The organism is Isoptericola sp. S6320L, assembly GCF_023015685.1.
In the GTDB taxonomy this organism is placed as follows: Bacteria; Actinomycetota; Actinomycetes; order Actinomycetales; family Cellulomonadaceae; genus Isoptericola; species Isoptericola halotolerans_A.
Window position 1 is genome coordinate 1 of the sequence record NZ_JALKAT010000032.1, and the last position, 45,160, is coordinate 45,160.

35 protein-coding genes and 2 pseudogenes are annotated in these 45,160 nt (G+C 70.9%); 10 read left to right on the top strand and 27 right to left on the bottom strand.

The window, feature by feature from the left end; genetic code table 11:
* Positions 1 to 80: 80 nt before the first annotated feature.
* Positions 81 to 1,070 carry a stage II sporulation protein M gene (locus MWU57_RS14630; protein ID WP_106268994.1) on the bottom strand — a complete coding sequence of 330 codons (990 nt, stop codon included), beginning with the start codon at positions 1,068 to 1,070 and terminating at the stop codon, positions 81 to 83.
* Positions 1,071 to 1,142: 72 nt separating this feature from the next.
* Between MWU57_RS14630 and MWU57_RS14635 the strand changes: the two genes are divergently transcribed.
* Together MWU57_RS14635 and MWU57_RS14640 are read left to right on the top strand one after the other, a co-directional pair.
* Entirely contained in the window at positions 1,143 to 1,964 is an 822-nt protein-coding gene (locus MWU57_RS14635; RefSeq protein ID WP_106268995.1) for an RDD family protein, read from the top strand.
* Between the two features lie 67 nt (positions 1,965 to 2,031).
* Positions 2,032 to 2,454, top strand: a complete 423-nt coding sequence (locus MWU57_RS14640; protein WP_125206545.1) for a hypothetical protein — start codon at positions 2,032 to 2,034, stop codon at positions 2,452 to 2,454.
* Positions 2,455 to 2,472: 18 nt separating this feature from the next.
* Here MWU57_RS14640 and MWU57_RS14645 read toward each other — a convergent pair whose 3' ends face one another.
* The 6 genes from MWU57_RS14645 to MWU57_RS14670 form a co-directional block, all read right to left on the bottom strand.
* Positions 2,473 to 3,723: an acyltransferase family protein gene (locus MWU57_RS14645; protein WP_246910098.1), complete on the bottom strand. Its 1,251-nt coding sequence runs from the start codon at positions 3,721 to 3,723 to the stop codon at positions 2,473 to 2,475.
* Between the two features lie 93 nt (positions 3,724 to 3,816).
* Positions 3,817 to 4,524, bottom strand: coding sequence for a response regulator transcription factor (locus MWU57_RS14650; RefSeq protein WP_308221190.1), 708 nt, complete (start codon positions 4,522 to 4,524; stop codon positions 3,817 to 3,819).
* Positions 4,525 to 4,568: 44 nt separating this feature from the next.
* Positions 4,569 to 5,942, bottom strand: a complete 1,374-nt coding sequence (locus MWU57_RS14655) for a sensor histidine kinase (protein ID WP_246910104.1) — start codon at positions 5,940 to 5,942, stop codon at positions 4,569 to 4,571.
* A gap of 173 nt (positions 5,943 to 6,115) precedes the next feature.
* Positions 6,116 to 7,675, bottom strand: coding sequence for an adenosylhomocysteinase (gene ahcY, locus MWU57_RS14660; protein WP_106269005.1), 1,560 nt, complete (start codon positions 7,673 to 7,675; stop codon positions 6,116 to 6,118).
* 143 nt (positions 7,676 to 7,818) lie between these two features.
* The gene (locus tag MWU57_RS14665) at positions 7,819 to 8,448 is read right to left on the bottom strand and encodes a hypothetical protein (protein WP_246910106.1); all 630 of its coding nucleotides are present in this window, start codon (positions 8,446 to 8,448) and stop codon (positions 7,819 to 7,821) included.
* A gap of 55 nt (positions 8,449 to 8,503) precedes the next feature.
* Complete coding sequence (locus MWU57_RS14670; RefSeq protein ID WP_246910108.1) at positions 8,504 to 9,850, bottom strand: hypothetical protein; 1,347 nt, start codon at positions 9,848 to 9,850, stop codon at positions 8,504 to 8,506.
* Positions 9,851 to 10,090: 240 nt separating this feature from the next.
* On the opposite strand from MWU57_RS14670, the gene MWU57_RS14675 reads away from it, so the two are divergent.
* Entirely contained in the window at positions 10,091 to 11,320 is a 1,230-nt protein-coding gene (locus tag MWU57_RS14675; RefSeq protein ID WP_246910110.1) for an acyltransferase, read from the top strand.
* Between the two features lie 120 nt (positions 11,321 to 11,440).
* Here MWU57_RS14675 and MWU57_RS14680 read toward each other — a convergent pair whose 3' ends face one another.
* The 3 genes from MWU57_RS14680 to MWU57_RS14690 form a co-directional block, all read right to left on the bottom strand.
* Complete coding sequence (locus MWU57_RS14680; protein WP_246910112.1) at positions 11,441 to 12,370, bottom strand: glycine betaine ABC transporter substrate-binding protein; 930 nt, start codon at positions 12,368 to 12,370, stop codon at positions 11,441 to 11,443.
* 110 nt (positions 12,371 to 12,480) lie between these two features.
* On the bottom strand, positions 12,481 to 13,401 hold the full coding sequence (locus MWU57_RS14685; protein WP_246910114.1) for a proline/glycine betaine ABC transporter permease: 921 nt from the start codon (positions 13,399 to 13,401) through the stop codon (positions 12,481 to 12,483).
* An 8-nt stretch (positions 13,402 to 13,409) separates the two neighbouring features.
* Complete coding sequence (locus tag MWU57_RS14690; RefSeq protein WP_246910116.1) at positions 13,410 to 14,663, bottom strand: glycine betaine/L-proline ABC transporter ATP-binding protein; 1,254 nt, start codon at positions 14,661 to 14,663, stop codon at positions 13,410 to 13,412.
* 275 nt (positions 14,664 to 14,938) lie between these two features.
* Here MWU57_RS14690 and MWU57_RS14695 point away from each other — a divergent pair, with 275 nt between their 5' ends.
* Both MWU57_RS14695 and MWU57_RS14700 read left to right on the top strand, forming a co-directional pair.
* Positions 14,939 to 15,628 carry a YoaK family protein gene (locus tag MWU57_RS14695; RefSeq protein WP_246910118.1) on the top strand — a complete coding sequence of 230 codons (690 nt, stop codon included), beginning with the start codon at positions 14,939 to 14,941 and terminating at the stop codon, positions 15,626 to 15,628.
* Complete coding sequence (locus MWU57_RS14700) at positions 15,625 to 17,433, top strand: gamma-glutamyltransferase family protein (protein ID WP_246910120.1); 1,809 nt, start codon at positions 15,625 to 15,627, stop codon at positions 17,431 to 17,433. The genes MWU57_RS14695 and MWU57_RS14700 overlap by 4 nt, the downstream gene beginning before the upstream one ends.
* A 28-nt stretch (positions 17,434 to 17,461) precedes the next feature.
* Here MWU57_RS14700 and MWU57_RS14705 read toward each other — a convergent pair whose 3' ends face one another.
* The 8 genes and pseudogenes from MWU57_RS14705 to MWU57_RS14735 all read right to left on the bottom strand — a co-directional run bounded on the left by MWU57_RS14705 (position 17,462) and on the right by MWU57_RS14735 (position 26,934).
* Positions 17,462 to 17,893 carry a TA system VapC family ribonuclease toxin gene (locus MWU57_RS14705; RefSeq protein ID WP_246910123.1) on the bottom strand — a complete coding sequence of 144 codons (432 nt, stop codon included), beginning with the start codon at positions 17,891 to 17,893 and terminating at the stop codon, positions 17,462 to 17,464.
* Positions 17,886 to 18,143, bottom strand: a complete 258-nt coding sequence (locus MWU57_RS14710; RefSeq protein ID WP_246910125.1) for a hypothetical protein — start codon at positions 18,141 to 18,143, stop codon at positions 17,886 to 17,888. The genes MWU57_RS14705 and MWU57_RS14710 overlap by 8 nt, the downstream gene beginning before the upstream one ends.
* Positions 18,144 to 18,249: 106 nt before the next feature.
* Positions 18,250 to 18,465: pseudogene (locus MWU57_RS18550) on the bottom strand (ATP-binding cassette domain-containing protein); the annotation flags it as partial.
* 174 nt (positions 18,466 to 18,639) lie between these two features.
* Positions 18,640 to 19,581, bottom strand: a complete 942-nt coding sequence (locus MWU57_RS14715) for a cation diffusion facilitator family transporter (RefSeq protein ID WP_246910128.1) — start codon at positions 19,579 to 19,581, stop codon at positions 18,640 to 18,642.
* A 10-nt stretch (positions 19,582 to 19,591) separates the two neighbouring features.
* Positions 19,592 to 20,908 (bottom strand): CDP-glycerol glycerophosphotransferase family protein, encoded by a 1,317-nt coding sequence (locus MWU57_RS14720; protein WP_246910130.1) that lies wholly within the window; start codon positions 20,906 to 20,908, stop codon positions 19,592 to 19,594.
* Between the two features lie 77 nt (positions 20,909 to 20,985).
* On the bottom strand, positions 20,986 to 21,993 hold the full coding sequence (locus MWU57_RS14725; protein ID WP_246910132.1) for a class I SAM-dependent methyltransferase: 1,008 nt from the start codon (positions 21,991 to 21,993) through the stop codon (positions 20,986 to 20,988).
* Positions 21,986 to 23,842, bottom strand: a complete 1,857-nt coding sequence (locus MWU57_RS14730) for a glycosyltransferase family 2 protein (RefSeq protein ID WP_246910135.1) — start codon at positions 23,840 to 23,842, stop codon at positions 21,986 to 21,988. The genes MWU57_RS14725 and MWU57_RS14730 overlap by 8 nt, the downstream gene beginning before the upstream one ends.
* A gap of 140 nt (positions 23,843 to 23,982) precedes the next feature.
* Positions 23,983 to 26,934, bottom strand: coding sequence for a CDP-glycerol glycerophosphotransferase family protein (locus tag MWU57_RS14735; protein ID WP_246910138.1), 2,952 nt, complete (start codon positions 26,932 to 26,934; stop codon positions 23,983 to 23,985).
* A gap of 244 nt (positions 26,935 to 27,178) precedes the next feature.
* On the opposite strand from MWU57_RS14735, the gene MWU57_RS14740 reads away from it, so the two are divergent.
* The 3 genes from MWU57_RS14740 to MWU57_RS14750 all read left to right on the top strand — a co-directional run bounded on the left by MWU57_RS14740 (position 27,179) and on the right by MWU57_RS14750 (position 31,312).
* Positions 27,179 to 29,263 (top strand): acyltransferase family protein, encoded by a 2,085-nt coding sequence (locus MWU57_RS14740; protein WP_165800026.1) that lies wholly within the window; start codon positions 27,179 to 27,181, stop codon positions 29,261 to 29,263.
* Between the two features lie 121 nt (positions 29,264 to 29,384).
* Positions 29,385 to 30,227: a septum formation initiator family protein gene (locus MWU57_RS14745; RefSeq protein WP_246910141.1), complete on the top strand. Its 843-nt coding sequence runs from the start codon at positions 29,385 to 29,387 to the stop codon at positions 30,225 to 30,227.
* The gene (locus MWU57_RS14750) at positions 30,224 to 31,312 is read left to right on the top strand and encodes an ATP-grasp fold amidoligase family protein (RefSeq protein WP_246910143.1); all 1,089 of its coding nucleotides are present in this window, start codon (positions 30,224 to 30,226) and stop codon (positions 31,310 to 31,312) included. Before MWU57_RS14745 ends, MWU57_RS14750 begins: the two co-directional genes overlap by 4 nt.
* Before the next feature lie 145 nt (positions 31,313 to 31,457).
* Here the strand turns inward: MWU57_RS14750 and MWU57_RS14755 are convergent, their stop codons facing one another.
* The 8 genes from MWU57_RS14755 to MWU57_RS14790 all read right to left on the bottom strand — a co-directional run bounded on the left by MWU57_RS14755 (position 31,458) and on the right by MWU57_RS14790 (position 42,536).
* Complete coding sequence (locus MWU57_RS14755) at positions 31,458 to 33,608, bottom strand: CDP-glycerol glycerophosphotransferase family protein (protein ID WP_246910145.1); 2,151 nt, start codon at positions 33,606 to 33,608, stop codon at positions 31,458 to 31,460.
* A 93-nt stretch (positions 33,609 to 33,701) separates the two neighbouring features.
* Positions 33,702 to 34,961 (bottom strand): nucleotide sugar dehydrogenase, encoded by a 1,260-nt coding sequence (locus tag MWU57_RS14760; protein ID WP_106269033.1) that lies wholly within the window; start codon positions 34,959 to 34,961, stop codon positions 33,702 to 33,704.
* Between the two features lie 63 nt (positions 34,962 to 35,024).
* Positions 35,025 to 36,992 carry a CDP-glycerol glycerophosphotransferase family protein gene (locus MWU57_RS14765; RefSeq protein ID WP_246910147.1) on the bottom strand — a complete coding sequence of 656 codons (1,968 nt, stop codon included), beginning with the start codon at positions 36,990 to 36,992 and terminating at the stop codon, positions 35,025 to 35,027.
* Between the two features lie 462 nt (positions 36,993 to 37,454).
* Positions 37,455 to 38,543 carry a sulfotransferase family 2 domain-containing protein gene (locus MWU57_RS14770; protein ID WP_246910150.1) on the bottom strand — a complete coding sequence of 363 codons (1,089 nt, stop codon included), beginning with the start codon at positions 38,541 to 38,543 and terminating at the stop codon, positions 37,455 to 37,457.
* 109 nt (positions 38,544 to 38,652) lie between these two features.
* On the bottom strand, positions 38,653 to 39,402 hold the full coding sequence (locus MWU57_RS14775; RefSeq protein ID WP_246910153.1) for a sulfotransferase family 2 domain-containing protein: 750 nt from the start codon (positions 39,400 to 39,402) through the stop codon (positions 38,653 to 38,655).
* Between the two features lie 15 nt (positions 39,403 to 39,417).
* Positions 39,418 to 40,728 carry a sulfate adenylyltransferase subunit CysN gene (cysN, locus tag MWU57_RS14780; protein ID WP_106269039.1) on the bottom strand — a complete coding sequence of 437 codons (1,311 nt, stop codon included), beginning with the start codon at positions 40,726 to 40,728 and terminating at the stop codon, positions 39,418 to 39,420.
* A 3-nt stretch (positions 40,729 to 40,731) separates the two neighbouring features.
* A complete protein-coding gene (cysD, locus tag MWU57_RS14785; RefSeq protein ID WP_106269041.1) occupies positions 40,732 to 41,634 on the bottom strand; it encodes a sulfate adenylyltransferase subunit CysD in 903 nt (300 codons plus the stop codon).
* The gene (locus MWU57_RS14790; RefSeq protein ID WP_246910156.1) at positions 41,631 to 42,536 is read right to left on the bottom strand and encodes an inositol monophosphatase family protein; all 906 of its coding nucleotides are present in this window, start codon (positions 42,534 to 42,536) and stop codon (positions 41,631 to 41,633) included. Before MWU57_RS14790 ends, cysD begins: the two co-directional genes overlap by 4 nt.
* 173 nt (positions 42,537 to 42,709) lie before the next feature.
* Between MWU57_RS14790 and MWU57_RS14795 the strand changes: the two genes are divergently transcribed.
* Positions 42,710 to 43,678, top strand: coding sequence for a sulfite exporter TauE/SafE family protein (locus MWU57_RS14795; protein WP_246910159.1), 969 nt, complete (start codon positions 42,710 to 42,712; stop codon positions 43,676 to 43,678).
* Complete coding sequence (gene cysC, locus MWU57_RS14800; protein ID WP_246910162.1) at positions 43,675 to 44,898, top strand: adenylyl-sulfate kinase; 1,224 nt, start codon at positions 43,675 to 43,677, stop codon at positions 44,896 to 44,898. Before MWU57_RS14795 ends, cysC begins: the two co-directional genes overlap by 4 nt.
* A gap of 4 nt (positions 44,899 to 44,902) precedes the next feature.
* Here cysC and MWU57_RS14805 read toward each other — a convergent pair.
* Positions 44,903 to 45,160, bottom strand: a pseudogene (locus MWU57_RS14805) (ABC transporter ATP-binding protein); the annotation flags it as partial.

The following is a 45,160-nucleotide window of genomic DNA, read 5'->3' on the forward strand; positions in this document are numbered from 1 at the left end:
CGCCCGTTTCGGGCGCATATCGAGCCCAGAAATCGCGCCCACAACGCACCGGGGTGCGGTCAGCCGGCCCCGGGGTGCGGTCAGCCAGCGGTGGGGAGGACGGCGCCCGCGCGCTCGACGTCCAGGTCGCCCGTCTCCCCCGCCCGCACGGCACGGCGTCCGAGCACGAGGTAGTACGCCAGGAAGGCCGCGAGCGCGAGCGCCCCGATGAGGATCTTGAGCCACCACGCCAGCCCGGAGCCGGTGACGAAACCCTCGACCAGCCCGGACAGCGCGAGCGCCCCCACGAGACCGACCGCGACCGTGATGAGCGCGCGCCCCTCGGCGGCGAGCGCGGTCGCCCGGGGCCGCGCCCCGGGGTCCACCCAGGCCCAGAACAGCCGCAGGCCTGCCGCACCGGCGACGAAGATGCTGGTCAGCTCGAGCAGACCGTGCGGGGTGATGAGCTGCAGGAAGAGCGTCAGCTCGCCGTACGCGGCCATCATGCCGCCGGTCGCCCCGACGCCGACGGCGTTCTGCAGCAGCACCCACACGGGCCACGCGCCCGTCACGCCGAACGCGATCATCTGGGCGGCGATCCACGCGTTGTTGGTCCACACCATCGCGGCGAACGAGGTCTGCGGGTCGTAGTAGGAGGCGAAGGCCTCGTCGACGTACTGCTCGCGCTGCGAGGGCGTGCCCATGGCCGCGAGCGCGTCGGGGTCGACGGCGACGCGTACCCCGGCGACCAGCGCCACCAGGAGGAAGCCGACGGTCACCCAGAACGTCCACCACCGGATCCGGTACAGCGCGGCGGGGACGGTCACGGTGGCGTACCGGACGACGTCGGACCAGGCGGGCTCGTGCGCGCCCGCGATCCGCGTACGGGACCGGCTCAGGAGCTCGGAGAGCCGGGTGACCAGCACGGGGTCGGGCGCGGCCGAGCGCACGGTCGACAGGTGCGTGGCGACGGCCTGGTGGAGGCGGACCAGCTCGTCGGCCTCGGCGCCGTCGAGCCGGCGCTGCTTCGCGAGGCGGCCGAGGCGGTCCCACTCCGGGCGGTGCACGGCGGTGAAGGCATCCAGGTCCACGCCCGCTACCCTGCCACAGGAGGTCGCGTCGCGATGACGCCTCCACCGACGGACCGAGGAGACGGAGGCACGGTGCAGGACGGAATCCTCATCGGCGAGGGCGTGGTGCTGGACTCGCGCCCGGCATCGTTCGCGACGCGGGCGGTGGGCGCGCTGCTGGACGTGTTGGCGACGGTGACCCTGGGCTTCGTCACGCTGGTCGTGGTGCTGGGCACCACCCTCGACCGCCTCAGCGCCCAGTGGGGCAACACCCTGGTCATCGTCCTGCTGGTCACGTTCCTCGTCGCGCTGCCGGTCACGGTGGAGACCCTCAGCCGTGGGCGCTCGCTCGGCAAGCTCGCCACGGGGTTGCGCGTGGTGCGCGACGACGGCGGCCCGGTGCGCTTCCGGCACGCGCTCGTCCGGGCGCTGGTGGGCGTCTTCGAGCTGTGGCTCACCTTCGGCTCGGTCGCCGTGATCACGTCGCTGGCCAACGCACGGGGCAAGCGGCTCGGCGACCTGCTGGCGGGCACCTACTCCGTGCGGGTGCGCGGCGCCCGGGGATGGGAGCGGCCGCTGGTCATGCCGCCGGACCTGGCCGCCTGGGCGCACAGCGCCGACATCCGCCGGCTGCCGGACGGTCTGGCGCTGCGGGCCCGGCAGGTCCTCGACCGCGCTCCTCGCCTCGCTCCGTCCTCACGGGCGCGGCTCACGGACGAGCTCGCCGGTCAGGTAGAGGCCCACGTGGCTCCGGGGCCGCCGTCCGGCACCCCGCCCGAGGCGTTCCTGCACGCGGTGCTGCACGAACGCCGCGACCGCGAGCTGGTGCGCGGCCGGGCCGAGCGCGAGCGGGCCACGCACCAGGCCGAGGTGCTGCACCGCCTGCCGTACGGCGTCTCCGACCCGCGCGCCTGAACCGCCCTGCGTCTCGCACCTGAAGACGGGCTGGGACCCTGCTCCGAGCTGCCCGTAGGGTGACGGCATGCGATCCCCCCTTTCCCGGACCACCGCTCTGGCCGCCGCCGGTGTGCTCACCCTCTCGCTGGCCGCCTGCGGAGGCTCGGACGAGTCGGCGCAGGCGTTCTGCGACTCCTTCACCTCGGTGGACGATCTGACCTCGGACCTGCAGGGCATCGACCCGAGCGATCCGGACGCCGCGATCGCGACGCTCGAGGACCTGACCGCGCAGGTGGAGGCGATCGAGGCACCCGAGGAGGTCGCGGACTCCTACGCCGTGGTCACCTCGGCGTTCCGCAGCTTCACCGACACGGTCTCCGCCGCGCTGGCCGACCCGGAGAACGCCGACCCTGCCGCACTCACCGAGGCGACGGGTTCCTTCACGAGCGAGGAGTTCTCCGGCGCGATCGCCGAGCTGGACGAGTTCTCGGCCGCCAACTGCTCCTGACCACGGCGCGCGAGCGCCTCACGACGCCCCGACCGGCCCCGTGCCGGTCGGGGTGTCCGTCGTCCCGGCACGGGACGCCTCGAACCGGCCGAACACCCGCACCAGGCCCGCCAGGACCAGCAGACCGGCCCCGAACCACACCGGCCGGCTGGCCCACCAGTCCGCGCTCCACGCCTCGGGCAGGCTCTGCCCGAACCCGAGGAGCACCACGCCCACGACCGCGAACATCGCCGTGAGGTGCCACAGGTAGACGGTCATGGACCGTTGCGCCAGCGGCCGGACCACGGTGCGGCCCGCGCCCTCGGCCCACCGGGCCAGCACCGGACGGGCCGCGAGCGCCAGGCACACCATCGCCACGGCGTGCAGCACCACGGGCGCGGTGGGCGGCGCGAGGTTGGAGATCTCGGCTCCCGGCATCCCGATCAGGCTCACCGGGTACGGGCCGACGGCGATCAGCAGCGCGGCACCGGCGAGCGCGGCCAGCGCTCCCGTGACGAGCAGCGCCCGACCGTTCGGCACGGCCCGGCGTCCGGCGCGGCGGTCGGTCGCGTAGGCGACGCCCGCGCCGAAGGGCACGGCCCACGCAAGGAGCACGTTGGCCCACGCCGGTCCGTCGATTCCGGCGCCGAACCGCAGCGCGTCGACGGCGAGCGGCAGGGCCACGACGACGCCGGCCGCGCCCCACCGCCACCGGCGCCAGGCACGCTGGAGCACAGGGGTGAGAGCGACCAGGACCACCCACACGCCGAGGAACCACAGCGGCTGCGGCACCATCCGCGCCAGCCGCCGCACGGCGTCGTCGGGCACGCCGACGGCGAGCATCGCCACGACCGCCAGCGCCCACACGCCCAGCAGGACGACGACGGGACGTGCCGCGCCCATCACGCTCCCGCCCAGAGCGCGCCACCAGCGGCCCGGGAGACCGAGCGTCCGCGAGCTGCGGTAGGCGGCCGCCGCGCCGGCGGCGAGGAAGAGCAGCGGCAGCGTCTGCAGCCAGGTCACCGTCCAGCCGGCACCGTGCCCGAGGGCGTTGCCGACCCGCAGGGTGCTGCCGTCCCAGGTCGCCTCCACCATCAGCCAGTGCAGCGCGACGACGGCGACGATGCCGAGCGCACGGATCGCGTCGACGAACCCGTCACGCCCCTGCCGTGGGCCGGCCCGCCCGGCCGCGACGGTAGTGCTCGCCGGTCCCGTTGGGCGGTCCGGCTCGGACAGCGCCGATCGCCGGGGCGCCGGCTCCGCCGGCACGAGGGTCGTGGTCAGGGTCATGGCAGGCTCCGCAGGTCGGGGTCGTGGTGACCCCTTCAGCCTGCTGACCTGCGACGACATGGACCATGGGTGGATCCCCCGGTCTGGGCGCGGTCAGCCCCCGAAAGAACCCGGGGGCTGTCCCTCCTCGGCTCCCTGCTCTCCGATGCCGAGGTGCCGCAGCACGGCGAGCACCCGGCGGTGGTCAGCTGCGTCCTGTGGCAGGTCGAGCTTGGCGAAGATCGACGCGACGTTCTTCTCCACCGCGCCGTAGGACAGGAAGAGCAGCTCCGCGATCGCGCCGTTGGACCGCCCCTGAGCCATCAGGTCGAGCACCTCCCGCTCGCGCCCGGTGAGCCGGGACAGACCGTCGTCGCCGTGCGAGGCGCCCATGAGCTGGGACACCACCTCGGGGTCCAGCACGGTCTGGCCGTCCGCGATGCGCACCAGGGCGTCCAGGAAGTCGCCCACGTCCGCGACCCGGTCCTTGAGCAGGTACCCCACCCCGCGCGAGCTCCCCGCCAGGAGGCGCCCGGCGTACCTGGTCTCGACGTACTGGCTGAAGAGCAGCACGCCGAGGTCCGGGTGGTCCTCGCGGAGGGCCAGCGCGGTCCGCAGGCCCTCGTCCGTGAAGGTGGGTGGCATGCGGATGTCCACCACGACGACGTCGGGCAGCTCGCCCGCGGCGTGCCGCAGCGCGATCTCCCGCTCGAGAGCGACGCCGTCGGCCACCGCGGCGACGACGGTGTGGCCGCGGCGCTCGACCAGAGCGGCGAGGCCGTCCCGCAGGACGGCGGAGTCCTCGGCGACCGCCACGCGCAGGTGCCTGCCCGTGGCCGCCCCGCGGCGGGAGCCCGGTGCGGGGCTCATGGGCGCGGCCGGGCGACCGGCGTCGCCGGACGGGTCTGGGTGGGTAGCAGCACGGTGACCACCGTAGGTCCGCCGGCCGGGCTCGACAGGTCGAGCGTGCCGTCCACGGCGCGCACGCGGTCGACCAGGCCCGCCAGCCCGGTGCGGTGCCCGCTGCCGTCCGGGGCGACGACGGCGGCGCCACCCCGGCCGTCGTCGCGCACCCGCACACGCAGGCCGTCGGCCGTCCGCTGGACCAGTACGTAGGCGCCCGAGGCGTCGGCGTGCTTGACGACGTTGGTGAGCAGCTCCGCGACCGTGTAGTACGCGATGGACTCCACCGCCGGGGCGAGCCGGCCGCCTGCCTCCACGACCGGGTCGACGTCCACGGTCACCGGCACGGGCGCTCGGGCACCGAGCGTCTCCAGGGCGACCGCCAGGCCGCTGTCCAGGGCGGGCGGGTGGATGCCGCGGGCGATCTCGCGCAGCTCGGTCAGCGCCTCCTTGGTGGAGTCGTGGGCGGTGCCGACCAGGTCGCCGGCCAGCGCGACGTCGTCGGCGTCGCTGCCCGCCGCGAGCAGGTCGCGCGCCTCACCGAGCTGCATCGCCACCGCGACGAGCCGGGCCTGCGTGCCGTCGTGCAGGTCCCGTTCGATGCGACGCAGACGGTCGTCGGCGTCCTCGACCACGCCCGCCCGGGTCCGCTCCAGCTCGGCGACGCGCACGCTCGCGCGAGTGGGCCCGAGCAGAGCGCCCGCCAGCAGGCGGAAGAGCGCGACGAACGGCGCCTGGGCCAGCGGCCAGAGAAAGAGGAGCACCAGGCCCACGGCCACGAGGAGCGTGTGGCGGGCCGGGCTGTCGGCGAACCAGTACCAGTCCCCCGCGATGATCGAGAAGCCGCGGTGCGTCGTCCCGTCGGGGGCCTCCTGCAGCGGGAGGAACCGCGACCACACCCAGTGGGTCATCGCTCCCAGGGCGACCGCCAGGAACACGGTGGAGACCACGAACGACACGATCGCCAGGGGGAACGTCGCCGCCATGTACAGGATCGCCCGCCAGCCGGCACCGTCGCCGATCGTCCCGCCCAGCCGGCGCCAGAACCCGCGCCGGGTCCGCCGAGGCACCGGCTCGGCGATCTCGACACCCAGCAGGCGCCGTGACAACCGCCGGTACGCACCGCCCCAGCCGCGCCCGCCGAGCACGAGCGCGCCCGCGACGAACAGCCCGACCACGGTCACCGTGAGACCGACCGTGAGCACGGTGGTGAGGACCGCATAGGCGAACGCGAACGGAGCGAGCAGCAGCGCGACCCACAGGAAGCCGTAGGCCCGCCAGGTACGTCGCGCGAAGGGCGCCTCGAGGAATCCGGGCGCAGGCGTGAGGGCGGTCATGGTGACCATCCTGGCGGGTGCCGGGTCGCCCGCCCAGGGTGCGGGCCGCCGTCGGGCACGGGGGTTGTCCCCCGTACCCGCCGGCGTGACCGGTGCCGAGTGCCAAGGTTCAGACCGCTATGGGACGTCAATGCGGCGAGAACCTCGACACTCGGCGTCGCGGCCGGGGACGGTCAGTAGCGGTAGTGCTCCGGCTTGAACGGACCCTCGACGGCGACCCCGAGGTAGTCGGCCTGGGCCTTGCTGAGCTCGGTCAGGCGGACGCCGAGCGCGTCGAGGTGCAGCCTCGCGACCTTCTCGTCCAGGATCTTGGGCAGGCGGTAGACCTGCCGCTCGTACTGCTGCTCGTCGGCCGGGCGGGCCATGTCGGCGAACAGCTCGAGCTGGCCGATCACCTGGTTGGCGAACGAGTTGGACATGACGAACGACGGGTGGCCCGTCGCGTTGCCGAGGTTGAGCAGGCGCCCCTCGGAGAGCACGATGATCGACCGCTCGCCACGCGCGGCACCGTCCGCGGCGGCCGGACCGCTGCCGGCCGGCATCGTCCACTCGTGCACCTGCGGCTTGATCTCGGTCTTGACGACACCGGGGACGTCGGCCAGCCCGGCCATGTCGATCTCGTTGTCGAAGTGGCCGATGTTGCCCACCACGGCCTTGTTCTTCATGGCGAGCATGTGCTCGGCGGTGATCACGCCGAAGTTGCCGGTGGTGGTGATGAAGAAGTCGGCCTGGTCGAGGACGTCCTCGATCCGCGCGACCTGGAAACCGTCCATCGCGGCCTGCAGCGCGCAGATCGGGTCGACCTCGGAGACGATGACGCGCGCTCCCTGGCCGCGGAACGCCTCCGCGGCGCCCTTGCCGACGTCGCCGTAGCCCGCCACGAACGCGACCTTGCCGCCGATGAGGATGTCGGTGGCCCGGTTGATGCCGTCCGGCAGCGAGTGGCGGATCCCGTACTTGTTGTCGAACTTCGACTTGGTGACCGAGTCGTTGACGTTGATCGCGGGGAAGAGCAGCTCGCCCGACTCCGCGAGGTGGTACAGGCGGTGCACCCCTGTGGTGGTCTCCTCGGTGACCCCGCCGATCTGCTGGGCGATGCCCGTCCAGCGCAGCGGGTCCGCCTCAAGCGCGGCGCGCAGCAGGTCCCGCACCACGTTCATCTCCTGGGTGTGGTCGGGCTCGCCCGGCAGCGTGTTCGGCGGCACGACGCCCGCCCGCTCGTACTGCAGGCCGAGGTGGACCAGCATCGTGGCGTCGCCGCCGTCGTCCAGGATGAGGTTCGGGCCCTCGCCGGCCGGCCACACCAGGATCTGCTCGGTGCACGCCCAGTACTCCTCGAGCGACTCGCCCTTCCAGGCGAACACCGGGACGCCCTGGGGGTCCTGCGGCGTCCCACCGGGGCCGACGACGACGGCGGCAGCGGCCTCGTCCTGCGTGCTGAAGATGTTGCAGCTCGCCCAGCGGACCTCCGCGCCCAGCGCGGTGAGGGTCTCGATGAGGACGGCGGTCTGGACGGTCATGTGCAGGGAGCCAGCGATGCGCGCACCGGCCAGCGGCTGGGCGTCGCCGTACTCCTCGCGCAGGGCCATCAGGCCGGGCATCTCGTGCTCGGCGAGCCGGATCTGGTGCCGGCCCGCCTCGGCGAGGGCGAGCGAACGGACCTTGTAGCGGCCGGGGGCCTCGTCGAAGCCGGGGGTCGGCTGCGCGGCGGTGGCCGTGGCGGTGTCGGTCATGGGTGCCTCCTGGGGACGTCGTCGATGCTGTCGCGCGCTGGGGGCTCCCGTCGGCGCAGTGGGCGCACCACGCAGGGCGCCCACGCACCAGGGTAGTAGGTGCGTGGGCGCGCGGCCGGGCCGCCTCAGCGGGCCGTGGTGGGTCAGCCGTTCCGGGAGGCCCGGTAGCCGGCGTTGCGCGCGGCGGACTCGGTGGTGAAGCACTCCTCGGGGCTGGTGATCTCGTAATACCGACCACCCGGCACGTGGTAGATGCCGGACTGGTTGCCCTTGATGGGCGCCCAGCTCGGGCAGTCCCACTTGCTCACCGGAGACGTGCGCGAGGGCCGCTTGCCCTGCCGCACCACGAGCTGCTGGGACAGCTTCTTGGTCTTCTTCGGCCCGTACACCTTGATCGTGCCGCGGGCGGTCGACTTCACGGTGTAGCGCTGGAACGTGACCTTGGTGGTCACCCGGTAGGTACCCGGCTTCAGCGAGACCTTCTTCTTGTTCTTCGCGATCGTCGTGCCCGACTTCTTGACGGTGAGGGTCTTGGACCGGATCGTGACCGTGCCGGACTTCGTGACCCGCGGCTTGATCGTGGCCTTGCCCCCGTACGGGGCGGTCTTCGTCGGGATCTTCTTGATCACGACCTTCGCCGGTGCCGTCGCCGTGCGGATGACGGACTGGACCGACGTCGCCGGGGTGGGGGCCGCCGCGGCGGCACTGGTGGCGACCGCGGAGCCGCTGGCCAGCAGCGCGCCGACCGCGATCGACGCGAGGATCTTGCGCATGGGTGGTCTTCCTTCTCGACGGGCCTGGTGGCCGACGGGCGGGTGGTGGGAGGGGCTACTTCAGCCCGTCGACGTACTGCGTCATCGGGGCGTACGACCCGGAGGCACTGTGGTCCGTGACGGCCCAGATGCCGCCCCGCGCCCCGGACGTCGGGACGATCGCGTCGATGAGCAGGTTGCCGCAGCCGTCGGCGTCAGTACCCAGGTCGAACTCCTCCCCGTCGTACCAGGTGCCACCGGCGCGGTACTCCGAGTAGAGGTCCCAGTACGGGCTGGCCGAGACGTCGTCGCCCACGGGGCACGCCCACAGGAGGGCATAGACCTCCGACTGGCCTCCGTCGAGATCGAGGACCTCCGTCTCGCTGACGACCTGCATCCAGTAGTTGCCCACGTAGACGGTGTCCGCCGGGTAGGGCTGCGACGGAGTGGAGTCGACGAAGAGGATCACGGATCGGCTGCTGACCGTGCCCGCAGCGTTCTTGACGACGACCCGGTACTCGCCCAACGTGTCCTTCGCCCTGGCCGTGAAGCTCAGGGTCCTGGACGTCTTGCCGGCAAGGCTGGTCCACGTCGTGGTCCCCGGCGCCTGGCGCTGCCACTGGTAGCGCAGCCCGCCGCCGGTGGCCGACACGCTCAGGCGGACGGTCTGCCCCGCGTCGACGAGCGCGGACTCCGGCTGCGCCGTGATGCGCGGCTTGCGGACGACGGCCGGGGTCGCGGCGCTCGTCCGGCTCCGGCTCTGGTGGGCGCTGCGCGTACCGGTGACCTTCACGGTGATCCGCTTGCCGTGCTGAGCGCTCTTCAACGTGTACCTCGTGCCCGTGGCGCCCTTGATCGCCGTGCCGTTGGCCATCCACTGGTAGCGCACGCTGGTGGGCTTCGGCGTCCAGGTGCCAGGCTTGGAGGTCAGCGTGGCACCGACCTTGGCGGTGCCGCTGATCGTCGGCTTGGGCGCGGTGAAGACGCCCTTCGCGACGGTCTTCGCCGCGCTCCGGCGCGTCACCGTGGAGCCCGACTTCTTTCCCTTGACAGCGACGGTGACCTTCTTGCCGAGGTGCTTCTTCTTCGGTGTGAAGGTCTTGCCGGTGGCGACCTTCGTGCCGGCGACCTTCCAGGTGTAGCTGAACGTGGTACCCGAGGCCCAGCGGCCCGGCTTGGCGGTGAGGCGGTTGCCGACGCGAGCCTTCCCCGAGATGGTCGGCTTCGAGCTGCGCAGCGTGGCCACGGGGGCGGTGACCAGCGTGGTGGCAGCGACGGCCGGGGTCGCGGCGGTCGCGACGGCCGCGACGGCTGCCGGGGTGGCGACGGCGGGCGCGGCGACGATCGGCGCGACGCCGAGCGAGAGCGCCGCGAGGAGGGCGACGGGGCGCAGGCGCGCGTGGATGGTGGAGAAGGGCTTCACTGCTGCTCCGAGCGTGAGGGGCAGGCCATCGTCTGCCGACCGGGTGAGAGCGCCCACCGCGACTCCGGCGTCACGTCACCGTCGCGGTGTCCCTGCAGGTCACGGCGCCGGATCAGGCGTGGGCCGATGCTATGCCACGGCAACCGCCGACGGCGCCCCGGACAACGTTTTTCACCCGCCCACCGGAGCACGCTTGCCTCGGGCTCGAATGTTATCGATTCGTGATCTAAGGTCGATCAGATGACCTCGACGCCCCAGACGACACAGACGGCGCAGCGCAAGCACCTGCTGGACGTGCTCCGGTTCGGTGCGGCGTTCGCCGTCGTCGTCTACCACTTCACGGCCACCCCGACGGCGAGCCAGTACTGGGGCACCGACGTCTCCACGCTCTTCGAGGGCCTGAACCAGGTCTCCCGCTACGGCTGGCTGGCGGTCGAGGCGTTCTTCGTCATCAGCGGCCTCGCGATCCTGTGGTCCGGCCAGGGTCGCACCCTGGCGCAGTTCACCGGTTCGCGCGTGGGGCGCCTCTACCCGGCCCTGTGGGCCTGCGTGCTGGCGACCGCCGTCCTGCAGGCGTTCTGGTCGGGCGGCCGGGAGCTCAGCCTGGGCGACACCCTGCTCAACCTCACGATGGCCCCCGACCTCTTCGGGGCCGAGCTCTCCCAGGTCGTCTACTGGACGCTCCTCGTGGAGCTCAAGTTCTACGTGCTGGTCGGGCTGCTGATGCTCCTCGGCCCCCTCACCCGGGCACGCGCGCTCACCCTCGCGCTCGCGTGGCCCGCGGCCGGGATGCTGGTCCGGGGCTTCGGCTACCCGGAGGTCGCGGAACACCTCGTCGTGCGCCACTCCGTCTACTTCGGCATCGGCATGGTCTTGTTCCTGCTCTGGCAGGACGTCGCGGCACACCGCGACCAGGTCGTGCCCGACGCCGGCACCCGCCGCGCGGTGGTCGTCGACCTCGCTGCCCTCGCACTCCTCCTCGGCCTCTCCGTGGACCGCGTCATGACGTCCGCGGACCAGGCGAGCAGCCTGCAGGGAGTGCCCGTGCACGCCGGTGTCGCCGTCCTGGTGCTCTTCGCCGTCGTCGGCGTCGTCTGGCTCGCCGTCCAGCCGTGGGCCACGGTCCGCAACCGGTACCTCGCCGGGCTGTGCCTCCTGGCGGGCGCGCTCACCTATCCCCTGTACCTGGTGCACACGCAGTTCGGGTGGGCGGTCACCGAGGCGCTGGCCGAGCGCGGCGTCGGCGCACGGACCGCACTCGTGGCGGCGACCGCGGTGTCGCTGCTGCTCGCCGCGGCCATCTACTACGCCGTGGAGAGGCCCTGCTCGACACCGCTGCGCCGGGCGGTCACCCGCGCACTGACCCCGGGCCCCTCCCGTCGCACCCTCGCGCCGGCCGTGCACGACGGCGGCACCCACCACGCGCGCGAGGCGATCGCCCAGGTGCAGCAGTCCCGGGTGGCCGCCTGACCTCGTTCGCCGTGACGAGCCCGCGAACGACGGAGCGCCCCCGCCGGACGAGGTCCGGTGGGGGCGCTCCGTGCTGCGGGAGGCTGTGCCGCCGTGCAGCGATGCGTCAGGCGGTGACGATCAGCCCTCGAACGGGGGGATCACGTCGGGGTTCTCCTCGAGCCACGCCTCGACACCGGCGGCCGGGTCGTCCGGGAACTCGTTGACGACGGTGTCCTCCAGGGAGCCGTACTGCGCGTCGTCGAGCGTGATCTGACCGATCCACTCGGCGACCTCGGGGCGCTCCTCCGCGAAGCCGTCGGTACCGAGGAAGTGCAGGCCCTCGGCCTCGCCGAGCGCACCCTCCGGGTCCTCGAGCGTCTTGACCGGGTAGGACGCGTTCGCCCAGAACGGCTGCCACAGCGTGACGAGGATGTCCTCCTCGTTCTCGGTGGCCTGCTCCAGCTCGGTGAGCATCGCCGTGGTGGAGGACGTCTGCAGCTCGTAGCCCGCCTCGTCCAGGCCGTACGTCGGGATGACGTTGTCCTGGACGGCCGCCGTCAGCCCGGCACCCGGCTCGATGCCCGTGATGGTGCCGTCGAACAGGTCCGGGTTGTCGGCCAGCTCCGCGATCGAGTCGATGTCGGTGTACTCCGGCACCGCCATCGTCAGCTTGGCGTTGTCGTAGTAGGTGCCGATGTCCTCGATGGAGTCGCCGTACTCCTCCATGTACTGGGCGTGGGTCACCTCGGGCCAGGCCGACGGGTACATGTCGACGTCGCCCTCGGCCAGCGCCGTGTAGAGCAGACCGGCCTCCTGGACTTCCTCGTGCTCGACCGTGAAGCCGGCCTCCGACAGCACGTTGTCCAGCAGGTAGGCGGTGCTCAGCCCGTCGGTCCACGACGGGATGTAGCCCAGGGTGATGGTCATGTCCTCGGCGGCCGACTCCTCGGTGGCGCCGTCGGAGCCGGCGTCGTCCGAGGCGCACGCGGTCAGGGTCAGGCCGAGGGCCGCGGCGGAGACGAGGGCGACGCCCTGGCGCCGACGCAGGTGCTTGCGATGGGTGCTCATGTGATGAGTTCCTTTCGTGTCGAGGGACGTGCCCCCGAGGGGACAGATCCCGGGACATGGGTTCCGGGCAGGTCGGTTCCTGCCTGGCGGGACTGTGTGCGGCGGGGCCGTCAGACCGCGCCGGCCGTCGTCGCGGCGCGCGCGCCGTCGCCCTTCCGGCTGCTGAGGATGGCGACCAGCGAGCGGCCGGTCGGCTGGCCGATCGCGCCGGTGAGCCGGTCGAGGAAGATCGCGAGGATCACCACGGACAGGCCGCCCTCGACGCCGAGCGGCACGTCGAGCGTGGAGATGGACGACACGACCTCGCCGCCCAGCCCCCCGGCGCCGACGATGCCGGCGACGACCGCCATCGACAGGGCCAGCATGATGACCTGGTTGACGCCGGCCATGATGGTCGGCAGGCCCAGCGGGAGCTGGATGCCGCCCAGGATCTGCCGCGGGGTGCCGCCGAACGCCTCCCCGGCCTCGACGGTCTCGGAGTCGACCTGCCGGATGCCCAGCTCGGTGAGCCGGACCCCGGGCGGCAGCGCGAAGACGATGGTGGCGCACACGCCGGGGACGACGCCGATCCCGAAGAACACGACCACGGGGACCAGGTAGACGAAGGCCGGCATGGTCTGCATGAAGTCGAGCACCGGCCGGACGAAGGCGCTGACGGCGTCGTTGCGGGCGGCGAGGATGCCGACCGGAACCGCGATGACGACCGCGATGACGGTCGCGACCAGCACCAGGCTGAGCGTCTCCATCGCCGGTTCCCACATCTCCATGCTGATGATGAGCAGCATGCCGACGGCGGTGAAGACGGCGAGTCCCCAGGACCGCACGAGCAGCGCGAGCAGGGTGAAGATCCCCACCATGACGAGCGGCGCCGGGAGCAGCAACAGCTCGGTGATGCCGTCGATGAGGAAGGACATCACCGCGGTGATGCCGTCCAGCAACCACTCGAGGTTGTCGTTGACCCAGTCGATGCCGCTGTCGACGGCCTCGCCGATCGGCACCTTCGGGATGGTGGTGCCGTCAGAGGTGGACATCGGTGCCATCACTTCGCTCCTGCCGCATCGAGAACGGGCTCACCGTCGGCGGGGTCCTCGCCGTCCGCGGCCGTGTCAGCGCTGTCCGTCGCGGGGACGGAGAGCGCGCTGAGCAGCGTCACCCGCGGGATGACGCCCTGCAGCCGGCCGTCCTCGGCCACGACGGCCAGCGGGGCCCTGCTCACTGCCGCGTCGTGGAACAGCTCGGCCAGCGGGGTGTCCGGGGACACCTTCGCCACCGGTTCGTCGCTCAGCGGGAGCCGGTCGCTCCCCTGCCGCACGGCGTCGGCGACGTCGTTCTCGAACACGACACCGGAGACCTTCCGGTTCCGGCCGGTGACCAGCAGCGAGGAGACCTGGTGCTCGCGCATCAGCTTGTGCGCGGCCTTCGGGCCCGACTCCGGTCCGATGACGGCGACGGGGCGTTCCATGACGTCGCCCGCGGAGAGCACGCGCGACCGGTCGACGTCCGCGACGAACTGCGCCACGTAGTCGTTGGCGGGCTCGTTGAGGATCTGCTCGCTGGTGCCGACCTGCACCACACGGCCGTCACGCATCATCGCGATGCGGTCACCGAGGCGCATCGCCTCGTTGAGGTCGTGGGTGATGAAGAGGATCGTCTTGCCCAGCTCCGCCTGGAGCTCGAGCAGCTGGTCCTGCATCTCCTTGCGGATCAGCGGGTCGAGGGCGCTGAACGCCTCGTCCATCAGCATGATGTCGGTGCCCGCGGCGAGCGCCCGGGCGAGGCCCACGCGCTGGCGCATGCCGCCGGAGAGCTCGGAGGGCAGCGAGCCGCCCCAACCCTTGAGGCCGACCAGGGCCAGCGCCTCTTCGGCGCGGGCCTCGCGCTCGGCCTTGTTCACCCCCCGCAGCTTCAGCGGGTAGGCGGCGTTCTCCCCGACGGTGCGGTGCGGCAGCAGGGCGAAGTGCTGGAACACCATGCTGACCTTGGTCCGGCGCACCTCGCGCAGGCCGGCGGCGGACAGGTGCGTCACGTCCTGGCCGTCGATGCGCATGACGCCGTCGGTCGGTTCCAGCAGGCCGTTGACCATGCGGATCAGCGTCGACTTGCCGGAGCCGGACAGGCCCATGACGACGAAGATCTCGCCGGGCGCGACCTCGAAGGTCGCGTCGATGACGGCCGGCGTGAGGCCTTCTCGCCGCAGTCGGGCGCGGTCTGCGCCGTCCTTGAGCAGCTTGACGCCGCGCTGTGGCCGGCGTCCGAAAATCTTTGTCAGGCCGTTTGCCTCGATGGCTGGCACGGTTCTCCCGGGTCGGGGACATTGACGTGCCGTCGAACCGCCCGTGGACGTGCCCGAGCGGGTCCTGGACCCGCACTCGACGGCCTGCGGGCCATGAGTCGGCATTCACGTTCTTTGCTCGAGCGTAGATCACACTCTGTACAGCTCCGGCGCGGCACCGGCAATATGGCGATGATCTTTATCACGCTGTGACCAAAAGTGCCTCTTCGGCCGGGACTTGGCGTGCAGATGGCCCGTGAAGATCCTCACGCCCCGCCACGGCCTAGAGTGACCCCGTGCATCGCGACCGCCTCCATCTGGGGCTCATGCTGGCCCTCACCTTCTCCACCGGTATCGCCGACGCCGTCGGCTACCTGGGCCTCGACCGGGTCTTCACCGGCAACATGACGGGCAACGTCGTCATCCTGGGCATGGCGCTCGCCGGGGCGGACGACCTTCCCGTCGTCGGCCCGCTGCTCGCCTTCGCGACCTTCCTGGCCGGCGCCGCTCTCGGCGGGCTGGTGGTGCGGTCCCAGGACGTCGGCTGGACCGGACGGACCACGGTCCTGTTCGGCGTCGTCGGCGTGCTGCTGGTCGCGATCACCATCACGCTGGCGGTGTTCGACGCCGACATGCCGTACGGCGTCCAGCTGGCGGTGACCGGTTCCCTCGCCGCGGCGATGGGCCTGCAGGCCGCCACGGCCCGCCACCTGGCGGTCAAGGAGATCACCACCGTCGTGGTGACGAGCGCCATCACGGGTCTGGCGATGGACTCGCGCCTCGTCGGAGGCCACGGCAAGCACGTCCGGCGACGCGTCGCCGCGATCGCCCTGATCGGCGCCGGAGCGTGCGCGGGCGCGCTGCTGCTGCAGGTCCACGTCGCGTGGGGCGTCGCCCTCGCGGCTGCGATCACCCTGGCGGTCACCGTGCTCGGCCACACCCGCGGCCGCGCCTCGCCGGCCGAGACCCCCGGAGGACGACCATGACGTTCACCCCACCGGACCCGCACCAGACCCGCCCCGACCTGCAGGGCACGTTCGGCATGGCGGCCACCACGCACTGGCTCGCCACGGCCACGGCCCAGTCGGTCCTGGAGCGAGGCGGCAACGCGTTCGACGCCGCCACGGCCGCCGCGTTCGTGCTGCACGTCGTCGAGCCGCACCTCAACGGGCCCGGCGGGGACATGACGGGCGTGTTCGCGGCAACCGACGGCGTCCCGCGCGTGCTGGCGGGTCAGGGCCCCGCGCCGGCCGCGGCCACCATCGCGCACTACCGGGACACCGAGGGCCTGGACCTGATCCCGGGGGCCGGCGCGCTGGCCGCCGCCGTCCCCGGTGCCGTCGACGCCTGGTTCCTCCTCCTGCGGGACCACGGCACGTGGACGGTGCGCGACGTCCTGGCCCACGCCGTCGGGTACGCGCGGGACGGCCACCCCGTGCTCGGCGCCGTCGCCGCCACCGTGGAGCGCGTGGCCGGGCTGTTCACCGCGCACTGGCCCACGTCGGCCGAGCGCTGGATGCCGGGCGGCCGCCCTCCCCGCGCCGGGGAGCTCGTGACGAACCCCGAGCACGCGTCGGTCCTCGAGCGCCTGGCCGAGGCCGCCGACGACGCGCCCTCCCGGAGAGCGGGAGTCGACGCCGCCCGGACCGCCTGGCGCGAGATCGTCGGTACCGCCGCCGAGTCGTTCGTCGCGACGCCGCACCGGCACTCCGACGGCCGTGACCACGCGGGCGTCCTCACCGCCGACGACGTCGCCCGCTTCGAGGCCGGCTACGAGCAGCCGACGACGGCGGAGTTCCGCGGGCGCACGATCGTCAAGACGGGCGCCTGGGGCCAGGGCCCGGTGCTGCTCCAGGCGTTGCAGATTCTCGACGGCTTCGAGGGGTCCGACAGCGCACGCCTCGACCCGTCGACCGAGCGCGGCGCGCACACGATCCTCGAGGCCCTCAAGCTGGCGCTCGCCGACCGCGACACCTGGTACGGCGACACCGACGTCCCGCTCGAGCACCTGCTCTCCGCCACGTACGCGGCGGAGCGGCGAGCCCTGATCGGCGAGACGGCCTCGCACGAGGTGCGTCCCGGCGTCGTCCCCGGACGTGCCGCTCCCCCGCCGCCGCTGCGCCCGGCCGGTGGGACGCCGTCGGGCGCGGCTGGTGCGGCGGGTGCGGGCGAGCCGACCGTGCAGACGAACGGCACCACGAGGGGCGACACCTGCCACCTGGACGTCGTGGACCGGTGGGGCAACATGATCAGCGCGACACCGTCGGGCGGCTGGCTGCAGTCCTCGCCGACCGTGCCCGGGCTCGGGTTCTGCCTCGGCACGCGGCTGCAGATGACGTGGCTGGACGAGGACTCCCCGTCGCGGCTCGAGCCGGGGCGCCGGCCGCGGACCACGCTGTCGCCCACGCTCGTGCTGGACGCGGACGGCGTGGCCGTCATGGCGTGCGGTACACCCGGCGGCGACCAGCAGGACCAGTGGCAGCTGCCGTTCCTCCTGCGCGTGCTGGTGGGCGGCTACACCCCGCAGCAGGCGATCGACGCGCCTGCCCTCCACACCACGTCGATAACCGACTCGTTCTGGCCGCGCACCTGGGTGCCCGGCGGGGCCGTGGTCGAGTCACGGATCGGTGCGGACGTGCTCGACGGGCTGGCGGCGCGCGGCCACGTGCTCACCGGGGCCGGCCCGTGGTCGCTCGGACGGCTCTCGGCCGTGACCCGGGACCCGGCGACCGGCGTCCTCGGGGCGGCTGCGAACTCCCGCGGCGCCCAGGGGTACGCGGCGGGGCGGTGACCCCACGGGCCGACGGCCAGGCAGTCGGTCAGCCGGCGAGCGTCAGGACGTGGCGCCGGTCCGCGGGCATCAGCGCACGCTCGACCTTCGCGTCGAGCGTGACGAGCACCCCACGGCGGTCCGCCGCGAGATTCAGCAGATGAAAGTCCGTCACCTGCCGGTGCCCCGTCATGCGCGACAGGTCGACGACCGGGTCTGCGAGGCTCGTGTCGTCGCGCCAGAACTCGTGCTGTCGCCGTGCACGGACACGACGCAGTGCGGCGAGCGCATCGGCGGTGGACGCACCGGGATTGGCTGCAGAGTTCGACAACAGCCGCACCAACCCCTGTTCGGTCGTCGGACACGTGGCGAACGACGAGACGCCCCGCAACCAGCTCAGGGCCGTCGTGTGGTGCTGGTGCGCGGCAACGTGCGCCGCGAACAGGACGTCGACATCCGGCAGGCAGACGCGATCAGTCACGCCGCGTCTCCGCGACGGCGTCCGAGTCGTCCTCGTCCAGCAGCTCGGTGACGTCGTCCGTGGTGATCGTCGGGCGGTCCGGGTGGAACACCAGGAAGTCCTCGTCCCGCGCGGACAGCAGATCCGCCTTCTCGACGAGTCGCGCCACTGTGGCCGCGCGCGGTTCCCCCGCCACGGCGTTCCGGTCGATGATCGCCGCCAGGCGCGCCGTCTCCGTCAGGTGGATTCGTCGTCGTGTCGCTGCAGACATGGAATCCACAATATCCGCAGTGGCTGCCAGAAGGAATCCCCGCCGCCTGGCCGAGCAGCTCCGGCAGCGCGGCGTCGGCGCCGGGATCGAGGGACGCCGTCGGCTCGTCGAGGACGAGCACACGCGGGTCGCGCAGGAGCGCCCGGGCGATCGCGACCCGGGCGCGCTGCCCGCCCGAGAGCCCGCTGCCGTGCTCCCCCACCGGGGTGTCCAGCCCGGCGGGCAGCCCGGCCGCGCGGTCCAGCAACCCGGCCGCACGGGCGGCGGCGTCCACCGCACCGTCGGAGGCGTCCGGGTCGCCGAGCACGATGTTGGAGCGCACCGTGCCACGCAGCAGCGGGGAGGACTGCGGATCCGACGGCGCCTGATATCACGACGAGCAGGACCAGGCACAGCGTCAGCGCCCCGCAGGTCCACCACGCCCGGCGGGCCAGGAGACTGCGGCCCTTCGCTCGGTGGATCGCGGCAGGTCGGTCGGGTTCCCGCCCGGCGCGGCTCAGCCCTCGGCGCCCGCGGTGGCCGCCGGGGCACGACGCAGGTCGGGTTCGAGGTAGACGACCCGGGCGATGTCGACGGCGCCCCGCACCCGGGACTCGGCGTCGTCGATCGCGCGCGCGACGTCCGCGGCGGTCGAGGCACCGTCGACCTCGATCTTGGCCGCGACCAGCAGTTCGTCCGGACCGAGGTGCAGCGTCTTGAGGTGGATGACCGACCGGACCCCCTCGCCGACCAGGGCCGACCGGATCGCGGCGACGTGCGACCGCGAGGCGGACTCACCCAGCAGCAGCGACTTGGTCTCGATCGCCAGGATGATCGCGATGAGCACCAGGAGCACGCCGATGCACGCGGTGCCCGCGGCGTCCCACCGGCCGTCGCCGGTCAGGAGCGTCAGGCTCACGCCGAACAGCGCTAGGACCAGCCCGACGAGGGCCCCCAGGTCCTCCAGGAGCACCACGGGCAGCTCGGGCTGCTTGGCCCGGCGCACGAACTCCACCCACGAGGCGCGGCCACGGACCGCGTTCGACTCGTGGATCGCCGTGCGGAACGAGAACGACTCCATGACGATCGCCGCCACCAGCACCGCGAGCGGCACCCACCACCAGCGGCCCTCGATGGGCTCCGGGTGCTGCCACTTGTGGAACGCCTCGTAGAGGGCGAACAGGCCACCGACGGCGAACAGCACGATCGACACGACGAACGCGTAGACGTAACGCTCGCGTCCGTAGCCGAACGGGTGCTCCTCGTCCGCGGCACGCTTGGCTGCCCGGCCGCCGAGCAGCAGCAACGCCTGGTTGCCCGAGTCGGCCAGGGAGTGGACCCCCTCGGCCAGCATCGACGAGGCGCCGGTCAGCGCCCAGGCGCCGAACTTGGTGACCGCGATGCCGAGGTTCGCGAGGAGTGCGGCGACGACGGCCTTGGTACCGCCCTGTGCAGACATGGTCGGGATCCTATCGACGTCGAGCGTCGGGTGAGTCCCCGTCCGTCACGGGCTCCCCGCCGTCGTCCGTGCGGACGTCCGCCAGGCGCCGCAGCTCCGCCTCGTGACGCTCGATGGCGGCCTCGCATGCCGCGACGAACCGTTCGAGGGACGCACCGGGCGTCACGTCCCCGAGGTAGTACTCGACGAGCCGACGCCGTTCCTCGCGCGCCGGGTCCTGCGTCGTCTGGGTGCGCAGCAGCACCGCGACGTCCTCGACCCCGTCCACCCGGAGCCGGGGAGCCACCCGGAGCAGCGGCGTCGTCGCCACGGTCGCCCACGGGGCGGCGACGTCGGTGACGACCAGCGGACGGAGCGTCGGCAGCCACTCCGTGGCCGCCGCCGAGATGTCGCAGACGAGCACGTCGGCCTCGGCGAACGTCGCGGCCATCTCGCCCGTGGTGCGCACCTCGTGCCCGGCGCCGGGGTCCGCCACGGCCGCCGCCTCGACCACCTCCCGGACCTCGGCGTCGGCCGCGGCGTACGCGGGCGACCGCACGCCGGTCAGCGGGTGCGGGCGGTAGAGCAGCCGCATGCCCGGCTCCGCGACCACCGCGCGGGCCAGGTCGGGGCCCAGCACGTCCACCGAGCCGTAGGCGACCGACGGGTTGGCACCCTCCCAGGTGGGCGCGTAGAGGACGGTCGAGCGGTCGGACGACGCGCGCGAGACCGGGTCGGGGCCGAGCACGTCGAGCTGCGGGCGGCCCACGGGCACGCACCGCGCCGGCGCGTCGAAGTACGGCAGGTTGCGGGCGAAGCGGTCGACGGCGGCCTGGCCGGCCACGAACACCAGGTCGTACGCCTTGTGCTGGTTCGACACGGAGACGGTCTTGTCGGAGTCCCCGTGCAGCAACGAGACGTGCACCAGGCCGCCGAAGCTCAGCATCGTGAAGTTCTGCGGGCTGTGGTTGACGTAGAGCGCGAGCCGCACGTCGCTGCCGGTGAGGATCTCGTCCAGGGTGGCGTGCTGCGCCACCGTGACGACGCGCAGCGACGACTCGGCGCGGAGCAGCCGCGCGGTCCGCGAGTCGCCGGCGATCACCACCAGGGGCACACGGTGGTCGAGCGCCTCCAGGGCGGTGTACCACTGCCGGATCTGGTACATGCTCTCCGGCGGGTCCCCGAAGAAGACCACGGCGCGCGCGGACAGCGTGGTGCCCTGGAGGAACTCGTCCTCCCCCAGCCCGTCGGGCACTCCACCGGGAAGCATCCCCAGGCGGCGGATGAGCCGCCCGCCGGTCGACCGGACGGTACGGCGCAGCCCCGCACCGCGCGTCGAGCCCGCCATGAGCACCCCTCTTCCGCGTTCTGCCGTCGATCGGCCGTCGAGCGACCATCCTCGCACCGGTCGGCCGGTGCCCCGTGTCACGGCGCCGGGCTGCCGCCGTCGTCCTGACGGCTCCCGACCTCGAGGACCGTGCTGCGCCCCACCGTCTTGACGACGCGGAGCCGGCGGCCGTCGACGTGGAGGTCGCGCCAGTGCCGCACCACCGCCCGCTCGTGCGGGCGGTTCGTGTCGTCCAGGACCACGAGCGCGCCGTCGCGCAGGGACGGCATCAGCTGCGGCACCGCGGGGAACCGGGCCATCTTCGCGGTCACGCCGGGAGGGCCGTCGACGAACAGCAGGTCGGCCCCGACGACGTCGTCCGGCCACCCGGACAGGTCGTACCAGGGCTGCACGGTGCCGAGCTCTGCGACCGGCGTCTCCACGAGCGGTGCGTCGATCACCGTGGCCCACGCCTCCAGCCCGTGTCGTTTGAGGTTCTCCCGGGTGACCTCGGCGTAGGCGGCGTCCGACTCGAGCGACCACACGTGCCCGCCGTTGCCCCGGTGACGGAGGGCCGCCGCGGTCCACAGGGTCGAGGCACCCGAGCCGCACTCGACGAGGGTCCGCCGGGCGTCGCGCCCCAGGATCTCGTCCACGAGGAACAGGATGGTCGGAGCGGTCGCGGCCCAGTTCGCGCCGAGCACCGGCATCGGCTCGTCGGTGGCGCCGATGAGCTGCGCGTAGCGGCGGTGGAGTTCGGTGTGCACGTACGGCTGGTGGTCGATCTGGCGGACGAGCCCCGCGATGCCGGCATGGACCGGCTGGATGCGGCGCTGGACGATCGCCTCGACCTCCGCGGCCTCGAGGCCCTGTGGTTCGGCGCGAGCCGCCACCGACGCGGCCAGGCGTCGCGACGGCGCGGCCGCCTGACGGACCACGTCGGCGAGGGCCCGGAACGACAGGAAGGCCGCACCGCCCGTGGCGAGGACCGCGAGGGCCAGCAACGCGAGGGCCACGTCGGTGGCGCCGGCCAGGCCGGCCGTAGCGGCTCCCAGGGCGATCAGCCACGCCACGACCCAGGTGAGCTTGCGCAGAGCGTCAGTCATGTGCGCTTCCTTCCTCGTCGATGATGCGCAGCAGCTCGCGACCGCTGTCGCCGAGATCGTCACGCAGGCGCGTGCGATACGCCTCCATCACGCGGGCGGACCGCTCGACGAAGACCTCCGTGACGTGTCGTTCGGCGTCGGCGACGCCGTCGAGCCCGCGGAGCGTCTCGATCTCCCGCTCCAGGTGCGGGACCGTCGCCCGGACCGCCGGCCGGACGTCGCCGGCGTCCTGGTCGAACTGGCCGAGGAACCTCTTGACGAACCGTTCCTCCAGCGTGAGGGCCATGCCCGCGTCGTCCGTGGCGACCACCCGCCCGCCCCGGTTCCGCGAGAACTTCCAGAGGAACTCCTCCGCGGACTTCAGCGCGTAGTGGTGTAGGGCGGCGTGCCCCGTGGTCGGGCGGTCCGACTGCGCCTGCACCAGGTGCGGGGCGAGCGTCGAGGTGAACCAGGTGTGCGGCTCGCCCGTCGCCTCCCGGAACGCGAGGCGCTCGCGCTCCGTCGTGTACGGGAAGTGCGGTTGCGACCCGAGGATCCGGCCGGGTCGGGAGATCGACTTGATGTGGGCGTCGACGGGGGCCACGGCAGCAGGGAAACGCCGGGTGACCAGGTCGTCCGTCCAGCGCGTCAGCCCGCTGGGCCCCACGACCACCCAGTTGACCGCGATGACGTCCGTCTGCCGGGCCGCGTGCCAGTCCAGGAAGTCCGCCAGCCCGTCGGACGTCGCAGGGTCCAGGACCAGGAACTCGTCGATGTCCACGGTCATCGCCCACTCGAAGTCCAGCACGTCCGGAAGCACGGAGAAGGCGTGGGCGTACGCCTTGGCCTGCGCCTTGGTCCCCGGGCTGATCTCGCTGTCCAGCCAACGGATCACCCCCGCCTGCGCGAGCGCCGCGAGCAGCCGGTCCGAGCCGTCGTCGTTGTTGTTGCTGTAGACGAAGAACTCGTCGACGCCGAGTCCCCGGTGGTAGGCCAACCACTCGAGGAGGTAGACGCCCTCGTTGCGGGCCGTGGCCACGACGCACACCCGCCGGCGCGGCCGGACCTGGCTGCGGGCGTAGAACGCGACGACCTCGCCCGACGAGGCGGCGACGTCGCCCGGCCCCGCGGACCAGAGGACGTCGAGCTCCGTGCCGACCTTCTGGGTGCGCCAGGGCGCGTCGCCGGTGCCCCGGGTCTCGAGCCAGGTGCGCAGGTCGGGGAGCGACCGGGTGGTCCACGGGTCGGTGGGGAAGAGTCGCGCGAGCGTGGTCACGAGCCGCTCGTCGGCGACGACCTGCTGCGCCAGCTCGAGCAGGTCACCCCGGGAGAGGAGCGGGAGCATGGTCGAGAACGCCGTCCGCGCCGTCGTGGCGTCCGGGTCGGCGAGTGCGGCGAGGACGTCGTGCAGGTGGACGCCGGCACCCTGCCGCAGGTCCCGCGTCCGCACGTAGACGGCGGCGGCGGCCGCCAGGTCCGGGTCGGCGCTCGCTGCGCTGCCCGCCGGCCCCGTGCCCGCGCCGGCCGGCTCGAGCTCGAGCGTCTCGTCGGTTCCCGCTGCGGTGACGCCCGGTCGCATGCGCGGCAGGCCCGGCTCACCGTCGACGGGTGCCGGGGACAACCAGGTCCGCGTCCACAGGTCGCCGACGGCGACCGACGATCCCGAGCGCCAGTCCAGCCGCACGAGATGGCCGAGGGAACGCGGCGTGGCGGGCCCGAGGCCGAACTCTTGGCCGCTGCCCTCGCTGGTCTCCTCGCCGATCAGCAGCCCCAGCTCGGAGCCGGGCTCCCACAGGAGGCGGGCACGCTTCGCCCGCCGCCGCGTCTGGTCCAGGCGCGTGCCCTTGACGGCCAGCGACGTCGCGTGCACGGTGCGGAGCGTCGCGACACGCACGCCCGCGGTCGCGGTCGGAGACGTCGCTGCCGGCTGTTCGGCCGGCAACTCGCCGGCCGCCGCCTCCTCGGCCGTCCCTGCTGCGGCCGGGCGTCTCCTCCACCGGTCCAGCGCCCTCACGCGACCCGCTCCCCCAGGGGCTTGCCGACCCCGCGCGCCTCGGTCAGGTCCCGGACCCGCTCGACCACCCGCGCGGAGCTGCGGTCGTCGAGGTGGTCGAAGAACAGCCGTCGCCGGAACTCGTACGACTCGTCGACCCGGCGGTCGACGATGCCGTCGAGGGCGTCGTCGAGCTCGTCGAACGTGCGGCAGATCGGCCCGGGGAACACGAGGTCCAGGTCGTAGAACCCGCCCCGTTCGAGCTGGTAGGCCTCGCCGTCGTACGCGAAGCTCACCATGGGCTTGCCGGTGAGCATGTAGTCGACGAACGCACTCGAGTAGTCGGTGATCAGGGCCGAGGACTCGCGGTACAGGACCTCGACGTCAGGGAACTCGTCCGCCGACAGGTCGATGGTCTCCAGGCCGGACAGCTGCGAGCCGTACATGCCTCCGGCGTCGGCCATGTGCTCCCGCAGGCCGAGGACGCACCGGTGCGTCTTCTGCCACTCCTCGAGGCGGGCGAGCTCGTCGGGCGAGAACCGGTAGGCGCCACCGTCGTCCGCGTTGCGGAACGTGGGCATCAGCAGCACGAGCCGCCGGTCGCCCACGAGGTCCCGCAGCTTGGCCAGCTCGTCCCGGAGATCTGCGGGGAGCCGCTCCTCGTCGCGCAGGATGAAGTCGTTGCGCGGCAGGCCGGTGTTCCACACCTGGTGGAACGTCAGCGGGTAGAACGCGGCCGTCATCGCCAGCGAGTCCACCTTCGACGAGGCGATCACCGCCCGGTACTGCTGCTGGTCCGCGTCCACCCGGTCCAGCCTGCCGAGGTAGTCGGCCGAGGCGTACCCGATCCGCTTGAAGGGGATGCCGTGCCAGAGCTGGATGAGGTTGTGCAGCTCGCTCGAGACCGGGTGCACCACGTTGCGGTACCGGCTGTGCTTGATGAAGATCGTGCCGGCCCGCATGACGCGGTGCTGGCCCTCGGGGCTCTCCAGCGGCACCACCTCGACGTTGACGCCGTCGACGACGACCTCCTTGTCACGCGTCAGGACGATCTTGCGGATCGACGGGTCGTCCTTGACCTCCTCGAAGACGGCCCGCTCGTTGCCGGAGAACACGTGCGAGAAGCCGCAGACGGGGAACGCCCACCAGTCGGCGTGCTTGGGGCTCAGCCGGTCCGCCTCGGCGAACTCTTCCGGCGAGAGGAGCTCGTCCGGTACCGGGACGTCCTCGACGCCGGCCTCGCTGCCGATCGAGAGGTTGCGGCGCAGCCTCTCGGGGTCGGCGACGCGGGCGAGGTTGCGCTCGATCGTGGCGACGTCGGCGCCGGGCACCTTGCGGCGTACGCGATCCGCCCAGTCGGCGAGGCGTGGCACCTTGTAGTGGTTGCCGGTGAGGAAGACCCGCTTGAGCAGCGGGAAACCCTCGTCCAGGAGCCGGAAGTACCACGGGGTGTAGACCGGGTGCAGCGGATAGAGCTTGCTGACGAACGTGTCGAACGGGTGGCCGTGGTGGACGAGCCACCGGGTGAGCCCGATCTCGTACTTCTGGACGATCGTGTGCTTCTTCTCCTGGTGCGCCACCGCGGCGAGATACCGGCGGAAATCCGGGTCGCGGATCACCGGCGTGCGGTAGGCGAGGAAGTAGGAGCCCACCAGGAAGTCGTACGTGTAGTCCTGCTCGAACCGGTCGAGCAGCGGTCCTCGCACGGACTCCATCGGGATCGGCTCGTGGAAACGGTTCACGGGGACGTCCCGGGTCCGGAAGATGCCCTTCGTCGCCTGCAGGCCCCACCAGTCGCACGCCCTCGAGTCCATCTGCCCGAAGACGTCGTCGAGCGGCCGCAGGAGGTACCCGCTGTCGTTGACCAGGAGCAGCTCGTCGTACTCCTCGATCGCCGACCATCCCAGGCGCTCGACCAGTCGGGAGTAGGACCCGAAGTCGTACTCCCCGTGACGTTCCGCCCAGGCGCCCCGCGTGTGGTCGGCGAGCTTCGCGAGCTCCGACTCCGGCATCTCGCCGTCGGCCAGGTAGTACACGTCGGCGTGCCGGGCCAGCTCGCGCACGTAGTCGACCACGTAGTCGTCGACCACGCCCTGCGGGTCGTAGCCCGCGAACAGGCACACCCGCCGGACGGCGTGACCCTCGCCGAAGCGGTGGCCGATGCCCAGACGGCGCGACGGAGACGGCTCGGGGCGCGTCGAGAGGCCCTGCTGACGACCGACCTCGAGGTAGTGGACCAGGGGGTTGACGCTGTCGTCACCCGGGTCGAGGTGCTTCGACCAGTACCACCACGTGTCGAAGAGCGGGGAGGGGTTGCGCAGGTCCTGCCAGCCGTACTCGCAGAAGTGGGCCAGCGGGTTGCGCCGCACGCTGGGATTCATCCGCTGGTAGAAGCGGGTGTCGAACATCGGCGACGGGTCGAGGCCGTGGGCAGCGCCCTTGGCGACGTAGTGCTCGATCGGGTCCGTGCCCTCCGGGAGCTCGACGACCGCGGACCCGGCGAGCTGGCCCAGGTAGTGGTCGACGTCGAAGGTGCCGGACTCGGCGATCACCTCGGCGGCTCTCCGGCGCCGCACGCTGACGTTGCCCTCGATCGTGGTGTACCAGCGTCGAGGCTGTCCCGCGGACGCAAGGGGCTCCAGGTCCATCCCGCCGGCGACACGTCGGCGGCGCGAGCCTGCGCCGGCCGTCAGGACGAGGTAGAGGTCGATCGTCTCCCCCTCGAACACCGTGAGGTCCTCGTCCGTGACGTGGGCTCGCCAGCCTCGGGGGTCCTCCGTCAGCGACACCCGTACCTCGAGACCTGTCGACCGCCCCACGAGCAGGAGGTGCGCGGCGCCCTCGTCACGAGGGGCGACGATCGTGAGCCAGGCGTCGGTGGCCGCTCCGTCGAGACCCACCAACGTGGGCGGGGGCGGATCGCTTCCCGGCGCAGGCTTCCGCGCCAGCTGACCCAAGATTCGTCTCATCTGACGGTCTCCTGACGGTGTCTGACCAGAGAAGCACGGCGTGCGAGGTGACTGGTGCCATCGTGAGGTCCGGATCGAGATATCGCCAGTGCCAACCCTGCCAATTCGTCGCCGATCCCGCCTGTCGCCACTCCAGCGTGCCTCCAGACGGCGGCAGCGACCTTGTACGATGTCGTGGCCCACGACGGGCCGGGCAACGAGCGCTCCTTGCCCGCTTGACCCGAGCCCAGAGGATCTCAGCAACTTGACCAGCAGCGACACCAGCGCCACCTCCGTCAAGGGCCGACCGACGGGAGTCTTCCGGCCCGACATCGAAGGCATGCGCGCCATCGCCATCGGCCTCGTGCTCATCTATCACGCGGGCGTACGACAGCTGCCGGGCGGCTTCGTCGGCGTCGACGTCTTCTTCGTGATCTCGGGCTTCCTCATCACCGGTCTGCTCATCCGAGAGCTCGAACGCACCGGCCGGATCTCCTTGGCGACCTTCTACGCACGGCGCGCCAAGCGCCTCCTTCCCGCGACAGGCCTCGTGCTCGCCACCACGGCGCTCCTGACGTGGTGGACGGTTTCCGCGGTCGACTGGCGAGCCTTCGGCGGCGACATCGTGTCAGCCGCCCTGTATGTCGTGAACTGGCGGCTCGCCGACCGCTCCGTCGACTACCTCGCGGAAGACGTCGGAGCGTCCCCGGTGCAGCACTTCTGGTCTTTGGCCGTGGAAGAGCAGTTCTACATCGTCTGGCCGTTGTTGATCGTGGCACTCGCGTGGTGGCTGCGACGGCGTGGGCACATGCGGATCCGACCGGTGCTGACCGCCGGGATCCTGGCCGTGATCGTGCCCTCCCTCGCTTATTCGGTCTACCTGACGACGAGCAGCCCGGCGACCGCCTTCTTCGTCACTCCGACACGACTGTGGGAGCTCGGCATCGGAGCGCTGGTCGCGATCGGGACCACGGCATGGCTGCGCCTCCGCCGCAGCGCCGCGATCGTACTCGGCTGGGCCGGGCTGGCCGCGGTCATAGCGAGCGGATTCTGGTTCTCCACCAGCACACCATGGCCCGGCTCCGCGGCCCTCGTGCCGACCCTGGGTACCGCGGCGATGATCATCGCGGGATACACCTCAGGCCGCGCCGGGGTCGCTGGCGTGCTGTCCTGGCGACCGGCCGTCTGGGTCGGAGGTCTGTCGTACTCCCTGTATCTCTGGCACTGGCCGCTCATCGTGGCAGCGACCGCCTACTGGGGCGACCTCGGCGCTCGGCGAGGCCTCCTTGTCGTCGCTGCCTCGTTCATTCCGGCCTACATCTCGTACAGACTCGTCGAGAACCCTGTCAGGTTCGCGCCATCCCTGAAGTCCAACCGACTGAGCCTGTCCGTCGGCGCGAACTTCACGGCGGTCGGCGTGCTAGCCGGACTTCTTCTCGTCCTTGTCGTCCCGTCGAGCACCGGAGGTGGATCCGATCGAGAGGCACCGGGCGCATCGGCCATCGGCTCGGGTGCCGAACCGGAAGCCGGGACCACAGCGAGTCTCGCCGATGTCGAGTGGTACGTGCCAGATCCGGTCACGGCAGTCGAGGACGTGCCGCCATATCCTCCGGAATGCCAAGTCGACCAGCAGTCGCCGGTGCCGGTGCGTTGCGAGTGGGGCGACGTCGACGGTGACCTGACGATCGGCGTCGTCGGGGACTCGAAGATCATGCAGTGGTATTCGGCCATCGACGAGATCGCCAAGGACGAAGGCTGGAGGATCGTCTCCTACACCAAGTCGGCATGCGGCTTCCATGACGGCATGCAGGTCGCCAAGGGCGAGCCCTACGAGTCGTGTGCCGCGTGGAACGATGCGGTCTTCGACGAGCTCGTCGAGCTCGGACCCGATCTCGTCCTGACCTCCCAGCGCATCAACGACGTCATGTCCGACCCCGACGACGTCGAGAGCCGGTCGGTCGATGCGATGGTCGACGCGATGGTCCGGCGGTGGACCGCATTGACCGAGACGGGCACACCGATGATCGTTCTTCTCGACAACCCCAACCCAGGCATGGCCGTCTACGAGTGTGTCGCCGAGAATCCCGACGACCTCACTCAGTGCCAGTTCGATCTGGAAGAAGGCATCAGCCGAAGCGGCGCCCTGGCTCAGGTGCCAGCAGCGAAGAAGGTCCCGGACGCCAAGACGATCGACCTCCGCTCCGAGATTTGTCCAGGCGACCCGTGTGTTCCGGTCATCGGCAACGTGCTGCTCTACCGGCAGACGTCCCACCTGACCGACACCTATGCGCGCACATTGACCGAGCAGCTGCGCAACGAGCTGGTTCCAGCGGTCGAAGAGGTCTCGTGACGGGACACCCGGTGGTCCCCGGCGCCGCGGGCGACACCAGTCGGCCGAACGAGCGCTGTATCATGTGCCTTTCTTCGATGCAGACATGAGGTGGAGATTGCCGTCCCGATCAAGCAGATTCTTGCGCTGGTTCGCCACGGGTCGGCGGCACCCCGTCAACCCTCCTAGCGGTCCGCCACCCGAGCGTGACGCTGAACTGGTCGAGGTCGAGCAAGACATCGCCGACGCCCAGCAGGAGCTGGCTGCGCTCAAGGACGAGCGGACGGAACTGCTGGCCGAACGGCGTCGGCTCCAACAGGTGCTTGCTGAACGTGCGGGAAGACGCACGATGCCGCGCTCCCGAGTCGAGAAGACGACCGGGGTCCCCAGCCTCGTTGCCGGGGTGCGCCTCTTTCAGCGAATTCATCGGCGGGCGCCCGAGCCCTCGGCCGGGATCGACGGCGTCGGCAAGGAATTCTCCGACCCGGAGCTCGTGGCGCGCTTCGCCCGATCTCACGGTGTCCCCTCCGAAGTCGCGTCAGCGTCGGCCTCCGAGGTTCGGACGGTTGTGGTCCATGCGTTCCACGGCACCGTGGGGCTCGTCGAGATTCGTCAGGACGGCCTCTCCCGGCACCTCGACGGCTCGCAGCAAGACGTCGGCGACATCCGCGCGGCCGCGAGCTACGGCGTGGACATCCCTGTGAGCGCAGCGATCGAAGATATCTGCGGCTGGTCGGCCACCTTGTCCCGCCACATCCCTCGGCCCTACGTGCAGGTGCTGTGGCACGAAGGGACGGACGGGCCTGTCCTCACGTGCATCGATGTCGATCCCGACCGAGTCCCCGTCCTGACGCCGGAATGGGATCTCCGGCTCGGGCAGCTCTTTGACAGCGCACATGCCCGTATGCTGCTCCAGCCCTATCGCGTGGGCGCCCTGGACAACCGCATCCCCGGAGGCACCTTTCTCCCGGAGGAGACCTCGTGAACGCAGAAGACACACGTGTCAAGTCGCTGGAACGCGCGCGCGCGAAGCGCGACCGGACGCGCCGTGCCATACGCCGCCGCCGCGATCAGCTCGACACCTTGAGAGCCCAGGTCACGATCCTCACCGAGGAGACCAAGTCGCCGATCGAGCGCACGGTCGGCGATGCGCCCGACCCGGAGCTCGCGCTCGGTGTGCCGTCCTATTCCCTCGCGGCTCGCATGCACCGGCGGCACAACACGCGCGGCGTGAACGACCGCGAAGGGCTCCGCGAACCGATCCTGCAGCTCTACAGCAAGCTGACGGCCCAACGGTTCGCCGCCCAGCACGGCGTCCGCGTGCCGCAAGTCATCGGGCGATGGCCAGATCCAGACACCGTCGAGTGGGAATCCCTGCCTGACCGGTTCGTCCTCAAGAGCAATGTCGGCGGCGGCGGGGTCAACGTGTTCCCGCTCGTCCGGAACGCTGATGGCACCTATCAAGACATGCTGACTGGCGCGACCACGACCCGCGACGAGGTCGTCAGCAAGCTGTGGGTCAAGCACCAGAGCAGATCGCAGTATTTCGCCGAGGAGTTTCTGACGGCGCGCGGCGGCGGCCCGGAATCGATCCCCAGCGACATCAAGGTGTTCTGTTTCTACGGAGAGCCTGTCTACCTCGAGGTGCGTACCGGCGACTGGTCACGAGCGAAGGATGTGACGTCCCAGGCCCGGACATTCCTCGCCGACGGCACCGAGCTGTTCAATGTCCGAGCCCTCATCGACACCGGCGACCAGCTCCGCGAGCCAGCCGACCTCGATGAGGTCATCACGGTGAGCGCCAAGCTCTCGAAGGCCATCCGGCGACCGCTGGAACGCCTCGACTTCTTCGAGACCGACGACGGCCTCGTCTTCGGAGAAGTGACGCAGAACCCGGGTCACCTGCCTGCCCTCGTACCGGAGTGGGACCGGCGGCTCGGCGAGGCTTACGAAGAAGCCTACGCACGGCTCCTCACGGACCTGGTCGCCGAGGGAGCCCTCCATGTCGAGTACGGAGACGCGGACGGACCGCAGGACGCTGACGGAAGACAGGCAACCGCCTCGCACTAAGCGTTGCGTGGCGGCCGAGCAGCGAGCATGATTCAGCGCACCGGATCGCGGCGACACTGCGATCCGGTGCCCTGGCTGCGACCGGATCGGTGAGTCCGGACGGCCGACAGGTGGCGTGCGGGCGGATCCTCATGGACCGGACACGTCAGCGTTGCGCCACGTGGGAGTCGATCGCGGCGACCGTCCGTGCGCAATTCTGCTGATCGCGCGACGCGAAGGCGGCATCCACCCGTGCCGCATAGAAGGGGTCTGGCTCACACCCTCGCTCCAGCAGGTCTTCGACGGCGTCAAGGGTCTGATCAAGGCTCCGAACGACCGGCCCGAATCCGTCGGCCTCGTAGTCGAACCACGACGGCGACGAGTGCTTCGTCTCGAAGTCTTCCTCGTCGAAGCGCGCATAGACGATGGGTGTCCCCACGTAGGCGACGTCGAAGTGTACAGACGAGAAGTCCGTGATGAACGCGTCACATCCGCGGATCAGGTCTTGGAACGTGACGTCGTCGGCGTTCGCGAGCTGAATGCGCTCCCCGGCAACGGATGCGCCCTCAAATCGCGACGCCATGTTGTAGTGCGGCAGGAACGTGAGCCGATAGTCGTACTTCTCCAGCAGGTCATGCAGCCGCCTGCTCTCCAGGAAGCCCGTCATGAAACGCTCGTAGGCCGAGCCCTCGTACGGCTCCTCGCCCTCCTCCGCACCGTCGAGCACCTTGGTCACGAGATACTTGCGCCACGTCGGCATGAACAGAAGGGTCCGGCTCGGCGGGGTGGGAGTGAGCGCGTCGTAACGTGGCATCCCTACCTCGACGAGCTGTTCATCGTAGCCGGACGAAGCACGCAGCGCCGCGGTCTCTCCTGGCATGACCGTCAAGCACAAGTCGTAGCCTGTGGTTCCCCGCTTCACGGAGTTCGGACTCAGGTGCACGCCGTGCTTGAGGTACACCCGGAGAGCACCGACCCTCCAGACGAGGTGGCGCGTATAGCTTCCCGCACCCCAGCTCGCGGGGATCAGGTAGCGGATCGAATAGGCGTTGGCCAGGACCGCCGCGTGCAGCATCAGCAGCTGATGCTGCCAGGACGAGTGTGCGATGACGTTGCCATACTTCGCGACACGGTCGTACTGCGGGCTGGACCTGTCGATCACGTAATAGACGGCGCGCTCCGGGTGGACCTCGCGCATATGAGCGAATAGGTGGACCCCGTTGTCTTGCGCAGTATCGGTCCGTTCCCCGATCAACCAGATCTTTCGCCGGGCGAAGAACGGCCGGGTCACGAGCCGTACCAGCCGCAGCCACCGCATCTGCCGACGCTTGCGTCCACGGAAGATGAAGCCTGCATCCTTCTTGAGCAGCGTTGCGGCCCACCGGACCTTAGCGCGCCACCCGGTGCCGATCTGCGAAGTGATGAAGGCGGCGCTGCCGTCTCCGGTCGTGTGCAACAAGTACCGCACGGTCACTGGAGCGCCGGAGTTACTGCCCTGCGCAGCAGGCACAGGCATGTGCACGGTGCGAGCACTGATCAAGGCGCCTCGGCGGGGCCTCAGGTTGCGCCGCAGACGCAGCAACGGCTCCTCGGTATCGACTTCGATGATGAATCTGCTGTGACCGTTACCTGCGGTTCTGAGCGACAGTGTCGTCGTCAGCTCTTCCCAGCGGACCTTGCCGTGGGAGTCGATCCGCGGGGTCAACCGAATCGGTTCGGAACGGACGACGTCGCCAGACGGTCCCGTCAGGACGATCCGAAAGCGCCACGGCGGTTCCGGCATCCCTGGTACAAACTGCGCGGCGAAGAATGCGAGCACCTCGAGATCGCCGTCCTGCGGATCCACCGCCTCGAGGAGGGGGTTGGCTGCCGCCAACGTCAACCGACCCAGGTAAGCAGCCAAGAGCGAACCTGGCTCGACCTCCTGTCTCGCCAACATATGGTTGACGTACTGCGCAACGGTCTGTCTGGTGCAGCTTCCCGCCCAGACGAGCAGAGGCACGTCGCTCGCCAGAGGCAGCTGCTCGAGACGATTGACCTCTCGCACGACCTTTCGAGTCCAGGCCGGCACCTTCGACGGGCGCGGGAGCACCGCGACACAGGCGTACTTGGTCGTAGCTCCGAGAAGGCGCTCCATCACGGCGAGCTCCACCTCGGGCAGGGCCACAGCAGCACGGACGTCGGTCGTCTGCTCAAGCACCGGCCCGACGTCGACGCCGGGTTGGTGAACGATCGTCATCGGCACCTCCCGCAGCCCCGGCGCCATGCGGACCGCCTCGAGCGCACCGGACAAGGACTCTGCGTCCAACTCGTCCACGACGAGGACGAGCGATACGTCCGCTACAGGTTCTTCGATGTCAAGCAAGGCAACTCACAATGGTGCGAGGCGATGAACACGGGGCATTCGCGGTCACAGCCGGACGGCGCGCGGGTCCTTCGAAGCACCCTTCGTGTCGAAGAAGCGCCGGGACTGAGCGACCAGGGAGTCGACGTCGTACGCCGTGTGGTCCTGGACGAGGATGACGAGGTCCGCCTCGCGGACCGAGGTCTCGAGGTCGTCGACACGCGTCAGGACGGTTCCATCCACATGCCACTCCTCGACCGCCGGGTCGTGGAAGCTCACGTCCGCACCCTGGGACAGCAGGGCGTGCGCCAGCGGGATCGCCGGCGACTCGCGCTGGTCGGCGATGTCGCGCTTGTAGGTCACACCGAGCATGAGGACCTTGGAGCCGCGCAGCGCCTTGGAGTCCTCGTTGAGCGCGTCCTGTGCACGCCGAGCGACGTACGACGGCATCGTCGCGTTGATCTCCTGGGCCAGCTCGACGAACCGGAAAGGGTATCCGAGACGCGAGCGCACGTTGTGGCTCAGGTAGTTCGGGTCGATCGGGATGCAGTGCCCGCCGACACCCGGCCCTGGGTAGAACGCCTGGAAGCCGAACGGCTTGGTCTTGGCCAGGTCGATGACGTCCCACAGGTCGATGTCGAGCTCGTGGCAGAACCGCGCCATCTCGTTCACCAGCGCGATGTTGATGTGCCGGTAGGTGTTCTCCAGCAGCTTCGCCGTCTCCGCCTCACGAGCGCCCTTGGCCTCGACCACCGTGTCGACGAAGCGGCCGTAGAGGTCCGCGGCGCGTCGTGTTGCCGCCTCGGTGGTGCCTCCGACAACCTTCGGCGTGTTCTTCATTCCGTACACCGGGTTGCCCGGGTCGATGCGCTCGGGCGAATATGCGAGCAGGAAGTCCGTCTCCGCGCTCAGTCCACCCTTCTCGAGCAGCGGCCGCAGCACCTCCTCGGTCGTCCCGGGGTAGGTCGTCGACTCGAGAACCACCAACATGCCGGGGCGCAGCACCTCGGCGGCCGTCGAGGTGGCCGAGACCACGGCACCGAGGTCGGGCCCGCCGTCCGGGCTCAGCGGCGTGGGGACGCAGATCACGACGGCGTCGGTGTCACGGATGTCGTCGACGTCAGAGGTGGCAGCGAAGCCGGCGTCCAGCATCTTCTGCACGTCGGCGTCCGACAGGTCGTCGACGTGGGACCGTCCCGCGTTCAGCCCTTCGATGATCCGAGGGCTCACGTCGAACCCGCGCACGGTGAGGCCGGCGCGGACAGCCTCCTGCGCCAGTGGGAGACCGACGTATCCGAGTCCGACAACTACGAGGTCAAGCGACATTTCTTGCTCCAGTTCTGCGTGAGGCACGATTCTGTTCCTGCGAGGTCGGGCGCGACCCCCGGTTCACGGGGCCGGGTCACTGGCATGGTCGCCACCTGCTCTGCGCCGATCCTGCAACCGCCACCACTGCACGACCGGACCACCAGCACTTCGCACAGACGCCGTGACCCGCTCGCAATTCCGGCGGTCATGATAACGAACCAGCCTTGCAGCGCGGTCCGCGTACTCCGACCTCACCGCGAAGCCGGTACCCGCGGTGTGCCTGACCTCGTCGACGAGGGTGTCGACATCGTTCACGATCGGGCCAGGCAGTTCCTGCTCGAGATCCAGGTGCGTCCCGTGGGGGCCGAAGAACTTCTCCTGGTCGAACTGGAAGTACGCCACGGGACGGCGCTGAAGCGCGAAGTCAAAAGCCACCGACGAGTAGTCGGTGATCAGCGCGGCGTGGTCGCGCAGAAGTGTCTGGACATCGACCTCTCCCTGCTTCAGGATCTGGACACCGGGCGCGTGAAACATGTCGGCGAAGTGTCGCATGTTGGGGTGCAGTATGAAGGTGACCCGCAAACCGCCACGCATGAGCTCGGCGAGCTGCGGGTGCGAGAGGAAGGCCTGCCACTGGTCACGGTAGGCACTCGTCTCGAAAGAGTCCCGGTGGACCAGCCACTCTCGCCAGGTCGGAATCACCAGGATGCCTGACGGCGGACGATCCGAGGGGGCCAGCAGCTGGTCGAACCGCGGCAGTCCCGTCACTCTGACCTGTGCGGGGCGGTATCCGAACTCCTTGATGGCGACCTCACGTTCGCGGTCCGAGCTCACGTGGAAACGGTCTGTCGAAAACCCCGGGGCGAACCTTCCGTAGTTGGCGACCATGTTCTTCGTACCGGAGATGCCGTGTCTCAGGAAGACACGCACGCCCCGTGCGCCGGCAATCGTCCGCGGATCCCGAGAGGGCAGCAGGTACTCCGCATGGTGGGTACCGACCAGTCGACTCGCGAGGAACGCGACGCGTACGTGTTCGCGGGAGTTCCGCAGAACCACGTTGCCCAGTCCTTCAAGACGCCGCAGGTCGGGCGCGTCCCGATCGATGACGTAGTAGGCGCGGCGACGTGGGTGGCTCTGGCGAATCCAGCGGAAGAGGTGGTAGCCGTTGTCCTGGGCCTTGTACGGGAGCTCCCCGACCAACCAGATGCCGAGGATGGGGCGCACCAACGGCAGCCAACGCGCGAGCCGGGACCAGCGTCGGATCGCGCGGTACACGTCTGCGCCCATCCTCTCGACACGCAACGAGCGGTTCCCGCCCCGGAACGTCGTGTGCGGAACCACCTGCAGCACGTCGCCGCCAAGGCTCACCGGTCCCCAGGCGACTTCACGATCGCCGGGCTGGCTCTTGATACGACTGGTCTGGACCCGACCGTCAGCATCTTCGACCTCGACATAGAGGTCCAGGAGCTCGACGCGATCGTCGATCCGCGCAGCGAGGTCCTCGAGGTCGACAGTGACGGACACGGACTGGACCCAACGCCCCTGATCGGCGCGCCCTTCCTCCGGGAGGTGAACGAGGGTGCCGTGGAAGAGGTAGCGACCTTCGCTCTCGCGTGCAACGGCAACGACGCGGACGTCGACAGCGGGCCTGTCGCCGCAACGCACCTCGATGTCGTAGATCGGCACCGATCCGGCACTCCGGCGTTCGCCAACCGTGACCTGGAACTTCCGGCGCGTCTGCTCACCGAAGGAGAGACTGAGGTTGCCCTTCTGTGTCACGACGACACGTTCCCGCGACCCGGTGGTGCTGGTCGCGGCCGCCTCACGCTCCGTCGTCGTGAACTTACCGAGTCGCACCGGATCCCGTGGCGCCGATGCGGTCGCGTCTTGCGCCTCCCCCTGATCCGGCGTCAGGTGCATCCACAGATCGGCTACGTCACCCGTCCGGGCTGCGAGGTGCCGCAGCTGGTCCAGAGGAAGCACGACGGCGTACTCGTCGCCATCGGGCACTGCCTGGGCCCGTACCTCGGCGCCGGTCTCACGCAGCACGGCGGAGACTTCACTGACCCGGTACCCCTGCCGCACATAGTGAATGCTCAGCTTCAGGGCGTCGTCCGTCAGGGCAAGGCGGACGCGCCGCTTGGGCGACGGGCGTGACGGCGTTGGGGAAGACGTCCGTCTCCCGCGGCCAGGCAACAGACGGCCGACCGTCCGCCGAAGCCACACCAAAGGCTCGGGAGACACGACGAGGCGGGCTCCAGCGCGGGGGCCGGTCGTTGGCCCATGCCCTTCTGCCAGGTCGTCACTGGTCGCTGGTGCGGTGCGGGACAGGCGCGCGTCTCGCACAGAGCCGAACATCCCCCACCTTTCTCCCGGTGTTCACCCGGTCGCACCAGACGGTTCATCATAGTGCGCTAGCAAGCGTCGACAGACCAAGGACCCCGCGGTGCCGCTTCCCTGCGCGCACCATCGCGCTGTCTTGCCGCGACGCCCGTCACACGTGAAGTGCCGTCAGGTTCCGGAGAAGGTCTTGCGTACGCGCCCCGCCACGGCACCGGGCAGCCCGCGAAGGGTTCTCCGCTGCAGGGCCGCCTCGAGGTCGGCCACGCGCGCCTCCAGGCGTGCGACCTGCCGGGCGTCCGCCCGGCGGCCGGCCTCCAGCTCCCGCACCTCGGCACGCAGGTGGTCCGCGCCCTGGGCGAGGTCGGCGATGCGCTGTCCCGTGGCGACCCGGCCCGCGATGTCCCGGAAGGCTTCGGGTGACCAGGCCGGATCCTTGGCCAGCACCTTGTCGAAGTCCCACAGGTGACCGAACCGCTCGATGTCGCGGGCGTAGACACCGTTCAGGGCCTCCAGGACGTCGGCCCCGAAGACGCGTCCCGCCACGGACAGCGGCGTCTCGTTCTCACGCGTCAGCGCGTACGTTCCCGGGAGCCCCTGGGCCTCGAGGTGAGTCCGCAGGTCGGCGAGCAGCAGGGGCAGCTCCGAGACCTCGTAGAGGTGGCTGTACGGGACGACGTCCTCGTTGAGCAGATCCGTCTGCGGCTTGAAGTGCGAGTCGCCCAGGAGAGCCTGCCCGCCGGGACCACCCAGGGCTTCCACGAACCGCGCGAAGTCGGCGACGACGTCGTCGTCGTCGCGCGGCACGCGGGGCATCCAGGGAGCGTCGCGGAACTTGTGCCAGGCGTGGCGAGGGTTGCCGACGAGGAACTTGGACTGCCAGGCGGACCAGGCCCGCAGGCGCGGGTCCCGGATCACGCCGAAGACGAACCATCCGTTGTCCGGCGAGATCTCCGCGCGAGCGTCGGCGTCGAGCTCCGTCAGCTTCGGAACGCCCACCCAGGAAGCGCGGCGGTGGATGGTCTGCTGCCGTGTGGGCGCCAGACCCATGACGGAGTGGAAGACCGCCGGGTCCTGCCCGCTCAGCTCCGCCGTCAACCACTTCAGGCTCGTGCTGGCGTTCTTGGAGACGTTGACGAAGACGACCTTGCACCGGGGCACGACCATCGAGTTCCAGACGCTGCCGGCGTCCGTCGCATCCTGCGGGCGAGCTCCCGAGAGCTCGACGCGGCCGCGCACCTGCGCGCTGCGCACTGACATGTTCAGTCGTACTCCTCTTCGTGCCCGACGGCGGCTCGCAGATCGGGAGCCGCGCGGGAGCCAGCCTACGGCACCGGGTACGCCCGTCGGCGTCGGCGCACCCCGGCGATCAGGTCGTGCGCTGCGACGACGGCGGAGGGCTCACCTTGCGGTCGGCCAGGTCCGCCAGCTCCCGCGACGCCCGTCCGAGCGCGCGAGAAGCGAGCGAGAGGGCCGGCTTCCGGGGCTCAGGGAGCTCGCGGTAGCCGAACCGCCGGAAGTCCTCGGCGTAGAAGCTCTCGAGGCGGGCCTCCAGGGCCTCCGAGACCTCCACATCCTTGCTCGAGATGCCGCGCGTCTTCTCGCTCGTGCGCACCGGTTCGACCTCGGTGGACAGCCCGAGGTCGAACTGGTCGTTGAGGTCGGCCATGGCCGCGTCGAGCCCGTCCTCGAGTCGGTAGACCTGCGCCTTGCGGACCAGGAACTCGACCTGCGGGCGGATGTGGTTGTCGTGGACGAACGGGTTCCGCTCGAAGCGCTCGAACGTGTGCTCCGCCCACGCGTCCACGGCGTCCGCCGTGGTCGTCAGCTCCTGCTTGTGCCGCATGACGTACTCGGAGCGGAACCGTGCGACCGGGTCGCGGACGACGGCGAAGATCGCGTCGAACCGACCCAGTCGCAGCGTCTCCTGCAAGAGCTGCCCGTGCATGTGCTGCGGCGTGCAGGTCCGCAGGTAGTTCGGCTTGCCCTTCCCCATCCGGCCGTCGTGGTAGGACATCTCCCACCCGGCGGCGAGGAAGTGGTGCTCCACGGAGGACCCGCCCGTCTTGGGCACGTGGATGAACAGGACGTTGCGGTCGTCCTTCGTGAAAACTGGCATCCCGGTCGCGTCCTGTCAGGAGCTGTGCGGCAGTCCGCCCACCATGCCGGCGGCGACCGTCTTGTTGGTGGACTCGTCGACCAGGATGAACGAACCGGTCTCGGGGTTCTGCTGGTAGGGGTCGACGAACAGCGGCTGCGTCACGCGGAGCTGGATGCGGCCGATCTCGTTGAGCTTGATCTCGGACACCCCCTCGTCGCGGTGCAGGGTGTTGACGTCGACGCGGTAGTTGATGTCCTTGACCATGGCACGCGCCCAGCGGGTCGTGTGCTTGATCGCGTACTTCTTGCCGACCGTCAGCGGTGCCGACTCGTCCATCCAGCAGATCTGTGCGTCGATGTTCTGCAGCGCGGCCGGAGTGTTGTTCGGGCGCGCGATCATGTCCCCGCGCGAGATGTCGATCTCGTCGGCGAGACGCACCGTCACCGCCATGGGCGGGTAGGCCTCCTCGACCGGACCGTCGGCGGTGTCGATCGACTCGATGGTCGTCTCCAGGCCGGCCGGCAGGGCGACGACCCGGTCCCCCGGCTTCATCACGCCGGAGGCGACGGTCCCCGCGTAGCCGCGGTAGTCCCGCGCCTCGTGCGACTGCGGCCGGATCACGTACTGCACCGGGAACCGGACGTCCACGAGGTTCCGGTCCGAGGCCACGTGCAGGCGCTCGAGGTGGCTCAGCAGCGGCGAGCCCTCGTACCACGGCGTGTTCTCGGAACGGTTGACGACGTTGTCGCCCTCCAGCGCGGAGATCGGGATGAACGTCAGGTCCGGGACGCGCAGCCGCGAGGCGAACTCCGTGAAGTCGCGGCGGATGCTCTCGAAGACCTCCTCGGAGTAGTCCACGAGGTCCATCTTGTTGACGCACACCACGATGTGCGGCACGCCGAGCAGCGTCGCCAGGAACGTGTGCCGGCGCGACTGCTCGATGACGCCCTTGCGCGCGTCCACGAGGATCAGCGCCACGTCCGCCGTCGAGGCTCCCGTGACCATGTTCCGGGTGTACTGGGTGTGGCCCGGGGTGTCCGCGATGATGAACTTGCGCTTCGGCGTCGCGAAGTAGCGGTACGCGACGTCGATCGTGATGCCCTGCTCCCGCTCGGCCCGCAGGCCGTCGGTGAGCAGCGAGAGATCGGTGTAGTCGTTGCCGCGGTCCTTGGAGACGCTCTCCACGGAGTCCAGCTGGTCCTCGAAGATCGTCTTCGAGTCGAACAGCAGGCGGCCGATGAGGGTCGACTTGCCGTCGTCGACGGACCCCGCCGTCGCGAAGCGCAGGAGGTCGGTCGAGCCGTCGGTCAGTGCCTCGGCCAGGTTCTCGGTCGTGGTGCTCATGGCTTAGAAGTAGCCCTCTCGCTTGCGGTCCTCCATGGCGGCCTCGCTCACCTTGTCGTCGCCGCGCGTGGCGCCGCGCTCGGTGATGCGCACCGCGGCGGTCTCCTCGACGATGGCGGTCAGGGTGGAGGCCTCGGACTCGACGGCGGCCGTCAGGTTGGCGTCACCCACGGTGCGGTAGCGCACCGAGCGGCGCTCGGACGTCTCGCCGTCCTTGAGCGGCGTGAACTCGTTGACGGCGAACAGCATGCCGTCACGGTTCACGACCTCGCGCTCCTGAGCCAGGTACAGGTCCGGGATGTCGATGTCCTCGGCCGCGATGTAGGACCAGATGTCCAGCTCGGTCCAGTTGGACAGCGGGAACACGCGGATCGACTCGCCCTGGTGGACGCGGCCGTTGTACAGGCTCCAGATCTCGGGGCGCTGGTTCTTGGGGTCCCACTGGCCGAAGTCGTCGCGGAACGAGAAGACCCGCTCCTTGGCGCGCGCCTTCTCCTCGTCGCGGCGGCCGCCACCGAACGCGGCGTCGAAGCCGTGCTTCTCCACCGCCTCGAGCAGCACCGGCGTCTGGATGCGGTTGCGCGAGCCGTTGGGCTCCTCCTTGACCAGGCCGCGGTCGATCGCGTCCTGCACGGAGGCGACGACCAGCTGGATGCCCAGCCGCTCGACCCACCGGTCACGGCAGTCCAGCACGGTCTGGAAGTTGAGCCCCGTGTCCACGTGCATGATGGGGAACGGGATCCGCGCGGGAGCGAAGGCCTTGGCCGCCAGGTGGAGCATGACGATGGAGTCCTTGCCGCCCGAGAACAGCAGCACGGGCCGCTCCATCTCGGCGACCACCTCGCGGATGATGTGGATGCTCTCCGCCTCGAGGCTGCGGAGCTGGCTCAGGACGTGAGACGTCACGACTGGGCACCTTCCTTGATCGCCACACCGACGCCCTGGAGCGCCGCGCGCAGGTGCGCGGCGAGGCTCGGGTGGCAGACGAACAGATCGGGGAGCCAGGGATCCTGGCGGTTGTACTCGAGCGGGGTGCCGTCGAGCCTCGTGCAGTCGTACCCGGCGGCGAGGGCGACCGCGACCGGAGCCGCGGAGTCCCACTCGTACTGGCCGCCGCCGTGCACGTAGGCGTCGACAGTACCGTCCACGACGGAGACCACCTTCACGCCGGCCGATCCCATCGGGACCAGCTCGACGTCGTCGCGCCCGGCGAGCTCGGCCACGAACGCCGGCGGACGGCTGCGGCTCGCCGCGATGCGCAGCGGACGCTCCCCCGCCAGCACGGCACGAGCACTCGCGTCGCGAGCCTCGAGATCATGGTCCGACGACGGCGCACCGGTCGTGTGGACGACGCCACGGGCGGGCAGCGCCACAGCGCCGGCGGCCAGTCCGCCCGGACCCGCCGTGCCGTCGTCGGCTCCGCGGACCCACAGGGCGACGTGGACGGCGAAGTCGTCGCGCCAGGCTGCCGCGCCGGAGGCGTCGGCCGACCGTTCGGCGAACTCCCGGGTGCCGTCCAGCGGGTCGATGATCCAGACCCGGTCGGCACCGGTCCGCACCGCGTCGTCCTTGGCCTCCTCCGAGAGGACGGCGTCGTCGAGCCGGGCGTGGGCCAGTGCGGCGGCCAGCCAGGCCTGCGCCGCGGCGTCGCCCGCGTCCTTGAGCTGCCGCGGCTCGAACGCACCGCCGGCGGCGTCGACCTCGTCGCGCAGCGACAGCAGCACCGCACCCGCGCCCTCGGCCAGCGCGGCCGCGAGAGCGGCGTCGTCGAGCACCGGTTCGGGGAAGACCGGGGTGGTCGTGGACATCGAGCTCCTTGTGTCTCTGGAGGTGGCACACCGCGGCCCTGGGACGCCGCTGAGGCTACCATTCCGACCATGCCTGTCACCGTGAGCACCCGACGGCCGAGACGTCCGGCGACCGGACCTCTCCGCCGCTGTCGCTCCGGCGCCGACCACCGGGACGGGGGCCGGCGCACGGCATGATCGACATCGATCCCGGCCTGATCGTCGGGGGCCTGCTCGTCGGCTTCATCGTCGGGCTGACGGGCATGGGCGGCGGCGCCCTCATGACGCCGATGCTCATCTTCGTCTTCCGCATCGACCCGCTCGTCGCGGTCTCCAGCGACATCGTCGCCAGCCTGTTCATGAAGCCGGCCGGCGCCGTCGTGCACCTGCGCCGCCGGACCGTGAACCTCCAGCTCGTGCTGTGGCTCTGCCTCGGCTCGGTGCCCGCCGCGTTCTGCGGCGTGTTCCTCATCCGGGCGCTGCCCTTCGGGGACTCCCTGGACGAGGCGCTGCAGGTCGTGCTCGGCATCGCGCTGCTCCTGGCGGCCACCATGCTCGTGGTCCGCGCGACGCTCGGCATGATCCAGCACCGCCGTGCGCTCGGGGAGGGGCCGGTCCGCCCTTCGAACGCCGCGGTCGAGGTGCGGAAGGTGCCCACGGTGATCCTCGGCGCCGTCGCCGGGCTGCTCGTCGGGATGACGTCGGTGGGCTCCGGCTCGATCATCATCGTCGCGCTGCTGATGCTCTACCCCGCGCTCAAGGCCTCGAACCTGGTCGGCACGGACCTGGTGCAGGCGGTTCCCCTGGTGGCCGCCGCATCGCTCGGACACGTGCTCTACGGTGAGTTCGAGCTCGGCCTCACGGCCTCCCTGCTGGTCGGCGCGATCCCCGGTGCCTGGTTCGGCGCCCAGGTCTCCAGCCGGGCCCCCGGCGGGCTGATCCGCCGTGCGCTGGCGATCCTGCTGCTGGCCTCCGGCCTCAAGCTGCTCGGCGCGTCGGTCACGGTGGTCGCCGTGGCCGCGGTCGCCGCCCTGGTGCTCGGCAACATCACCTGGGTGGTGGTGCGCGAGCAGCTCAAGAAGCACCCGCCCCGTCCGGCCACCACCGGACCGGCCACCACTGAACCGGCCACCGTCACGAAGGACAGCACCGAGAGCTCATGAACCTCCCCGAGACCACCCACGTCCTGACCTCCGACGAGCTCGACCTGCTCGAGCTCCACCTGGGCGGCGGCACACCGACGATGCGCATCGGGGCCCGCCCGCACGGCCCCGTCACGCTGACCGACGCCGAGAACACCCCTCTCGCCGTCCTGGAGCCCGACGGGAGCGCGCGCGCCGTCAAGCCGCTGGCCCGGGCTGCCGGCCCGCACTGGGACCCGGCGCTGCGCCGGACGGCCCGGGAGGTCCGGGACGAGGTGCGCCGCGCCGTCGGCCCGGACGCCGACGTGCTGGCGGTCGTCGTCACCGAGCCGCCCACGCGCGAGGAGCTGGCCGCCCTGACGGACGTGACCGCCGGCGCCGCCGCCGTCCTCCTGCTGGCGCCCGCCCGGCGCCGCCCGCCGGTGCCCGGCACGCTCGGAGGCCCGGGCCTGGCGCGCACGGCCACCGTCGTGCGTGACGCCCTGCGGGACGCCGGGACGGTGCCGCCGGTCGCCGTCGTCGTGCCCTGGGCGACCGGCGCGGGTCTCGTCTGGGACGACGTCGCGGCACGCTACGGCGCCGACCGCTCCGTGCTGCTGGCCGACCACCGGTCCGCCGCCACGCAGGAGCGCCTCGCACGGCTCGGATCGCTGTGGGCCGACGAGGTCGCCGAGCTGTACCCGGAGCCGGTGGCGCGGGAGGTGACCCGCGCGGCGCGGAGTGCCCGGCACGAGGGCACCGTGGTGTTCTTCACGGGACTGTCCGGTTCGGGCAAGTCGACCGTGGCGCGGGCCCTGGCCGCCGAGCTCGACGACGAGGGGCGGCACTCCACGCTGCTCGACGGCGACGAGGTGCGCCAGCACCTCTCGCAGGGTCTCGGGTTCGACAAGGCCTCGCGCGAGCTCAACGTGGAACGGATCGGCTACGTGGCCTCCCTCGTGGCCTACCACGGCGGGACCGCTGTGGCGGCGCCGATCGCGCCGTTCGCGAGCGGGCGGGCACGCGTGCGCGAGCTGGCGGAGGCCGCCGGCCGCTTCGTGCTGGTGCACGTCTCGACACCGCTCGAGGTGTGCGAGGCCCGCGACCGCAAGGGGCTCTACGCCAAGGCGCGCGCCGGCGAGATCGCCGAGTTCACGGGCATCTCCTCGCCGTACGAGGAACCCGAGGACGCCGATCTGGTGATCGACACCTCGGTGACCTCCGTCGAGGACGCCGTGGCGCAGGTGCGCGCGATCCTCTGAGTCGTCAGCCCCCGTTGCGCTGGCGGCGCTTGCCGCCTGCCCGACCGCCCGACCGGGCCTGGCGGTGCGCACGGACGAACTGGCGGTAGGCCGCGGTGACCTCCTCGACCGGTCCGTCCATGACGAGCCGGCCCTGGTGCATCCACAGCACGCGGGTGCACATGGCCTCGATCGTGGAGATCGAGTGGCTCACGAGGAACACGGTGCCGGCCTGCTGGCGGACCTCCTCGATGCGCGCCTTGGAGCGGGACTTGAACGCGGC

Coding starts and splice junctions, on each gene's coding strand:
- MWU57_RS14725 (WP_246910132.1), bottom strand. CDS start 21,993: ATGACTGACGCTCTGCGCAAGCTCACCTGGGTCGTGGCGTGGCTGATC.
- MWU57_RS14645 (WP_246910098.1), bottom strand. CDS start 3,723: ATGACCCTGACCACGACCCTCGTGCCGGCGGAGCCGGCGCCCCGGCGA.
- MWU57_RS14735 (WP_246910138.1), bottom strand. CDS start 26,934: ATGAGACGAATCTTGGGTCAGCTGGCGCGGAAGCCTGCGCCGGGAAGC.
- MWU57_RS14710 (WP_246910125.1), bottom strand. CDS start 18,143: ATGTCTGCAGCGACACGACGACGAATCCACCTGACGGAGACGGCGCGC.
- MWU57_RS14655 (WP_246910104.1), bottom strand. CDS start 5,942: ATGACCGCCCTCACGCCTGCGCCCGGATTCCTCGAGGCGCCCTTCGCG.
- MWU57_RS14700 (WP_246910120.1), top strand. CDS start 15,625: ATGACGTTCACCCCACCGGACCCGCACCAGACCCGCCCCGACCTGCAG.
- MWU57_RS14770 (WP_246910150.1), bottom strand. CDS start 38,543: ATGTCAGTGCGCAGCGCGCAGGTGCGCGGCCGCGTCGAGCTCTCGGGA.
- MWU57_RS14640 (WP_125206545.1), top strand. CDS start 2,032: ATGCGATCCCCCCTTTCCCGGACCACCGCTCTGGCCGCCGCCGGTGTG.
- MWU57_RS14675 (WP_246910110.1), top strand. CDS start 10,091: ATGACCTCGACGCCCCAGACGACACAGACGGCGCAGCGCAAGCACCTG.
- MWU57_RS14790 (WP_246910156.1), bottom strand. CDS start 42,536: ATGTCCACGACCACCCCGGTCTTCCCCGAACCGGTGCTCGACGACGCC.
- cysN (WP_106269039.1), bottom strand. CDS start 40,728: ATGAGCACCACGACCGAGAACCTGGCCGAGGCACTGACCGACGGCTCG.
- MWU57_RS14715 (WP_246910128.1), bottom strand. CDS start 19,581: ATGTCTGCACAGGGCGGTACCAAGGCCGTCGTCGCCGCACTCCTCGCG.
- MWU57_RS14685 (WP_246910114.1), bottom strand. CDS start 13,401: ATGTCCACCTCTGACGGCACCACCATCCCGAAGGTGCCGATCGGCGAG.
- MWU57_RS14795 (WP_246910159.1), top strand. CDS start 42,710: ATGATCGACATCGATCCCGGCCTGATCGTCGGGGGCCTGCTCGTCGGC.
- MWU57_RS14775 (WP_246910153.1), bottom strand. CDS start 39,402: ATGCCAGTTTTCACGAAGGACGACCGCAACGTCCTGTTCATCCACGTG.
- MWU57_RS14665 (WP_246910106.1), bottom strand. CDS start 8,448: ATGCGCAAGATCCTCGCGTCGATCGCGGTCGGCGCGCTGCTGGCCAGC.
- MWU57_RS14720 (WP_246910130.1), bottom strand. CDS start 20,908: ATGGCGGGCTCGACGCGCGGTGCGGGGCTGCGCCGTACCGTCCGGTCG.
- MWU57_RS14760 (WP_106269033.1), bottom strand. CDS start 34,961: ATGTCGCTTGACCTCGTAGTTGTCGGACTCGGATACGTCGGTCTCCCA.
- ahcY (WP_106269005.1), bottom strand. CDS start 7,675: ATGACCGACACCGCCACGGCCACCGCCGCGCAGCCGACCCCCGGCTTC.
- cysC (WP_246910162.1), top strand. CDS start 43,675: ATGAACCTCCCCGAGACCACCCACGTCCTGACCTCCGACGAGCTCGAC.
- MWU57_RS14680 (WP_246910112.1), bottom strand. CDS start 12,370: ATGAGCACCCATCGCAAGCACCTGCGTCGGCGCCAGGGCGTCGCCCTC.